We start from the raw sequence: 40,436 nt of genomic DNA, 5'->3' as shown, positions 1-40,436 counted from the left end.
CCATTTTTTCATCTGATTATTTAAGGTCAAAATTTCCATGGCCGGGCTGATGAGCGCCACACCGATGGCAATGTAGTCCACAAGACTCCTGTACTGTTCTTCGGATTCTCTCAACTTTTTTGAAACCAGTTCGCGTTCGCTGGTGTCGCGCACCAAGGCGATGATCTTTTGCCGCCCCCCTGAAATGAACCTGGCTGGGCGTAATTCACCCGGAAAAACGGAACTGTCTTTCTTTTTAAAATAGCGTAAGGCGCTATCGACGTCAGCCGGTCCGGCGGTCTTACCCTCCGGCATATAAGCCGCCGGCGCAGCTTCCGCTGCGCAGATCTCGGCAAACGTCAAAGACAACAATTCCTCCTGATAATACCCGTAAAGATCCAGCGCCGCCTTGTTTGCGGCTTCGATGCGCTGGGTTGCAGCATCGAAAACCAGGACCGCATCCGATCCTTTTTCAAAAAGATGGCGGTAGCGATTTTCACTTTCCCGCAGACTATCTTCCCTGATTTTCAGTTTGGCTGAAAGCGTTATTTTTTTGGCGGGCATGCGAATCACCGTTCGTAGTTGCGGCGTTTGTATCTGTTCCTGTGAGGCATTTAGATTATTGCTCATTGATTAAGGGTTGCGGTTGTCTCGGTTAAAAACCATACATCCTATCGGATCTGAGTCGGCTCTGTTGGAAAATCAGAGCGGCTTTATTGAGAAATCACAACCAGGGCTGCATGCGATATAAAATTATCTGATATTGACGGGTTGATGTCAATTAATTTGAATCGCAGCAGCGAGCGCATTTCCCGTCCCGCCATGGTGGGCTGCGGGGTTCTTCAATATTATGTATGAACACCCGCGCTGATTTTGTCTATAAATGAAAGGCTTCATTTTATCTGAGAAAATGGACTATATGGGTATTTTCACCCTGTTGACAGGGAATCTTCCCCCGCAAGGAAATGGATCTTTTTTTTTAATGGACACAAAAGTCCCATTTATCCATATTGATACCATGAAACTCTGTCAAAACTGTGGTCAACTACTGGCAGAAGAAATCAGCACCTGCCCCTCCTGCGGAAACGAGGTTGCCGAAGGCAGATGGTATATTGATGGGTACCGGATCGAAAAAGTTCTCCACGAGGGCTATTCAAGCATCCTTTGCAGGATCCGAAAATGAATCGGCCCGGCCCCACGCTCAAGAAACTTCTGACCTGTCATCCCGATATCATCAACCAGCGGCCCCTCGATTTCAGAAGCGATATCTGGTCGCTGGGAAAGACTTTCGTTGAAGTGCTGTCCGTCGACTTCGAAACCACCGACTTTCAGTCCGAGATCGACAACCTGCCGTTGCCCCAGGAGGTTGCCGTGTTGTTTAAAATCATGCTGGCCGAAGACCCGGACCTGCGACCGCGCTCAATGGCAGAGGTGGCAAAGACCCTGTCCCGTGTCAAGGATGATGATATTGAGGCGGCCAGACGCAGGAGACCACGGTCAATGTGAGTGTCACCCAAGGCCATGTGCGTCGCACCTTTGAAAATATGCTCCAGGTTAACACCTCTATCCATAGCGGCAACAGCGGCGGACCGGTCATTGACGTTCGCGGCAAGGTCATCGGTATTGACTCCGGTGTGGCCATCGGATGGACAGCCGCACCGGTTCCGATAGCCACCCCGTTGTCTGACATCGGAATGATCCTGCCCTGGTAACCGCTGCCGGAATGATGCACTTTTGCGACGGAGACCGTCAAGGGGCCCGCACACTCTTCGCGCAAACATTATCTATGGATAGTGAGAATGACAGGGCCAAATTGATGCTTTTCATTATTGATTGGCTCAGCGGCAAATCCCACGAAAATACTTACCGCCGGGAGTTACTGGCCTCGGATTGGCGATCAGTGAGCGAATTTTGGGGACACCTGGTAAATATTCTTGAAGGAGGGATCCAGGAGGCAGCCGCCCTCGCAGGCGGATACAGCCAAGTTGAAAAAAGCTGGCTGCATTACGTTGTCGGGCTTATGCGGGCAAAACAAGCGGATTTAGCCGGCTCGGAAAAGCTTCTGAATAGGCGTCACCCCCCACAAGCACAACAACCGCGATCAGTTCTGTTCCTGGACGAAACGCACCATCCGGTCGACAATACTGTCCAGCAGCAGCATTCCGTCGCGGGTCAGAACGCATCGATTTTTATCTGCCCTGAGAAGTCCCTCTTCTTCAAGTTCAGACAGAACAGCAGTGAACATCTCTAAAAAGTTCAGCTTGAATTTTTCATTGAACCGGTCCATGGGGATGCCTTCAACCGTTCGGAGCCCCAGGAAGACCGTTTCCATCATCTGCTGCCCGATGGTCAGCGTCTCTTTGTCTTCCATCGCAGGCTTGCCGGCATTCAGCCGTTCGATATATCTTCTTACGCTGCGCAAATTCCAGAAACGGACGGGTTCCAGAAATGAATGCGCCGACGGCCCCAATCCCAGATAGGGTGAAAAGTTCCAGTATTTTTGATTATGCCCGGAGGGGTATAATCCGGTTCCGTTCGCTCCGGCTCGGGTAAAGTTGGAAATTTCATACTGGACATATCCGTTTTGCGCCAGCCACTCGACAGTCTCTATAAACAGCTTCGCTACCCGTCGCTCCGGCATTGGTTTAATAAGGCCTTGTCCCAGGCTTAACGCCAGCGGCGTGCCTTTTTCATAGGTCAGCATGTAACAGGAAAGATGCTCCGGCTTGAATGAAACGGCCGCTCTAAGGTCTGCCCGCCAGGATGCATCCGTCTGGCCGGAAACGCCGTAAATCAAGTCCAGACCGATGTTGTTGAATCCAGCCCGGCGGGCCCAGCGGATGCTGTTTGACGCATCCTCGGCCGTATGGATCCGCTGCAGAAAACCAAGAATGCGGTTTTGGAATGATTGCACCCCGATGTTGATCCGGTTGACGCCGCAGCGGCGGTAATCGGACAGGCTGCGGGCAGTGACGGTGCCGGGGTTTACCTCTAAAGTCAGCTCGGCCTCGGGGAGTACGTTAAAGCAGCGGCGGGCTTCGGTTACAATGCGTTCGATCTCGCCCGTGTTCAGTACAGACGGGGTGCCGCCACCGATATAAAGGGTGTCGACGCGGACGGCATGTCCTGCGTAAAACCGCATCTCCTGCGCCAGCGCTTTTATGAAGCTTTTTTTTAGCGACAGGTCCGTCACCGAGTAAAAATCACAGTAGGGGCATTTGCGGATGCAAAACGGAATATGGATGTATAAACCGGCCGGTTCGGCCGGCCAGGCGGGTTTGTCTAAAAAGTCAATCGCCAAGTCAATTGCTGAACCCTGCCCCCAGCGCCATTCCCAACTGCAGGGCCTCCTGGTTTATCTTTAAGAATCCGGTGGGTATACGGCTTTGCAGAACTTTGACAACGGCCTCGGATTTGACGATCCCGGTGAGTCCGATCACCGCGCCCAGCATGCAAATGTTAAATACGATCGGTTTGCCGATCTTGTCCATCACTGACTGGTACATGGGCAGGGAAACCTGGCGGGCGTCGATCTTTCGTTCCGTAGTAACAAAACGGGTGTCCGTAATAAGAAATCCGCCCGGCCGGATAATCGGGCTGAATTTATTATAGGCCTGCTGCGTCAGGCACACCAGCACATTGGGCTGAATAACCTTGGGAAAGTGTATCTCCGTATCGGCAATAATGATATCGCTGCGGGTCGCCCCTCCCCTGGCTTCAGGACCATAGGACTGCGACTGCACCGCCACCAGGTTGTCGTAAAGTACGGCTGCTTCGGCCAAAATAATCGCTGCCGTAATGACCCCCTGGCCGCCCGATCCAGAAAACACCATTCTGCATCTTTCCATGATTAACGCCCTTTCATCGCCCGTTCGATGATGCGGTTGTATTCGTTACAGTATTCCGGCAGTTCTTTCTCCACAAAAACCCCTCGTTCGATCAGGCCGGGATTTTCCTTTTTGGCTTTCGATCCGATCGGCGTGGTATCGGTTTTATATTGTTCCATCATGTCCACGGCGCTGCCGGCCCTGTTTTTCCGGCCGAAATAGGTGGGGCACTGGGACATGATTTCAACCACTGAAAAGCCTTCATGCAAAATGGCCCGCTGGATCATATCCGCTATCTGGTTCACATGATAGGTGGTGGTGCGGGCCACAAAGGTCGCACCGGCGGCGATTGCCAGCTGGACAATATCAAAGTCGTGGTCGATATTGGTATAGGGTGCTGTCGTAGCGCTGGTGCCGTAGCCCGACAGGGGCGAATACTGCCCCCCGGTCATGCCGTAGGTGCGGTTATTCATCACGATGGCGGTAATATCGATATTGCGGCGGGCGGCATGAATAAAATGATTGCCACCGATGGCCAGGGCATCTCCGTCCCCCATGGGGACGATCAGGTTCAGTTCCGGGCGGCTTAATTTAACGCCGGTGGCAAATGCCAGCGCCCGGCCATGCAGGGTGTGCAGGGTGTGAAAATCAACATAACCGGAAATTCGGGAAGAGCAGCCGATGCCGGACACCATCACGATTTCGCTCTTGCTCATACCGAGTTTTTCCACCGCGCGCAGCAGGCCGTTGAGCACGGTCCCGTGACCGCAGCCCGGGCACCACAGGTGTGGAAAAAACCGTTCTCTGATGTAATTCTTTACCGCCATGCCTTACACTCCTTTTCCCCGGATGAGTCGCAGGATATTGCGGATGTCCGCATCGGTAATAAAGACCCCGTCGATGCGGTTGGCCAGAAATACTTTTTCAGGCTCATCGACCACCGCCTTAACCGAATGAAGCACCTGCCCCATGTTCATTTCAACCACCACCACGAATTTTGCGTCCGCACACTTCTCCTGCACGATGTTGTTAGGAAACGGCCACAGCGTCTGGAGTTCCAGCAGTCCGAAGCGTTCGCCCCGGGGCCTGCGGCTTTCCACCACATGCCGGGCCGCCCGGGCTGCTGAGCCATAGGAGATGAGAACACATTCGGCATCCTCAAGATAAAATTCCTTGTAGCGGGCGATCTGGTTGACGTTGTTCTCGATCTTGTCCACCAGATGGCGCAATAGCCCGTGAACCACCTGGGGGTTGTTGGACGGAAACCCCCACATGTCATGAAACAAACCGGTGACATTATAACGGTGGACCCCGCCGAAGTCCGACATCGGCAGCCGGCCGTCCTCCCGCGGCAGATAGGGATGATAGTCCACACCCCCCTTGACCGAGGTTCTCAGCCTTTCCACCAGCGGGATTTCACCCGGTTCCGGCATGATGAGCCGCTCACGCATGTGTCCCACCACTTCGTCGAAAAGGAGGATCACCGGAGTCCGGTAGGTTTCGGCAATATTGAAGGCGTCCACGGTGACGGCAAAGACGTCCTGATTGTTGGAAGCCGTCATCGTGACAATCGCATGGTCTCCGTGCGTTCCCCAGCGGGCCTGATTGACATCCCCCTGGCTGACATGGGTCGGATTGCCGGTGGAGGGCCCGCCCCGCTGGACATTGACGATGACGCAGGGGATCTCCGCCATGATGGCATACCCCAGCGCCTCCTGCATCAGGGAAAAACCCGGGCCGCTGGTGGCGGTCATGACCTTGTGCCCGGTCAGGGACGCCCCGATGATGGCGCCCATGGATGCGATTTCGTCTTCCATCTGGATAAATTTGCCGCCTTTCTGCGGCAAGCGGCTCGAGAGCTGCTCGGCCACCTCAGTGGAAGGCGTAATGGGATAACCGGCAAAAAAATCAAGACCGGCATACAGCGCGCCCTCGACGCAGGCCTCGTTTCCCTGAAGAAATTTGATGTTCGTGCTCATGATATCGCCGCCTATTCTGTTTCCTTGATGATCGCGATGGCAAGGTCCGGGCACCTGAGCTCGCACAGTTCGCAGCAGATGCAATCCTGCGGGCGCGGTGCAATCACCTTTTCTGCGTGATCCATTTCCAGTACGTTTTTGGGACAGAAATGGACGCAGATGCCGCACCCCTTGCACCACTCCCGGTTGATGACATGCGCTTTCAGTTTAGGCTTTGCCATGGTTGCTCCACTTAATATTCGGCCTGGGTGAATTATGCCCTTTGCGTGAATAATCCGTTGAAACGCCGATTGCCTTTTTTTGTGGTTTATAATTCCGTTTTTTTATAACAGCTTGTCAAGAAAAAAAACAGCCGTTATGATTCCCCATAATCAAGACCTTCGATAATCCCCAGCAACTCATCACTCTTTAGCTGCATGCGATGGGATTCCTTGTCCGATTTCTCATGATCATAACCGAACAAATGCAGCACCCCATGAACCATCAATTCTGAAAGGCGCAGGTTAAACCGAATCCCCGACGCGTTGGCTTCCTGCCGGGCGGTTTCCGCAGAAATAACCACATCACCCAACAAGTGCGGCATGATATCGGAATAATCGCCCGCCCGCATGGGGAAGGCAATCACGTTGGTGGGACCGCTTCGATTCAGGTATTGCTTATTCAACGCAGCGATATAAACATCGTCGACAATCACTATGGAAAGTTCGGCATCAGGAGAGTCCAAGGCGTTTAAGATGGCCTGGGCCTTTTGAACCATTTTCTTTTGCGTTATCCTGATTTTGCCTTGCCGGTTGCTGATCAGAACCCCCATTTTTTGCTTTCCCCCTGGTTGCTGCACTGCTTTCGCTGTACTCGATGCGGTGGTGATGGACCCCGTTTAATATTTTGTTGTAGCTCTTGGCGATATTATCCAGGTCTTTGAGCGTCAGCTCACAATGATCGAGCTGGCCGTCGGAAAAAATTTTATTGATCAGGTGCTGTACCAGACCCTGCAGCCGAGCAGGTGTCGGGTTTTCCAGGGTTCGCGAAGCAGCTTCGACCACATCGCCCAGCATCACCAGGGCGGCTTCACGGGTCTGGGGCTTGGGGCCCGGATACCGGAAGTTGTCTATTTTTACCGCATCTTCTCCCTTTAACTGCTTGGCTTTATCGTAAAAGTAGCTGATCAGGCTGGTGCCGTGGTGTTGCCGGATGTTGTCGATGATGATCTGGGGCAGCTTGTTCTCCCGGGCAATTTCAACCCCGTTCTTCACATGGGCGATCAATATCAGGCTCGACATGGAAGGCGCCAGTTTGTCGTGCTTATTTTTCCCGTTTGCCTGGTTTTCGATAAAATAGAGCGGCTTTCGAATTTTTCCGATATCGTGATAGTATCCGCAGACTTTTGCCAGAAGCGGATTGGCCCTTATCTCGGAAGCAGCCGCCTCTACCATGGACCCGACGATGACGGAATGATGATAGGTTCCGGGCGCTTCAATCATCAGCCTTCTGAGAATCGGTCGATCCAGATTGGCCAGTTCCAGCAGGGTGATGTCGCTGGGGTAGCCGAAGGCGATTTCCACGATGGGCGCAATGCCGGCGGTAATGATGCCCGCGCCCATACCGCCTAAAAACGCGAAGACCCAAACCGATACGATCTCAAACCCGGTGAGCTCCGCCACATAAATATCAATGGCTGTCGCCAGGACCACATTCAGGCCGCCGAGTTTGACGCCGGCCTTGATAAATACCTTGCGCTCCCGGCAACTCTGAATCCAGTAGGCCGCCATAAAGCCGTTAATCAGGAAATAAATAAATACCTCTAACCGGTTCTTAAATATAACGGCGCTGCAGACCGCCAGCACCAGGGCAACCGGAATGGCGACATCCAGGCCCATAAACAGACACACGATCATGGCGGCGGATGCAATGGGAATAGCGTACCACAATGAATTGGCTGTGATTGAAAAGGGCATGGTTACATTAATGGAATCCGACAAGGATGCCGAAACCCTGGCCAAAACAAAAAATGTCACCAGGACGCTGGCGATAAACAGAAGGTTTTTGTTGTGGGTTGTTTCCACCTGCTGATTGCGACGCAAATACAGCAGATAGGTGGACATGAACAGGCATAAAACCAATACCGCGACACTGCTGCTGACGGCCAGCAGGCGTTCATTTTTTATCTGGCCCTGGATTGCTTTCAGCTTCAGCAGCTGAAAGTCGGTAACCCTTTCGCCTTCGCGCAGCAACATTTCGCCGGCTTTGATCTGATATAAGACCGGTTTAACTTCAGACGCCGCCCGTTTTTTTCGCTCTTCGGTCTCGCTCTTGTTCAGGGTGATATTCGGCTGCACCAATTCCTGAACGAAATCCACAATGAGGTCCCGCACCGTATAGTGGTGATCCTTGAGCAGCGGTTGGCCGATGACCCGCACCATGGTTTTGGCCTGGTCATGACCGTAATACGATTTCAAGTTCTGTTCCACGTGCTCGTTTTTAGACTCGACTTCCCTCAGGGTGATGCCCCTGTCCATTTCTTTCAACAGCAGATCTTTGTTGGTCACTACGCCGTTTTCCAGAATCTGGGACAATATTTTAACCGTATAATCGGTGATCTCCTCGGAAAATTTTTCTTTGATCAATATCCGATAAGCGCCTTTACTGATGCTGAAACCGATTTCCTTTTCAAAGGCCGGCTTCATTTGCCAGACCTGTTCCTCGGTGGATTTCTTTTCTTCTTTCGGGGCGGCTGCGGCCGTTTCCGATCCGGTGGCGGACTCGGCAGTTTGAACAATCGAGGCTTCCGACTCCGCTTCAAAAACGGAATGGATTTTGGCAAAGGCTTTACGGATCCGCAGGGATGTTTTTTTCAGCAGTGAAACATCATGGTCGTAAACCGTCAGGGTGATTTCCGCCGCCTGACGGCGGTTTGCCAGGGTCGCCTGGGTGTCCTCGATAAAAAAATCGGCCGGCGCTTTGATGTCCCGATCGGCGACATCGCCGATCTGGTAAGAGTAATTGATGGCAACCATGCTCGGTGTAAAAATACCGGTAAATATGAGGGTAACGACAACCAACAATCCCCATGGGACCCACTGGCTGGAAACAAACCATTCACTCACTGTTTTTTTACTTTTGTCGATGTCCATATATTGCAATCGTGATATTGTTTAAATTTTGCTGCCGTCCTCTGCAGCGCTTTGTTCATTAACCGCGCGGATTACTTTGTTCGGTCCGCTTCCAGCTGCTCATAGGCATTGATGATTTCCTGCACCAGTTTATGCCGGACAACATCCTTTTTTGAAAAAAACACCATCTGTATCCCCTTGATATCCTGCAAAATATTCTTTGCTTCAATGAGGCCCGATGGCCGGCCCACCGGCAGATCGATCTGGGTGATGTCCCCGGTAATCACTGCTTTGGAACTGAACCCGATCCGGGTCAGGAACATTTTCATCTGTTCCGACGTGGTGTTCTGGGCTTCATCTAAAATGACAAAAGAGTCATTCAGCGTTCTGCCGCGCATAAAGGCAAGGGGCGCAACTTCAATAATGCCCTTCAGCAGCAGGTTCGAAACTTTTTCAAAGCGCATCATATCGTGAAGCGCATCATACAGCGGCCGCAAATAGGGATCAACCTTCTCCGCCAGATCGCCGGGTAAAAATCCCAGGGCTTCCCCGGCTTCCACCGCAGGGCGGGTGAGAATGATGCGATTCACCTTTTTTTCAGAAAGGGCTGCAACCGCCATGGCCATGGCCAGATAGGTCTTACCGGTACCGGCCGGGCCGATGCCGAAGACAATATCATAATTCCGGATGGCGTCAATATAGTCCTTCTGGGCGGTGCTTTTGGGCGTAATGGAGCGCTTTGTTGACGTGATATAGATTTTGTCGAGGAAAATATCTTTTAAGCGGACCCGATCATTTTCACTTAATGCCCGGACCGCATAATCCACATCATTGGGATAAACCGGATAGCCCGCCTGGAGCAGGCCGTAGAGCTGGTCGAGTATGTTTTTCGCAAGTTGGGCAGCCTCCCGATCCCCCTGGATAAAAACCGCATTGCCCCTGGCATGGATCTTGACATCCACGTCCGCAGCAATTTTCTGCAGATTGCGGCTGTGTTCCCCGAAAAGCTGCTGCAACAGATCCACATCTGGAAAAGCCAGCTTGACCGGCGGTTCATTGGTGTTTTCATCCATATTTGTTTGGGGTGTTGTCATCGTGCATAAACCTCTCGCTGGTCACTTACCACACCTTTTTCAATGATTGCAAACACCATTTTATGGTTGAGCGCCACAAGCAGAAAAACACCTTGACTCTCCGGAACGGCTTTGTTAGTTTAACTGTTTGATACCGCTAAAAATTTTAAAGCGTTGTTTTTGTTTATTTTGATCGACGGTTGCACCGGGGCACGATTTTTTCGTGCCGTTTCGTATTGAGGCATCATGAATCCACTGGATATGGTCATCATCGTCATACTGAGTTACTGCCTGATCAGGGGTATATTCAGAGGCCTGGTAAAGGAAATATCTTCCATTATCGGGGTCCTGGCCGGGTTTTATGCCGCCTATTCCTATTATCCGCTCCTTGCCAAACCCCTGGCACGCTGGATATCCAGCACACCGTACTTGAACATACTGAGCTTTATGATCATTTTCTGCGTTATTTTCTTTTTAATCAGTATCCTGGGTATAATCATCAAGTACCTCCTCAGTATCGCTTTTTTAGGCTGGGTGGACCGTATCTGCGGCGCTGGTTTCGGCATGATTAAGGGCATCCTGATTGTATCCGTTTTATTAATAGCGCTTACAACATTTCTTTCAAAACATTCCGCAATCATAAAGGATTCAATGCTGGCGCCGCATGTCAGCATGGTTTCAGAAAATATGGCCAAAGTCATTTCCAAAGACATGAAAGACAAATACAGCTCAAAAATAAAGGAATACAAAGACGTTTGGAAAAAACCCCGAAAACCCGCACCCCCTGTTCAATCGAAGCCCTAATCCAACTGATCGAAACGTTAAGGGGAAAAAACGGTTGCCCCTGGGACAAAAAACAGACCTCCCGCTCCATGGCGCTCTATCTGGTGGAAGAATTATATGAGTTGCTCGACGCCATTGAAAAAGACGATCCGGACAACGTCTGCGAAGAACTGGGAGATGTTTTATTTCACATTTTTTTTATTGCACGACTTTTTGAGGAAGCGGGAAAATTTAATATCGAGGATGTCGTCGCCCGGAATATCGAAAAGATGACCCGCCGGCATCCGCATGTTTTCGGATCCACCCCCCTGGAAAGTGCCGAGGAAGTCAAACAACAGTGGCATACCATTAAAACGAGTGAAAAGAAGTCGGCTCCTGACGGATCGCTGCTGGATTCGCTGCCTTCCAGGCTGCCGGCCCTCATGCGCGCTTACCGGATTTCAGAACGGGTGGCCAAGGCCGGGTTTGACTGGAACGACATGCACGGCGTTTTATCAAAGGTGGAAGAGGAATGGCGCGAGTTGAAATCCGCCATCCAGGCCGATGGCGGCACCGGTTTAAATCAAGGCAACGTGTTGCTCGAATTAGGCGACCTTCTTTTCACGCTGGTCAATGTGGCCCGCTTCGCCCATATTCACCCGGAAACGGCCCTGGCCGATGCAACCAAAAAATTTGAAGCCCGCTTCAGAGAAATGGAGATACACCTTGCTGCGGCAGGCAAAACCCTGGCGTCCCTTACCCCAAAGGAAATGGACCTGTTTTGGGAAACAGCCAAATCAGCCGCCGACCGGTGACCTGCGTCGGGAGGAAAAATGGGGAACCGGAGTGATGGAATAATGGAATGATGGATGATCAAGAACGTCCATTTTATCCTAAAACTGATCAATTCATTTTATTACCCAATATTCCAACACTCCAGACGATGCAGGCGTTGCGTTTTTTTAACCAATTGACAATTGCAGCAATTCTGATTTTGGGAACGTTTTATGATCGCGATTATCGACTATGATGCCGGCAATCTGACCAGTGTCGCCCGGGCGGTGACTTACCTGGGCTTTCCCTGCATGGTCACCAGCGACAAGGCTGAGATTGAACGTTCAGAGCGAATTATCTTCCCCGGGGTCGGCGCCGCCGGATCGGCGATGCAGAGCCTGAAACGGTTGGGGCTTGACAACATCATTGCATCTCAATTTCACAAGGGCAAACCGGTTCTAGGGATCTGTCTGGGTACACAAATCATTATGGGCCACAGTGATGAGAACCAGGTTGCCTGTCTCGGGTTGATGGACGGATCGGTGCGGGTGTTTTCGTCAAACATTCAGTCCAAAGGGGGCGGCCGTTTAAAAATACCGCACATGGGATGGAACCGCATCCATGTCCAGAACCGTCACCCCCTGTTGGATGGGGTCGACCCTGATGCTGAATTTTATTTCGTGCACAGTTATTATCCGGAGCCGGCCGACCCGGCCGACATTATCGCGACCACCCAATATGGCATTTCATTTGCATCGGTCATGGGAATTAAAAATCTGGTTGCGACCCAGTTTCATCCGGAAAAAAGCGGCCAGCCCGGACTGGCCATTTTAAAAAATTTTTGTCGATGGAATCCATCATGCTAAGCAAACGCATCATTCCCTGCCTGGATGTGCATGAAGGCAAAACCACCAAGGGGATCAAATTTAAAAACAACGTGGAAATCGGTGATCCCATTGAAATGGCGCGATTTTACTATGAAGCCGGCGCAGATGAAATCGTGTTTTACGACATCACCGCTTCCCATGAAAAAAGAGGGATCATGATCGATGTTGTCCGGCGTGTGGCCGAAACCATCTTTATCCCTTTTTCGGTGGGCGGCGGAATCCGAACGGTCGACGATATGCGCGCGGTCCTGCTGGCCGGGGCTGAAAAAATCAGCGTCAATTCTGCTGCGGTGAGAAATCCGGATATCATCTCCCAGTGCGCCAAAGCCTTCGGCAATCAGTGCGTGGTCCTGGGAATGGATGTAAAGCGGGTGGAAAAAAGCAAAAAGATCCCTTCCGGCTATGAGATTGTTATCAACGGCGGTAGGACCTTTATGGGCATCGATGCACTGCAGTGGGCCGTTAAAGCGCAGCGTCTCGGCGCCGGCGAAATCTGCCTCAATTCCATTGATGCCGACGGGACCAAAGACGGATATGAGCTGACCTTGACGGCCCTAATTTCAGAAAACGTCGACATACCGGTCATCGCTTCCGGCGGGGCCGGAAAACCGGAACATCTGAGGGACGTCCTGACAACCGGCAAAGCAGATGCGGCCCTGATCGCCTCGATGGTTCACTACGGCACCCACACCATTTCAGAGATTAAAAAATTTCTGGATTCCCGCGCCATCAAGGTTCGGAAAACCTGGTAACCGAAATCGTCCGTTTAACCTTGCGATGATCCTTATCAATCACATTGTAAACAAACGGTGTGAACTCTCCGTTCTTAACGATAGCGCTCCCATTTACGTCTGCCGATGGCTGGGTTCCGTTTTTCCCCTCCTGGCGGCCGCTTAACTTTACCCGGCTGACCTTCTCTTTGATTGTCTGAGTTATGGTTTCAAATATTTCCCGGCGCTTGCCGGAGGCAAAAAAACCGGCGTCATCCACCGGATTTGCCCGGCCATCGCCGTTCTCATCCCCTTCGCTGCCGACGCCGGTCAACTTATCGGTATATTGCTGAAGTACATTATAAATCTGATAGGTCGGTATCCGCAAAATTACAGCCTCCCTGTTTACCCGTTATTGAAACCTCAGGGTCTGAAAACAGATGCATAATAGATCTCTAAAAAATGGCGATGACTGCTGAAAGCGATTTCCGGCAGCTTTTCCGGCTGAAAGTACGCAACGGCAGCAGCATCATCACCGGGCGTCAGGCGGCCGCTAAAGCGTTTCACCAGATAACCGATCATCAGGACGTTTCCATACCGATCACTTTTGTCGGCGGTCACCCCCAGAAGTTTGTCGATCTCACCGTTCAGTCCGGTCTCTTCCCGCAGCTCCCTTAAAGCCGCTTGATCGGGGGTTTCACCCAACTCGACGAAGCCGCCGGGCAGGCACCAGTATCCCTTTTTAGGCTCCACATCCCGTTTTACCAGAACCACATTTTTTTCAGCATCGGCAACCACCAGGCTAGTGGCCGGCACGGGGTTTTCATAAATAGGGGCCTGACAGGTTTCACAAAAAAGCCGGTTGCCCCCCTCCACGTATTTTCGGGTCAGGCGGCTCCCGCAGTAATAACAATGGGTCTTTGGTCGCATATGAAAACCCTTAAAGCGCCGGATCGCGTGTATTCATTTAAGCGCGAAGCCGTCAATAACGCCTGAATTTAGCATGCATGATTTAGGCGTTAATCGTCAAAGTTACCCTTGGGCCCTTTGTCGCTGTCTATGGCAGCAGCCCGCTCGGCAATTTTTGCAGGCGTCCAGTCATCCGGATTTTCAATACGCCCGACTTTCGGTCCCACGTCATAAGATCCGGTCTTAAGAATTGCTTCCATGGCCAGCGGTGCGGTGTCTCCCGCATTGAGCACTTTTACAAGCATGTTATAGACGAAGTCCGCAACCCGCTGGGTCATCCGGTCCCTGACTTTTTGGGGTTGTCCCAGCAGCTTGTTCTCAAAAACAATATTCAGATTCTTGTAGTCGCCTTTCTTGAGTCCTTTTGACTGTGCATACGCCACTATTTCAGACCACATCGATTCGGTCACGCCCTGGTCCTTCACCTTGATAAAATTGCCGTCATCGTCCAGAATGGCATTGCCGTAGTCGTTTACCTCCAGCCCCCAGGAAATCATCTGCAGCGCCGTGGCCACGTTTGCCTTGGTGGTCCGGGTTTTGGCCGCGATTTCACGCAACCGGTCGGAGCTGTTCCCGGAAGTGCCGTGCTGGGCGCCGGAAACCTTATACTTTTCGATGGCTTTATGAATCTCGGCCGTCAGCTCGACCTGGATGCCCTGATCGCTGGCCTCGATGCCGTGTGTGGTCCCGTTGTTCAGCGCAATCCAATCCGGGAAAATACCATGGGCATTGAGCCCCTGAATCAAAAACCGTGCTTCGGGAACGGTTGAAAGGCCCTGTTTCCCTTTGATTTCCCCCACTTCGGTTTCCAGCCCGGCCCAGGCGGGCACCACCGGATTTAACGCAAGATTGGCCAGCAGGTTTTTGTCGTCCGGCATATGCGAGGCATCGATGGCAATGGATGTGATGCCGGCTTCAAACAGGGTGGGGATTTCAATCTTTGCGAATTCAACATCCGCCTCGCTCTTGATGCCATAGTGGTCCGCATGGATCGCCACCGGGATGGTAATCCCCAGTTCATTACACAATGCATCCACTGAACGGGCGATGTTCCAGTAATTGACGGCGCAATAGGCTTTGGCCCCGCCCTCCGACCTGGCGATTTCAATGATAATGGCGGCGTTGGCCTTTTGGGCAGCCAGCAGCGCCCCGCGTATCACAAAATAATTGCGCCCGTTGGCCGCCATTGTAATGGCTTTGCCTTTCGCCATCAGTGCCCGGTCGATCACCTTGCCGCTGACAATCAGGGCCCTTGAATTCGGGAACAGGCTCACCACGTTTGGGGGACGGCCCGTCTGCAGCGCTTTTTCAAATTCTTTGGGATTAACTGCTTTTGTTATGGTCATGGCAAACCTCCTTTTATAACGGATCATTATTTTGAAAACTGTCATAGATTATTGGAAATACAGGCAGGCTGTCAAGGAAAAAGGGGAAGGGTCATTCCGTCTTTCGGGCGCAGATATCCGCTGTCGTCAAAGCCGGTGTGGGTATAAAAAACAACAGCTCCCGGCCGTCCGGCTGCCGGGAGCTGTTGTATTCGCTTTCAGGTATAATGTCCGCGTGCCTATCTTACAGCACACCCAATTCTTTTAACATCGGCTCCATGCGTTGTTTGCTCAGCAGGCGCTCATCATTTTTTTTCAATTCGATGTTGAGGGTCCCTTGGAAGTTGATTCCGATCAACTGCTCAAAGACTTTTTTAAAGTCTATCTTTCCGGCGCCCACCGGCAGGTGGTGGTCAAGGACCTTGTCATTGTCGCTGATATGGGTGCTGATAATTTTATCCGGGAACGCCTTGATAAAGGATTCCGGCCCCCCCGGCAGCAGGCTGGCATGGGCGACATCCAGGGTCAAACCGAAATACTTGGACGGCAAGGCCTCGAACATTTGCTGAAATTCTTCAACATACACACCCAGATAAACAATTTCGCAGTCTTTGTGAAGCTTGTTCATGTTCTCAATTCCGATGGGCAGTTTGTATTTCTCCGCCAGTTCCACCACCGGTGTATAGGTCGTCTTCAGGCAGCGGAAGACTTCATCCGGGAACAGGCTGAAATGGTAGCCGAAATGAAGGACGATATATTCGGCCTCCAGTTGCCGGGCCAGCTCCATATAGTCGATGAGATGCTGCTGAACCGCTTTGCGGACGGTCGGCTCAATTTCTCCTGAATTCACAAATGAAGCCGAATGCAGGCCGTAGCGCAGCCCATACTTGTCTCTCAGTTTCTTGATGCCGTCGATCCGTTGGGGCGTAAACTTATCCAGAAAGTTTTTGGGGTTGTTACAGCTCAGTTCCATCCAGGGGAATCCATTCTCATGGGCAAACGGAAAGTATTCCTCCAAAGGATCCGGTCCGGCATTGAAGCATAATTTCATCTTTTCCTCCTCCTTATATGTATAATTTTTAACTCATTATAATTACAATTTTTTTTAAAAATTGGTCAGACAAGTAAGACCAGTAAAACAACTAACCCGCCGGGAGTACGCTGTCAAGAAAAAAAACGAATCACCCGGGCCGTTTCGCTCACTTGGGCGCTTCCAGTTCAATCCCGTACTCGCTATCCTTAAGGATGCAGACACCATCCAGGAAGACTGATGGGTTCAGGAAAACGAAATCGATGTGAAAGGTACTTTTGCTTTTGCCGCCCAGGCTGATATTGTCACCGATGGCAAAGTGGGCGGTTCCTAATTTTTTGGAAACCTCCCGGGTGTTGGCCATTACTTTACAGGCCGGATTGGTCCCCAGGGCAAACTGAGAGGCGGCATTGTAGCCGGATTCATCGTGCTGCTTCAAGAGACGAATCAACTCCTGGGCTTGTTTTCCCCCTGTTACGTTGGTAATCCGCCCTTTGACAATTTCCATTCGTAAAGGCTCGGTAATAAGCCCAAGGGTGTCGGCAATATACGGAGAAACCACCACCCCTTCGGTCGTACCCTCTAACGGCGCCAGTGTGGATTCACCGTCCGGGAGACCTGAAAGCTCCCCGGGTTTTGTGATAAATCCGGTTTGGGCAATGGCCTGGCGGCCCCGGGCCTGCATGCTGATGTCGGTTCCCTCAGGCGTTGTCATCCGGATGACATCGGCTTCGCTCAGCCGCCGCGCCAGGGTCTCTGAGATCCGTTTAACCTGCTGATAGTCTGCCCGAATGCCGCCGCTCACCATCATGTCCTCGGTGACATTGCGCAGGTTGGCGATACGGACCCCTTGTTTGATGGCCGCACGGGTCGCAGCCGTATGGGTAAGGCTGAAAGTGGATTGGTTGATGACCACCTTCGCGGCCGCCATGGCAGCGGCTACCGGCGCCGGCGGTTCCTCTCCGCCGATGTCTTGGGGTTCCATGGTCACGATGGTTACCACAGCCCCCGCAGAGATGGCACTGTAAGCCAGCGCCTGGGTAATGGTGCGCGGCCGGTCCGTATCGGTAACGATTAGTACCGTCTCCCCCTTGCGAACCTGAAGCACCTGATTGATCATCATGTTGGCCCCATAGGCCATTCGGGTCATATCCATTGCACGAATCTCCTTTCTGAATAAGGGTTTATATAAGTTTAATCTTTCAATTAATGATATTAGTTTAAAAAACCATATTAACATTTACGAAACCGAGCGCTTACGTTTGTCCGGGGTATTCCAGGCCGCTATCATCCAGAAATTCACGATATTCAAAGTCCCATTTTTTCAGGTAGCTTTGGATGTCTGATATAAATCTCGTTGATACATAATAATTTTTCCCCGCCCCCTCCGGCCGTTTCCTGGAAAAAAGGATGTAATTTAAGTTCAGCCGCTTACAGATCCTTTTGGCGCCTCCGAAACGGGAAGCCACCTGCCTTTCTGAAATTTCAAACTTTTCGATTTGATCAAGCGTAAGATAACAACCCATTTCATCTTTCTGCCCGGGGCCGGCGTTTAAAAGTATCAGATGGGCTAAATATATCGTCTCCCATGACATTTTTCGAAACGCCTTATTGTTTTTTTGGGGATCGTCGGTTTTATCCTGCCCGGTCGGTTTTAATGCAGCCGGCAAGTTGTTTGCCGTCAGTTGAAGATCAATGCCCCTCTTTTCACAAAACTCCGCCAGTTCCTCCGGTGTTCCATTAATCGATATTCTGATCCGCATAAGCCCTCCCGGCAGCAGAAATTTAAGAGTTTAACATATATTAGAATGTCACATATCATCATAGTCTTAATTGTCAATAAAAAATGTTAAGGGATTGAAGGTCGGGGAATTTTTCAAGCGTTGTCCTGTCAGCCCGGAGACAGCCCCCGTGGGATCCATAACCATCTTATCGAGGCATTACCGCACGGCAGCGGTCCCGCTCAAGTTCCATTGAACCAGCCCCAAAAGGCTGATTCCCACGGCGACGATGATCGTCTCTGCCTGTTGCCGCTCAGCGCAAAGGCTGGGGGGCGTGTTCGGAGCACAGTAACCTTTGGTTACGGCTCCCACGGGGTCTGTCTCCGGGCTGACCGTCGACAAATGCTGAAGTGACAAGGGCTCTCCCCACGGGCGTTTGTAACGAAACTCCCCGACCCCTGATCTATATAAATCACAATAAGTTCAAATCGGCCGCCAGAGGGCCGTGTCTCTACGGGAGTGATTACAGCCGGCGGCAACAATTGTTTGACAAACTGAAAATCTGGTATAGATTGAACCTGTTTTTTTTGCTACATATATGTGATTGCTGTTGGTCTTTACCGCTTTTCTTCAAAAAAAGGCCATGAGAATAACCCAAACGGTCCTGAATATCGTTATGACGCCTGTTCTGCTTTGGAAAACGCCGGCCCGCCGGTATTTTTGGCGCTGCTGCGGCGTGGGCCTGATCGTTCTGTTGTGGCTGATCGCCTGCGCCCCCAAACCGGTGAAGCCCCCGCCGGTACCGACCCCGGTTCCGACGCCGAGCCCCGCGCCGATCGCCCCGGCCCGGCCGCCCGCGGCGCCGCCGAAGGAAACCGGAAACGCGTTATTTAAACAGGCCGAAACTCTTTTTAACGAAAAATGGTATCCCAATGCCCTGGATGCCTATAATGAATACCTTTCCAAATTTCCGTCCGGGCCTTTCGCGGACAAAGCCCTGATGCGGTCGGCCGGCATCTATATGGCGATGGAATCATATGAGAAGGCCCGTTTGGCCTATCTGCGCCTGCTAAACGAGTACCCCCAAAGCCCGCTTGCGGCCGCCGCCGGCATTGAACTGATATTTGCCTATTACCATGAAGGCAAATACCAGGAAGCTATCGACCAGGCCGCCGGCGTTAAAGCGGAAACCCTGACGCCGAAACTGGCGGCCGAAATCAGTCAACTGGTGGGCAACTCCTACATGGCCATAAAGGTTCCGGTTGAAGCAATCAGTTTCTACACCCTGGCTTACCACTTTTCGGAACCTCCGGAAAGGGAGCGACTCTTACCGATTATCAAGACTGCCATCCAGCAGCTGGACACCCCCGCAATTCTGAGCCTGCTTGGCCGCCTTGACGGCAAACTGCCGGCCGACTATCTCATGTATCAGTTGGGGCTAAACAAGATCGCGGAGCAAAATTTCGACGCTGCCATCGCCGTATTTTCGGCATTTATCGACAATTTTCCGAACCATGAATACAACGCCCAGGCCAAAACACAGCTGGAAGAACTGATTAAGAACTATGAGTTTAACCGCCACACCATCGGCTGTTTGCTGCCCCTCAGCGGTCCCTACAAGCTTTATGGCCAGCGGGCGCTTTCCGCCATTCAGTTTGCCTTGATCCAACATACCCGGCAAACCCAAAATAAAGATATCCGCCTGGTCATCAAAGACACCATGTCTGATCCGGACGCGACCGTAGCGGCCGTACGCGAGCTTGCCGGGGAAAATGTTGCGGCGATTGTCGGCCCGCTTACGATCATCGAACCGGCAGCCCTGGAAGCTCAGGACAAGGGGATTCCCATCATCACCCTGACCCAGAAAGATTATATCCCCGATATCGGGGATTTTGTATTCAGGAACTTTTTCACCCCTAGGATGCAGGTCCAGGCCCTGGTCTCTTTTGCCGTCCAGGAGTTGAACATAAGCCGTTTTGCAATCCTTTATCCCGATGAACCTTACGGCAATACCTTTATGAATTTATTCTGGGACGAAGTCATCGCCCACAAGGGCACTGTGATGGGTGTTGAAACCTACCGACCGACCCAGACCGATTTTGCCGATCCCATAAAAAAACTCGTCGGCCGCTACTATAAAGTTCCCGATGATCTGGAAAAACAAATCGATCTTATAGCGGAAAAGTTCATTCGATCCGATGTCCCTGAAAACCCGGAAGAGTCTTTGCGCAGAAAGCGTACGACCGAGGAGGAGCGTCCGGCCATTGTCGATTTTGAAGCGGTCTTTATTCCGGATTCACCTAAAAAGGCCGGCCTCGTTATCCCGCAGCTGGCGTTTTATGATGTCACCAACGTGTATCTGATGGGCACCAACCTTTGGAATTCAAACGAATTGATTCAGATGGCCCGTGAGTATATGCAACGCGCCATTATACCGGCCGGCTTCTTCGCAGACAGTGAATCTGAAAAGGTTCGTTCGTTCGTAAAGGGTTTCCGGGAAATCTTTGGCGAAACACCGGGTTTTATTGAAGCGATTTCCTATGACACGGCCTCGATTCTTTTTGACTTGACGGGCCGGAAGAATATTCTTTCCAGAACCGCCCTGAGAAACGCACTCGTTGAACTGAAGGATTACCCCGGCGTCACCGGCCTGACATCGTTTGAACCCAATGGGGATGTGCGCAAAAAACTCGACCTTATACGCGTCCGGGGCAGCCAGTTTATTGAGTTGAAGCGGCGCCGGCCAAACCCGGACCAACCCTGATCAGGGTCAACACCCCACAGGTTTTCAAAAAGATGCAGCTTGCCTATTTTGCATATCATTTTTGCAGCAACATTCTTTTTCTGTTTTTCCTACCCCTCTATATCCTCTATGCCATCATCACCGGCCGGTTCGGTCAAAAAACGCGGCAGCGTTTAGGATTATACCCACCGTCGGTATCCGCCGGGATTAGGGGAACCCCGCGGATTTGGATGCATGCCGTATCTGTGGGCGAGGTCGGCGCCGCCGCCGCCATTATTGAAGCCCTCATTGCCACAATGCCCGATTGCGCCATCGTACTTTCCACAACCACAACTTCCGGACAGAATTTTGCACGCGAAAAACTGCCTGCAAATGTAACCCGTATCTATGCCCCATTCGATTTCGTCCCCTCGGTTCGCAGCGCCCTGTCGGCCATCCGGCCGGACATACTGGTGCTTTTGGAAACCGAAATCTGGCCGAACTGGCTTGCAGAATCCCGCCGCCGGGGGGTTCATACGGCCCTGGTCAACGGCCGGATTTCCGTCCGTTCCATCCGTCGCTACTTAAAAATCAGGCCGCTGATGCAAACGGTTTTGGCGCATATTGAAATGTTCAGCATGATCAGCCCGGCGGACGCGCAAAGGATTCAATCCATCGGCGCTGCCCGGGATAACGTTATTACGTCCGGCAATGCCAAATACGACTGCCTGCTGCTGCAGGTGGACGACGATCAAAGACTGAAATTAGCGGGACGATTTAACCTAACGGGAAATGAACCGGTCTTTGTGGCAGGCAGCACGCGCGGCAGCGAGCAGCAGATTGTTCTGGATGTTTACGAGAAAATCCGCCGGAATTTCCCGGACGCCCTTTTAATTATTGCCCCCCGCCACATTGAGCGCGCCCGCGAAGTTGCAGCGCTGGCCGGCGAAAAAGGATTCAACTGCCAGTACCGTACCGATCTGGACAAACCGGGCAGCACCCGGACCGCACCGGTGCTCGTTCTGGACACCATCGGAGAACTGCAGTCCCTCTACAGCATTGCCACCGTAGTTTTTTGCGGGGGAAGCCTGGTGCCCCTGGGGGGACAGAATATTCTGGAAGCGGCTGTCTGGGGAAAGCCGGTTCTGTACGGCCCGTCCATGGAAGATTTTCAGGACGCCAAAGACCTGCTGGACAAAACCGGCGGCGGCATCCTGGTGGCGGACGGGCCGGACCTTGCGGAAAAGATCGACCACCTTTTCAGACACCCCGGGGAAGCTCAACGGGTCGGTGGGTTGGCCCGACAGGCGGTCCTGTTTCATAAAGGAGCCGCACGCAAACATGCGGACTGCATCTGCCGTCTGCTTGCCCGGCGCTGAACGCTTCGAGACGTTAACTGCTCTTGCCGTAAGCTTCGTCTTTTCACCCTTAAAAAACTTATTAGTAAATGCAGGCGTCTAAAATGGAAAGCACGTCTGACAGCAACTCATCAGTGCCGTGTTCAATACGTTTAGCGCGGCGGGCACGGAAATCGACAGATTTTACTTGCTCAACCATGATGAAGCCCGTCAGCTTACTGTCTTCCGGGATAGGTACGTGAAAGGGAAAATTGCGCGCTGTGTTTGTGACCGGGCACACCATGGCCAAACCTGTGCTTTGGTTAAACAAGTCCTTGCTGACAACAAAAGCTGGGCGTCGCCCCTTTTGCTCATGACCGGATTGCGGATCAAATGTGATTGCAATGATGTCCCCTTGTTTGGGGATATAAGCGGCCATCTACCAAGCCTCCTTGCCCACCGGCTTTCCCCAGTCAATTTCTCCGGTTTGGTAGTTTTCAGGAATACGTGCCACTATATCCTTAAGATTGTGACGCCCGCGTATCCTTTTTGCAGGCGTGACGATCATAATGCCGTCTTTTACGCTGATATCCACCTCATCGCCGACGTCGAGTTGCACATTTTCGAGTAGCTTTTTAGCAAGCCGAAGCCCCTGGCTATTTCCCCATTTTTGAATTTTTGCAAGCATGTGGCCACCTCCTAATGTATAGCCGAAGTATAGCCAATGGGTGTATAGCGGTCAAGAACAATTTTCAAACCAGCATCAGGCATCATCGGAGGCTGACGGGCCGGACCTTGCGGAAAAGATCGACTACCTTTTCAGACACCCCGGCCCGGGGAAGCTCAACGGGTCGGTGGGTTGGCCCGACAGGCGGTCCTGTTTCACAAAGGGGCCGCCCGCAAACATGCGGACGCCATCCGCGGCCTGCTGGCTTAACGCTGAAACTCCCTCCTGATTTCCAAGGCAAGAAGGACACCTTTTGGAAAAACCATTAACCGTTTTTTTCCATTCATAAAACATAGGATTATTGTACTTTCCTTCTGATATTTCTGAGCAGATAACTATAACTGTCATTATTTCAAAGCACTAATAGCCGCTATTCAATACGGAAAGCTGGGTTGACGCCGTTATGAACCTGGAAAACCAATAAATCTAACGCACAACCACACTTTTCTTGCGCTCCACCAAAGCGAAAGGTTAACTCTGACCATTGGAAAAAGAAAAATTGGCGAGCGCGTTAGTCGGTGAGTGAACTGTCGTTCCGGTCTCCCCTATTTCAATGTCAAGGCATAAAACCAGAATAACTACGGCTGCAACAAATTTACCTTTGGGCGAATTGTATGGTGGCGTTAGGAGGCTGGGTGCGCGTATCTGCAATTGCATGGTCTGTAGAACATTATTGACACGATCCATGACAGAGTTGGCACCGAACGAAAAATCGATTTTGTGTGCTGCTCTATTCCGAATATGCCGGATATCATCTAATGACTTGCGAGCGTCTTCGGAAATCAGATTCAAGCGGCGTGCGATTTCAACTCGCGACGCAAAGGACTCCAGCGGTCTTGATGGACCAAGAAGTTTGTCCTCTTTCTCGCCGCGCGGAGGAAGCAAATATTTTTGTAACAGAGTCTTAACTCGATCATCTAAGACCGCTCCCGCAAGGATAACGCACGCACGGTCATTCCCGGAAAGATCCTCCATAAGATCGTTAAGCCATTTGCCACTGATTGTATATGTATTCATATAGGGTTAACTATTATTATTTGAACACTGCTTGCCATTATCCGCATTTTGTTGTCACTTGCAAAACCGAGGAATAAAAGCCGGAGTATTCAGTTTGACATGACAAACAGCCACATTGTTAATCTAAGATTCTAAAAGCTGACTGATAACTTTTGCTAAGGATGCCAAATCAAAAGGTTTGCCTATTATTGAATTAAACAAATCTCTCTCTATATTTTTATCTACAAAAAATCCTGTGATCGCTATGATGGGTATGTCAGGCTTGGTCGAATTTCTAATGGATCTGGCTAATTCAATGCCATCCATTATGGGCATTTTTATATCAGTAATTACCAATTTAAAATTGTGTGAGTTGTTAAAATATTCAAGCCCTTCTTGCCCATTGGATGCAATCGTAACTTTATACCCATAGTACTCCAAGGCATCTTTTAATACATCTCTAACGGATTTATCATCATCAACAACAAGAAGGTGATCCATATTTTTAAACAATCCTCAAAACACATTTTTGAAGCAAATAATCAAACATTATGTGGTACTATCAAGCGAAATTCATTTATGAAAAACATTACACCTATTGAAATATTAAAGTCAAACAATGGAAACGCTTATTTAAAAATATTTCGGAGCGCACTCCTTGCCAGAAAATATAAAAGTGCGTTTCAGCGGAAATATTTAAGCATAGTTCAGACAATCCTCAAAATAGCGGTGTCTGGAAATGGAGTAATGCTGTATGCTTCGATGTTGCGCAAGGGGGCTTAATGCCAGCTTCTGCAAGCCAATTCAGATGAATCATCCTCATCTCCTGCGCATGTCTCTATACTAAAGTTCTTTAATAGCCTCTAAAAGTTCATTCAGCATAATAGGTTTGGTGAATCCCTTTATGGCCCCCAGAGTTTGAGCTATATCTAATTCAGTTTCAATGCCCATCATCGTATTTTTACCGGTTATTGCAAAAATTTTTGTCCCAGGAAATTCCTGCATCATTTCAAGAATGAAAGCATGCCCATCTTTTTCAGGCATAAATATATCTGTGATAATCAAGCCAGCAGGGTTTTCACGGAATAGGGTCATACCTTCATTGCCATCAGATGCAATCATGACCTTATATCCAAATTTTTCCAAAGCTCTTTTTAATAATTTGCAAATAGGTTCCTCATCATCAACAACAAGTATATTTTTTATTAGTTTCTTTTTAAGGGGTTCTTCAAGAACCTCTTTCTCTACTACCTGTGTTCCTTTAAGATCATGATTTTTAGTCATTTGCTTTTCCTAATTTCTATGCTCTTTCACTGGAACCAGGTGAGAACCGATTATCTCGGTCCGGTGTTGAGGATAAATGTTATTATTTATGGTATGGATTATTCAGCATAAATGCTGAAAATATCAAGTGGGAACTGAGAAAAGACCCGGTTAAAGGTTAATTTGGATTATAGCTCCTTAATTATTCAATCGTTCTTCAACGGCCCCTGGCCGGTGGCGTCCAGGACGCTCAGCCACAACTTTTCCTTGGGATTGATCTGCTTGCGCTTGCCGGCGCACTCATTCATTGAAAGATGCACGAAATGGTTGTTCCAGCGCCCGATCAGGAGCTTGGTCTTGCCGGCCATCCCGGCGTGGACGGCATCGCGCCCCAGAAAATTGCAGAAAACACGGTCATTGGCATTTGCCGGCAGACTCCGGATCATGTAGCTTGGATCGATATACTTGATGGAAACATCGATCTTTCTGGATGTAAAATAGGACGCAATCGCATCCTTCAGATACAGCCCGATATCATTCAGGCGGATGTTGCCGGATTCGTCCCGCGCACGGTTTTTGTCCTCAAAAAACTTCTGACCGGCGCCCTCGGCCACCACAATCACGGCATGGCACCGCAAGCGCAGTCGTTCTTCTATTGAAGCGAACAGACCCTTGGGCCCTTCCAGGTCAAAATCAACTTCCGGGATCAGGACGAAGTTGACGTCCTGCTGAGCCAGCGCAGCGGTTGTCGCTATAAATCCGGAATGACGGCCCATCAGCTTGATGAGTCCGATGCCGTTGGGATACCCTTCGGCCTCGGCATGGGCGCCCCGGATCGCCCGGGTGGCGACATCCACGGCCGTATCAAAACCAAAGGAACGCGAGACCAGGTGGATATCATTGTCAATGGTTTTGGGGATGCCGACAACGCTGATTTTCAATTTTCTGCTAAAAATAGCATCGGCGATTTTATTGGCGGCCATCATGGTGCCGTCGCCGCCGATCACAAACAGGATGCCGATGTTCATGCGCTCCAGGCTGTCGATGATGCCTTCTATGTCCTGCGGCCCCCGGGATGAACCCAGGATGGTCCCGCCCATCTCATGGATGCTGGCAACCGCAGACGGATCAAGCTCCAATACTTCATGCCCGTAAGACGGAATAAACCCCTGCAGTCCGTACTTGATGCCGTAGACATGCCGCACCCCGTAGCCGAAATAAAGCTCCAGAACAACAGAGCGGACAATGTCGTTCAGGCCGGGGCAAAGCCCGCCGCAGGTAACCAGCGCGCAGCGCAGCTTGCTGGAATCGAAATAGACTTTCCGGCGGGGGCCGGCCAACTCAAAGGAAGGCAGCGTTGCTCCGTCTGTGAGCATTTGCTGCAGGTTGCCGACATTGACATCGATGCTGATCCTGTCGGTATCCTCCACAAAATACCGTTCAGCCGAACCGCGCTCTTCCCGCTGCAGCGGCGACGGAATCTTGGCTTCGCCCAGGACCGGAATGGCGGTTTCAATGGTACGATAATCCATGGCACACCTTTTACCTTCAGGTTAACGGCAGGTCTTAATAGCGCGAATGGCCAAACCGGACGACGGTCTTCAGCAGGCAGCGCTCAACCCGTTAAATTTAAACGCACCTTTTCCCAGAATGTCATGCAGATGCAGGATGCCCGCCACCTTTCCCTCCCCATCCGTTATGGGTAGTATGGTAATCTGGTATTTTTCCATTATGTTCAAGGCATCATAAGCGGGTGAATCCGGGCCAAGGGTTCTGGGATTCTTTGTCATCACCGCATCCAGCGGCAGGCTGAAAATATCTTTGCGGGTCACGATCGCACGCCGCAAGTCGCCATCTGTAATAATCCCGGTCAGGGTTTGGTTTTTATCAACAATCAGGACCGCACCCAATTCCAGCCGGTTCATTTCACCAATGGCGGCCGTCATGGCGGCCGATTCAAAAACCAGGGGGATCGCGTTTCCCGTGAGCATAATATCCGCCACACTGTTGGAAAGCCGCTGGCCGAGATTCCCGCCCGGATGGATTTTTCTAAAATCACTGGATTTGAAATGTCGCATATTAATAAGCACGACGGCCAGGGCATCCCCCATGGCAAGCTGGGCCGTGGTGCTGGCGGTGGGGGCCAGACCCATGGGGCAAGCTTCGCGAGCCACGTGCGTGTCAATGACGATATCGCTCAATTTTGCAAGGCTTGACGCTTTGTTGCCGGTAAACGTGATCACCTTGCATCCGATATTGCGGATACTGGGGACCAGGATATTGATCTCATCGGTTTCGCCGCTGTTGGACAAGGCCAGGAAGATGTCATCCCGGCTGACGATGCCCAGATCGCCGTGCATGGCTTCAACCGGATGCAAAAACAAAGACCGGGTCCCGGTGCTGTTCAGGGTCGCCACGATCTTGCGGCCGACAATGCCGGACTTGCCGATGCCGGCAACGATCACTCTGCCGGTGGAATGATAAATCAAGTCGACCATCTCGGCGAAATCACTCCCGATGCGGTCTGCTAATTTCAGGATCCCCTCGGCTTCAATTTTCAGGACTTCAATGGCTTCATCTATAATCATGAATCAGATTTTTTCCCGTTAAATAATCACTGAGACTGTTGTTTAGAGACATAAATGCCGCTTTTTGGTCTAAAAATCAAGAGCTCTTTTGGAAACAGCGCTGATTCCACTCTTAATCACCCCTGGGCTGCATGGTAAATCCGCACTTTACATCCGGACCAGGCCCAAATCTTTACATGATTTTTCTATAGGGATTTTTACATTCAAACGAAATAATTTAAACCTGAAAAGCCGGCTGCCTTTAGCGTTGCTTTGGTATCATAGAAAAGTCTTGCGGTTACAGCCACTTTAGATTATTCCTCAAGGCAAATATTCATGATGCAGACCGCAAACCGGAGGTTTGCCTATATTTAAAAGGGCACAAATATGACCAGTTCTCCCATCTTCACCTTATCGGTGCTTGCCGTTATCCTGGCGGCTAATTTTGTTTATATGTTTCGTGTGATGAAATGGTATCCGATCAGAAAGGCCTTTCCGCTGAATGAGGCAGATTCTAAATATGAAAATATTCTCCTGAATTACGGAAAAGCGAACATTTGCGGACATTATGCCAGAAATAAAGTTATTTCCGGGATAATGAAAGCCGGGGTGGTTATTAAAAAGCCTTTTCCGTTCTCTTACCTGATGCCGCCTATTTTTATCCCCTGGGGTGAGATCGAACATGTTTCCATCGTAACCAACCTTGAAGGAAAGTCGGACTCGAAAACGACAAAACTATTTTCATCATCAGAATACGCAAAAATCGAATTGAAAAGACATAAGGAATATTTAATCATTATCCCCTGGCAAGGAATGTATTTTGACAATTTGCCTAAAGGCATGCACCCCCGGGCCTAAAAACGACAGTATACCGCTTTCCATAATAAAGTTCCGATACAATGAATTGCGGTATAAGCGGTTGTAGAAAAAAAACGTTGGGGGTAACGGAACGTTTTTTTGACAACCGCTATAACGATCCTGGTTTAAGGAAAACCTGTGGAAAACAGTATTTTTAGAATGCACCCTTTTCGCGTAATACAATACATCGTGGTATGGTATTGCATATGCCACCTGATCATCGTCATCCTGCTGAAAACAACAACCTTGGTTTGGGGATGGATCAAGGCCGCCCGGAAAAAGAGAGCGGCTTCTGTAAAATCGTGATAAGCATTGCAAAAAAATTAGTTGACAAGTCTGAATATACTAATTATATTTCGTCAGTTTTTTCCCAGACTATTGAAGCCGGGATTTATTGCCTGGCTTTTTATTTTCCAGAAAATGAAAAAGGGGGGTGATTCCAATGAATTGTGCAACGGTAAAACAAGGTAAGGAATGTCCTTTTATGACGTCCAAAGGGTGTTCATTCAATGGCGGAATTTGCCATGAAGTAGTGGATCAATGCAATGGTTGCAACCGCAATATCCAGTTTAATTCCGCCTGGTATTGTATGGCGTGTCCGGATCCGACTATCAAATGGAAATCCGGCCGGTGCAACCTGGCTTCTCATGTTGTTTCAACTGCAGCGCCGACAACCCAGAAGAAAGTCAATCCGATCAAGGCTTCCAAACGCGGAAACAAATAGAAAAATATAACCGCAATCCGACGGTAAACCCCGCCCCTAAAAGGGACGGGGTTTTTTTGTCCACGCGACGACATTTATCTGTTTTTTCAGCATCTTTTCCCTTGACATTTTTTTCCTCACAGCGGTAAACACAGTTTTACATCAGGCGCAGTATTAGTGATAAGCTATTCGTAATATTTACCGTTAAGGTTTTATAAGACATTAAGATTACAGACACCTAATCATAGGAGGGTTGAGATTGATGGATCCCATTGCATTGGAACTTAACCATATCATTGAAACGGGCAATCCCCATATCATGGAAATGCTCTCCCCGATCGGCAAGACCCTTTTTTTTCCGAAAGGAATTTTAAGCCAGAGTGCCGAAGCCAAGGAGAAGGCCCATCGCATCAATGCCACCATCGGAATCGCCACCGAAGGCGGCGGCACCATGTTTCTTCCCTCGGTCATGGACACCATCTGCGGTCTGCCGCCGGAAACATCCGTAAACTATGCCCCTTCTTTCGGCATTCCCGCCCTGAGAAAAGCCTGGCTGGAGGCCATGGTTGCCAAAAATCCTTCGTTGAAGGGGAAAACGGTCAGCCTGCCCGTGGTTGCCAACGGCATCACCCATTCCCTTAGCGTGTTTGCGGATCTGTTTATCGACAAAGATGATGTCATCATCCTCCCGGACATGATCTGGGGAAATTATAATCTGATTTTTAAACTCAGAAGGGGCGCCCGCGTCAGCCAGCATACCCTCTTTTCCGAAAACGGCGGCTTTAACCTAAAGGCCTTTGAGGAAACGGTCCGGGCCGAAGCCCAACGAAACAGCAAAATTACCGTCCTGATGAACTTTCCCCAAAACCCCTCGGGCTATTCCATCACGGCAGCCGAAGGCGACCGCATTGTCGAAATCCTCACCGCAATCGCCCGGGAAGGCACCAACGTCCTTGCCGTAGCGGATGATGCCTATTTCGGCCTTTTTTATGAAGCCGATACGTTAAAGGAATCCCTTTTCGCACGCCTGTGCGACCGGCACCCGCGGCTGCTTGCGGTAAAACTCGACGGCGCCACCAAGGAAAGTTTTGTCTGGGGGTTGCGGGTCGGATTCATCACTTACGGCAGCAAAATCGAAAAGAATCCGGAATTGGTTTACGAGGCCCTTGCCAAAAAAACCGGCGGCTGCATCCGCAGCAATATATCCAATGCCGCCCTCCTGAGCCAGTCGATTGTCCTAAAGTCCATGCAGGATCCCCGTTATGCGCGTGAAAAGGAAGAAAAATTCAATGTCCTGCAGCGCCGGGCCAAACGGGTCAAGGAAGTGCTGGCCGATCCGAAATACCGGACCGCCTGGGATGTTTATCCCTTTAATTCCGGCTATTTCATGTGTATTCGCCTAAAAGATGTGGACGCTGAAACCCTGCGGCTGCATCTGCTGGACAAATACGGCGTCGGCCTCATCGCCCTGGGCAAAAACAATCTCAGGGTGGCGTTTTCATCTATGGAAGAAAAACAGATCCCGGAATTGTTTGACCTGGTCCTCAAGGGGTTAGAAGATTTGAAGACGCCGGGGAAATGATGTCCGTCATTGCCACGTCTCTTAAAAAAGCGTTCAGCAGCTTGGCCGAAAAACTCCTGTCATTTGACATCGCCCATGCCGGCAAGTGGACGATTTACTTTATCCTGATCGGCGTGATTGCCGGACTGGGTTCAATTGTTTTTCATTATCTCTGCGAACTGGGGGTTCACTACTTTCTGGATTTAATGGCCGGCTACCGGCCGCCGAACCCGGCCGGAGAACATCGGCTGCTGACCCCTACCCAAACGCCGTTCAACCGCTGGATCCTGCTTTTTCTCCCGGCCCTGGGGGGCTTGGTGAGCGGCTGGCTGGTATACACCTACGCACCCGAAGCCGAAGGCCACGGCACCGACGCCGCCATTGATGCTTATCACCGCAAAGGCGGATTCATCCGCGGCCGCGTCCCCATCATCAAAACCATTGCCTCGGCCATTACCCTGACAACCGGCGGTTCCGGCGGCCGCGAAGGACCCATCGCCCAGATCGGCGCCGGGTTCGGTTCCTTTCTGGCGACCAAACTCAAATTGTCAAACCGCGAACGCAGAATCATGGTGGCGGCCGGCATCAGCGCCGGAGTCGGCAGCATTTTCCGGGCGCCCCTGGCCGGCGCCCTGTTTGCCGCTGAAGTGCTGTACCGGGACCCCGACTTTGAATCCGAAGTCATTATCCCTGCGGGCATCTCCTCGGTGGTGGCCTACTGCATTTTCTGCCTGGTATTCGGCTGGGGATCTCTCTTTGAAACCCCCTACTTTCATTTTCGCAATCCTCTGGCGTTGGGACCTTACCTGGTTCTATCCCTGGTGCTGGTGGCCACCGGCGTATTTTACATCAAGTCTTTTTACGGCATCACCCGCCTGTTCAAGTCTTTAAAACTGCCGAATCACATCAAACCCGCCCTTGGCGGACTCTGCACCGGCATCATCGGATTCTTTCTGCCGCAAACACTGGCATTCGGCTACGGCTTTGCCCAGATGGCACTGAAAAACGAACTCACCATTTCTTTTCTGCTGCTGTTGGCCATCGGCAAAATTCTCACCACCTCCTTTTCCATCGGCTCCGGTGGAAGCGGCGGCGTATTCGGCCCGTCGGTGGTAATCGGCGGGGCCATGGGGGGTGTCATCGGAAAAATTTTCAATCTGATCATGCCCACGGTGGTCACTGAACCCGGGGCCTTTGTGGTGGTGGGAATGGCGGGTTTTTTTACGGCGGTCTCCAACACGCCGATCTCAACCATCATCTTTGTCAGCGAGATGACCAACTCGTATCACCTGCTGCTGCCCAGCCTGCTGGTCTGTTCTGTTTCCTATCTGGCCGCCCGCAGATGGACCATTTACGAAAAACAGGTCAAAAGCAAAGTGGACTCCCCTGCCCATGCAGGCGATTTTTTCGTGGATATTCTCCAGGCCATCCGGGTACATGACCTCATACCCCTGGTTAAAAAGGTGGACCTGATTCCGCGCAACATGCCCTTTCTGGAGTTTAAAAAGTATTTTTCCGAAACGACCCAGCATTATTTCCCGGTGATGGACAGCAGCGGAAAACTCATCGGCATCTTCTCCGTCAACGACGTGCGCGGTGTTCTTTTTTCACAGGAAATCGAACACCTCGTTGTCATGGAGGATATCGCCACCAAGAATATCATCGTCACCACCCCATCGGACGACTTGAACTCGGTCCTGCAAAAGTTTACAACCCGAAATATCGACAGCCTGCCGGTGGTAAAAGAAGACGACCCCGGGCATCTGATCGGCATGCTGAACCGCCGAGAAGTCATTTCCTTTTACAATCAGCGCATCGCTGAAATGAAACAGCAGGCAGCAAATGACCAATAGGCAGCTCTTGTCACAGCAGTCGCCTTTAAATGGACCTGCGCAATTGATATCTATGGGGTGACGGTATGACCCTTTCGGAAAAAATCAGTCGAAATCCGGAGCGGATTCTGGCCTTCTTTGAATCCTTCCGGAATTCCCTGGTTCGGATCGGCATCGTGGTTCTGGCTTTTTCGATCTGCGGCTACTATGTCAGCGAACCGATCCTGAAATATGTCCAGCGAATCACCGGCGTAAAGCTGGTGGCCTTCGGCATTCCGGAATCGTTTTTCGCGCTTCTGCTCCTGGCCCTGGGCGTCGGCATTTTTGTCAGCATACCGTACTTTCTCTATGCGGTGCTGGCCGGGTTGCCGCCGCTTTTCCCTTCTTTTACCCGCAAAATGATGATCGGCTTCTGGCTGTCATCCATCGTGCTTTTCTACATAGGAGCGCTCTTTTGCCTGACCATCTCGCTTCCCTACGGTGCGCAGTTTTTGCTCAGTTATGAAAACGCCCATATCGAAGCACTGATATCCGTCAAAAAGTTCGTTTCATTTTGCCTGCTGTTCATATTCGGCTTCGGCATCATTTTTGAATTGCCCCTAGCGATGGTGCTGCTGGGTAAAATCGGCATCGTTAACGTACAAACCCTGGCCGCCCACCGGCGCTATGCCATTCTGGCTGTTGCGATCATCGCCGCCCTGCTGACCCCGACCCCCGATGTCTTTAACATGTCTTTAATGGGTATCCCGCTCTACCTGCTTTTTGAAATCGGACTCATCGGAATGCGCTTGGGAAAAAAATGAGGGATGTAGGGGTTAAAGCGAACGACCATGGGTTTTTAATACTTGACTTCCATTAAGAACAACCCCTGGGGCGGAGCGGTGGCGCCGGCCTGGTTTCGATCGGTGGAAAACAGAATCCCCTTGAAATCCTCCGGCGTTAGTTTCCCCAAACCCACCTGCACCAGGGTGCCCACCAGATTGCGCACCATATACCGCAAAAACCCATCGGCCTCGATTTCAAAAACATGTTGGTCGGGTTTCGGCATCTGCCATTCGGCCCGTATAACCTGCCGAATGGTACTGGACCTGGGACTGCCGGCGCCCTCAAACGCTTTAAAATCGTGACTGCCGACGATATAACCCGCGGCGGCGCGCATGGTCTCTACGTCTATGTTTCTGCGAATAAACCAGCAATACTGACGGCCCACAGCCACCGGAATAACCCGGTTCAATATACGGTACTGATAGATCTTGCTTTTGACGCTATAGCGGGCATGAAAGGATTCGTCCACCTGGTGGCAGTACCGGACAACCACATCCTCCGACAGCAGGCTGTTGAGCCCCCGTTCAAATATCGGTGCCGTCAGCTCGGTTTCACACAGAAAGTTTGCCACCTGTCCCCGGGCATGGACGCCGGCATCGGTGCGGCCCGAACCGATCAGGGTAACCGTCTCGCCGGTCATGGTCGCAATCGCTGCCTCAATCACTCCCTGAACCGTCCGGTCGTTCTTTTGACGCTGCCAGCCGTAAAATCCGCTGCCATCGTACTCGATTGTCAGTTTAAAATTTTTCCGCATGGCTTCGATTGATCCCCATCTTCATATCAATAACGCGACTGTCAGCGAAACAAACGACAAGATCGTTGAAAGTACAATGGCGGCCGAAGCCAGTTCCGTATCACTGTGGAGCTGGGCGGAAAGCACATACAGGGCGGTAGAAGTCGGCAGAGCGAAATATACCATCCCCACCCGGAACGACAGGTCCGTAACGCCAAAAAGCTTCATAAAAAAATAACCGACCCCCGGCAGGACCAGCAGTTTGAAAAGCGCAGCCGTCAGGGACAACTTAAAGTTACCCTGCAGACTTTTCAAATTCAGAACGCCGCCGATGGAAAGCAGTGCCAGGGGCAGGGTCACCATGGAAGTCAGATTGAAGGTGTTATTCAGAAAAACCGGAAAGGACAACCCGGCCTGGGAAAACGCGATCCCGGCAAAACAGGCCAGAATCAGGGGATTTGATACCAGCGCTTTCAGAGTGAACCGGACCCGTTGGCGTTTTGTAAACTGCCCGGCCGAAAACCAGATCAGGGTGGACACCGCCATCAGGTTAATGATGGGAATGAGAAACCCGATTAAAACCCCGAAGCGACGGACCCCCTCTTCTCCCAGAGCGTTCATCACAATGGCCATGCCGATATAGGTGTTGAATCGATAGCAGCTCTGGGAAAATGAACCGGCCTGAAAAGGCGTCACTTTAAAGTTTATAAAAGCGGTGCTCAAAATATATACACCCAGGACGGCGCAGATGGCCGCCGCACAGAATTTCCAGTCGATCGCAGACGTTGCGGCGGCGCCCCCGATTTTCCAGAACAGCATCATCGGGAAAAAAATAAAATAAATAAGTTTGTCCGAAGTCTTCAGGAAGGCGTCATTGGTCAGGCTGAAGTGCTTCAGCAGCACACCCAGTGCGATGAGGGCGAAAACAGGAAAGAGACTTTGTAAAACCATCAGGCATTACCTGGCGTTTGCACGCTGTGGCGGTATTATATCCGGTCAACGGGTATATTGCCAAGTTTTTGTTCAAACCCGTCATCCATCTCATCCAGAAACATTTCCAGGGGATAAAAAGCGCTGCAGGACCGGCAGCGTAACAGCACCTGCCGTCACGTCCTTAGAATAACAAGATCCCCCTTACAGGACGGGCATGTCGCAATCGTTTCTTTCATCTTTTGAATAACGTGCAGCAGCCCGCTATTTTCAGAAATGGGCCGGCAGCAAAAAACTGTTTAGAGGAAATTAACCCGATCGTTTCCACAATACTTAATTTAAAACAAGCACGGCTGTCAAATGAAGTTTACGGTTTTGGATCTTTGGAAGCATCGAGGTCTCCGGGATGCCATGATGCCGTTGACTTTAACTGCTGATTCTGTCAAATGGTAGATTCACCACTGACAAAGGACAACAAACATTTGACGAATTGCATGCTGACGCGATCAAGTTATTATTTGAAAATCTACAAAACCATTTAAAGGATAAACGATGGCTATCCAACCTGTCTGCCGCGGATTTAAAGCTGCCGGCGTCGTCGCCGGCCTTAAAAAAAACGGAAAGCCCGACCTGGCCCTGATTTTTTCGGAAGTTCCGGCAACCGTTGCCGGCGTATTTACCCGAAACAAGGTCCAGGCCGCGCCGGTTCGCTACGACCGGCAGCGCATTCAATCCGGCCGCTGTCAGGCCGTTATCGTCAACAGCGGCAACGCCAACTGCTGCACCGGCCAAAAAGGCATGGCGCATGCCGCCAGAATGGCGCAGGTCACGGCCGCCCAGCTCGGCATCGCCGAAGACCTGGTGCTGGTGGCATCCACCGGCGTTATCGGCGAACCCCTGCCCATTGAAAAAATAGACGCAGCCGCGCCGGAACTGGTAAAATCCCTGCAACCGGACGGTGTTTTCAAGCTTGCCGAAGCTATCATGACCACAGACACCGTTCCCAAAATCGTCTTTAAAGAAGGCCGCATCCGCGACAAACCTTTCACCATTTTGGGGGTTGCCAAGGGGGCCGGCATGATCCACCCCGATATGGCCACCATGCTGTCCTTCATCTGCACCGACGTTGAAATTTCCGCCGAAATGCTACAAGAGGCCTTGAACAGCGCCGTCCGGCATACGTTTAACCGCATCACCATCGACGGCGACACCAGCACCAACGACACCGCCCTGGTCCTGGCCAACGGCCTGTCCGGGGTGCGGATATCTGATTCGGAAGCACTTCAACATTTTCAGCCCCTGCTGAATGACGCTTGTCTAGAGCTGGCCAAAATGCTGGTAAAAGACGGCGAAGGCGCCACTAAACTTGTGGAAATCCGGGTCAAAGGTGCGCGCAGCGCACTGGATGCCCATCGCATCGCCAATACCATCGCCGGCTCGAATCTGGTTAAAACCGCCTTTTTCGGGGAAGACGCCAACTGGGGGAGAATTCTGGGCGCAGCCGGCCGCGCCGATGTTCCCATAGATCCCGACAGGATCGATGTGTTTTTCAACGACGTCCAGATGGTCAAAGCCGGCATGGGCTGCGGCAAATCTGTTGAAGCTGAAGCCACCCGGGTTCTCAAGACCCCGGAATTTACCGTCACAATCGATCTGCATCTCGGGAGCGAATCCGATTCTGTCTATACCTGCGACTTTTCACTCGACTATGTGCGGATTAATGCGGATTATCGATCCTGAATCGTTCCGAGTAAATATTCGATCATAGGGGTACTTTACATGGTTTGATTTTCAGCCACTTGTGTAAATTACAAATGTCAAATTCCAAATAACAAACAAATTCCAATGACAAAAATTCGAAGATTTAAACAACGTTTCGTCCTTAAAGGTTTTGGTCATTGAACATTGATATTTGAGATTTTTTTGTAATTTGGAATTTGTATTTTTAAAAAAATCCAAGGCAAACCCGGTATACTCTGACCCGGCCCTAAGGAACATGTTTTCTAAGCTGGGATAATATTATGGAATTGATGCGCCTCCAAAAATTTCTTTCCACTGCCGGATTCAGCTCCCGCCGCAAGGCCGAGACTTTTATCCTGGAAGGCCGCGTCAGTGTAAACGGCGTCGTGATTACGGCACTGGGCAGTAAGATCGACCCCCAATCGGACCGCGTGGCGGTGGACGGCAAACCGGTTACGATTGAGCAGCCCCTGATCTACATTGCCATCAACAAACCCAAGGGGGTCGTCGCCAGTTGCGAGCAGAAAAACGACCGCATCGTTTTAGACCTGATCGATATCCCCGAGCGGGTTTATCCGGTGGGGCGGCTGGACAAGGATTCCTGCGGACTCCTGCTCCTGACCAATGACGGCCGCCTGCACCACCGGCTGTCTCACCCCTCCTTTGACCATGAAAAAGAATACGAGGTCGCCGTGGCCGACCCCATACCGGACGGCGCGCTGAAACATATGGAGAAGGGCCTGCCCATGATGGGAACCAAAACCCGGCCGGCCCGGATCAAGCGGCTTTCCCCACGGCGGTTTCGCATGGTGTTGCAGGAAGGCAAAAACCGCCAGATCCGCCGCATGCTCAGGAAGGTGGGACACCAGGTAACGGACCTCAAACGCATCCGCGTGGCCAACATCCGGCTGGGCAATCTGGCCGAAGGCGCCTGGCGCTATCTCAGTGAGCGGGAAAAAGAAGAGCTGCTTCAAAACCTATAGCTTACCTTACCATAACGTTGCAATGTTGGGGTTTAGAGCCATTCAACCATTACCTTTTCCCCAAATCGCTTAAACTCGGGATCGCCGGTGATCACCTTTGCCTTCTTTCTGATTCCCAGCGCTGCGGCAAAACAATCCGCATATGCCACGGAATGCGTACTCTTCAGACCGGCTGCTTCCATCGTGATTTCCATATCCGCATTTACGATAGTGACCGGCAATTGCTCCATCATAAAAACGGCCTCGTCCGCTTTTTCCCGCCCACGCTCCCGATAGGTATTGTAGTAAATTTCACCGAGGTTTATTACGGACATATAAAGCTTTGTCTTTCCGGCATGTGCTGCTTTCAACACCTTTCTGACTTGTTCTCCGCCGGCTTCATCCTCAAAATGAGCGATCAGTGCGTAGCTGTCGAGAACGTAAGCGCTATCCACGTTTCGCCTCCTCTCCCCGGTCCCTCAGAAGCGCTTTAACCAGAGAAGTTTTCCCTTTCAGCATGCCTCGTGATGCCTCGATGGGGTCGTCGGGAATCGGCTTTATCAGGATCACGTTCCCTTCCCCTTCTGATATGGCTACTCTGGTTCCCTTTTTGATGTTGTGCTTTTTTCTAAGGGCTGCAGGGATTATAACATGTCCCTTTTCAGTAGTCTTCGCTATGATCATGGTATACCTCCTGACATTTTGTAATAAAATATTAATAAACGGTATACCATTTGTCAATCATATCCTTCCCTGACGCCGAAAACCACTTGATAAATTCCGGGACGAGCAATATTGTAAGATCCTAAAGTGTTCGTTGTGGCCCTTCTGTCATATTATTTAATTATTTAATTATTTAAGAATGTCCCGGTTGTCCCGAATGGACCAGGGGCAGCGCCGGATGTTTTGGCGCCCACGCCTTGAACCTGATGGGTGACTGATGCGGGTCAATGACCACGCGAATCATTGTTTGATGTGGCGGGTGCGGATCGAAAAAGAAACAGGGTTGTTGTAAATGAGTCATAAATGTTGTCAAAGGGAAAACGGCCATATTTTTCCTTCAGGAGAGGTGTTTTTTGTTTGACACGCCCTTTAATGGGAGACCCCAACGCCTTTCTTGCGCCAGCTGAATTAGCCTTGTTATGTGGTTGCCTTCCAATTGGGATCGGAATAAATATTATATTTCTTTGGGTAGAGATTGAGTTGCACCCACGCTAAAAATGCCTGAACAAAATTTTTATCTCTTCCCGCGAGGATTACATAGTTGGCCAATGCTTTCAGAATTGCCGCTAAAGCGCACTCCTCTGCATCAATGTCGATGTAACCATCCTCACCCTCATCCATATGCTTGAGGTCGTTAATGAATAGCGTGTCATTTATTGCTCTGCCATACAATTCCAGAGTTCCTACCGGTTCACCTTTGGCATTTTCCTCTTTCATCAGAAATTTAGTGAAATTCTTTTTATCGTGATTTGATACTAAACGGCAAAGAATCACATCCGCTGCACCGGCCAAAGAGATGGGGCCGGAGCGTAAGCGGAGCCGCCTGCGGCGGCGAGGACCGCAGGATCGATCATCCCGCGGCCGTTCGCGCCGACTGCATGGCTTTATAGCTACCGCCCCTCGCGTTTCATATTATGTTGCCAAAACCCCATGCCGGTGAGCGCCGCCGCAGGCGGCGCGAACGCTCTGCATCACAGGCGCGAGTTTACGAGCGTCCTTGTGAATGTAGATTTTATAAGAAAAAGTAAATTTTTCAAGGCATTAAAGCTATTCAATTTGTAAAATTGTTATTTGACATCATCAGCGAGAATGTGTAAATTACATACAGTCCAGGAGGTTAATGATGATCAATTATACCGCAAAGTATACGAAAATTAAATCCGGATATATGGGCCAGCTTGTCGAATGGCCGGAAGTTGTCACTGAAGGTAAGGACCTCGAAGAGTGCCGCGAAATGTTAAGAGATGCTCTCAATGAAATGATCCTCACATACAGCCAGCTCAAAAAGGAAGTTCCTTTAGGAAATGCGCTGATAGAGCAGCTTCCGGTTGAGGTCGAAAATGTCTGTCAAGCGACGTGACTTAATCCGCTACTTGGAAAAGAACGGCTTTTACCTTTTGAGGGAAGGCGGTAATCATGCCATATACACGAATGATACCAAGGTAATCCCTGTCAAAAGACATAAACAATTCGATCGAATAACAGCTAATGAAATCTGCAAGCAGGCTGGTTTAGAACCAAAATTTTAACCTCCCAATACCGCCATCCTATAAAATCTAAATTTTCTATCCTTATAACGTGTTTCTCAGCGGCGAGGGAATCGAGTTTGCTGAAGAAAATGGTTGGCTGCACTGTTAGTCTTCATCAACGATTTTCTCAAACGCCTTCCAACTGCCGAATACTAGCGCATAAAATCTGCTATCAAGCAAAAAGTTTCTATCTATTTCGATTTTCGGTAGTGTATAATCTTTTGTGTAAATTTTAAAATGGTATAAAAAAGGGCGCTTTTCCTTTAAAAGGGTTTTTGGCAA

At 50.7% G+C, this 40,436-nt stretch carries 49 protein-coding genes; 20 read left to right on the top strand and 29 right to left on the bottom strand.

Annotation, left to right across the window (positions count from 1 at the left end):
• Positions 1-543: PAS domain S-box protein (locus P1P89_09880; GenBank protein MDF1591810.1), on the bottom strand; the 543-nt coding region annotated here is incomplete at its 3' end.
• Positions 544-961: 418 nt separating this feature from the next.
• On the opposite strand from P1P89_09880, the gene P1P89_09875 reads away from it, so the two are divergent.
• The 3 genes from P1P89_09875 to P1P89_09865 are packed head-to-tail and all read left to right on the top strand — an operon-like array spanning position 962 to position 1,691.
• Positions 962-1,162, top strand: a complete 201-nt coding sequence (locus P1P89_09875) for a hypothetical protein (GenBank protein ID MDF1591809.1) — start codon at positions 962-964, stop codon at positions 1,160-1,162.
• The gene (locus tag P1P89_09870) at positions 1,159-1,485 is read left to right on the top strand and encodes a hypothetical protein (GenBank protein ID MDF1591808.1); all 327 of its coding nucleotides are present in this window, start codon (positions 1,159-1,161) and stop codon (positions 1,483-1,485) included. The genes P1P89_09875 and P1P89_09870 overlap by 4 nt, the downstream gene beginning before the upstream one ends.
• A complete protein-coding gene (locus P1P89_09865; GenBank protein ID MDF1591807.1) occupies positions 1,482-1,691 on the top strand; it encodes a trypsin-like peptidase domain-containing protein in 210 nt (69 codons plus the stop codon). The genes P1P89_09870 and P1P89_09865 overlap by 4 nt, the downstream gene beginning before the upstream one ends.
• A 389-nt stretch (positions 1,692-2,080) precedes the next feature.
• Here the strand turns inward: P1P89_09865 and hemW are convergent, their stop codons facing one another.
• The 8 genes from hemW to P1P89_09825 form a co-directional block, all read right to left on the bottom strand.
• Positions 2,081-3,280, bottom strand: coding sequence for a radical SAM family heme chaperone HemW (hemW, locus tag P1P89_09860; GenBank protein ID MDF1591806.1), 1,200 nt, complete (start codon positions 3,278-3,280; stop codon positions 2,081-2,083).
• 1 nt (position 3,281) lies between these two features.
• Positions 3,282-3,827 (bottom strand): 2-oxoacid:acceptor oxidoreductase family protein, encoded by a 546-nt coding sequence (locus tag P1P89_09855; protein ID MDF1591805.1) that lies wholly within the window; start codon positions 3,825-3,827, stop codon positions 3,282-3,284.
• A gap of 2 nt (positions 3,828-3,829) precedes the next feature.
• The gene (locus P1P89_09850; GenBank protein ID MDF1591804.1) at positions 3,830-4,633 is read right to left on the bottom strand and encodes a 2-oxoacid:ferredoxin oxidoreductase subunit beta; all 804 of its coding nucleotides are present in this window, start codon (positions 4,631-4,633) and stop codon (positions 3,830-3,832) included.
• A 3-nt stretch (positions 4,634-4,636) separates the two neighbouring features.
• A complete protein-coding gene (locus tag P1P89_09845; protein ID MDF1591803.1) occupies positions 4,637-5,785 on the bottom strand; it encodes a 2-oxoacid:acceptor oxidoreductase subunit alpha in 1,149 nt (382 codons plus the stop codon).
• An 11-nt stretch (positions 5,786-5,796) separates the two neighbouring features.
• Positions 5,797-6,006, bottom strand: coding sequence for a 4Fe-4S binding protein (locus tag P1P89_09840; protein MDF1591802.1), 210 nt, complete (start codon positions 6,004-6,006; stop codon positions 5,797-5,799).
• A gap of 134 nt (positions 6,007-6,140) precedes the next feature.
• Complete coding sequence (gene ybeY / locus P1P89_09835) at positions 6,141-6,542, bottom strand: rRNA maturation RNase YbeY (protein MDF1591801.1); 402 nt, start codon at positions 6,540-6,542, stop codon at positions 6,141-6,143.
• Positions 6,496-8,916, bottom strand: coding sequence for an HDIG domain-containing protein (locus P1P89_09830; GenBank protein MDF1591800.1), 2,421 nt, complete (start codon positions 8,914-8,916; stop codon positions 6,496-6,498). Before P1P89_09830 ends, ybeY begins: the two co-directional genes overlap by 47 nt.
• Positions 8,917-8,987: 71 nt before the next feature.
• Positions 8,988-9,989 (bottom strand): PhoH family protein, encoded by a 1,002-nt coding sequence (locus tag P1P89_09825; protein MDF1591799.1) that lies wholly within the window; start codon positions 9,987-9,989, stop codon positions 8,988-8,990.
• Positions 9,990-10,214: 225 nt separating this feature from the next.
• Between P1P89_09825 and P1P89_09820 the strand changes: the two genes are divergently transcribed.
• Genes P1P89_09820 through hisF form a run of 5 tightly spaced genes read left to right on the top strand, consistent with a single transcriptional unit; the run spans position 10,215 to position 13,143 of the window.
• Complete coding sequence (locus P1P89_09820; protein MDF1591798.1) at positions 10,215-10,772, top strand: CvpA family protein; 558 nt, start codon at positions 10,215-10,217, stop codon at positions 10,770-10,772.
• On the top strand, positions 10,724-11,545 hold the full coding sequence (gene mazG / locus P1P89_09815) for a nucleoside triphosphate pyrophosphohydrolase (GenBank protein ID MDF1591797.1): 822 nt from the start codon (positions 10,724-10,726) through the stop codon (positions 11,543-11,545). Before P1P89_09820 ends, mazG begins: the two co-directional genes overlap by 49 nt.
• Positions 11,546-11,592: 47 nt before the next feature.
• Positions 11,593-11,760, top strand: a complete 168-nt coding sequence (locus tag P1P89_09810) for a hypothetical protein (protein ID MDF1591796.1) — start codon at positions 11,593-11,595, stop codon at positions 11,758-11,760.
• Complete coding sequence (gene hisH / locus P1P89_09805; protein MDF1591795.1) at positions 11,738-12,370, top strand: imidazole glycerol phosphate synthase subunit HisH; 633 nt, start codon at positions 11,738-11,740, stop codon at positions 12,368-12,370. Before P1P89_09810 ends, hisH begins: the two co-directional genes overlap by 23 nt.
• Positions 12,364-13,143 (top strand): imidazole glycerol phosphate synthase subunit HisF, encoded by a 780-nt coding sequence (gene hisF / locus P1P89_09800; GenBank protein ID MDF1591794.1) that lies wholly within the window; start codon positions 12,364-12,366, stop codon positions 13,141-13,143. The genes hisH and hisF overlap by 7 nt, the downstream gene beginning before the upstream one ends.
• On the opposite strand, the gene P1P89_09795 is transcribed toward hisF, so the two are convergent.
• From P1P89_09795 to P1P89_09765, 7 genes are all read right to left on the bottom strand, one after another.
• On the bottom strand, positions 13,121-13,489 hold the full coding sequence (locus P1P89_09795; GenBank protein MDF1591793.1) for a hypothetical protein: 369 nt from the start codon (positions 13,487-13,489) through the stop codon (positions 13,121-13,123). The genes hisF and P1P89_09795 overlap by 23 nt on opposite strands.
• A gap of 35 nt (positions 13,490-13,524) precedes the next feature.
• Complete coding sequence (locus P1P89_09790) at positions 13,525-14,031, bottom strand: NUDIX domain-containing protein (protein MDF1591792.1); 507 nt, start codon at positions 14,029-14,031, stop codon at positions 13,525-13,527.
• A gap of 89 nt (positions 14,032-14,120) precedes the next feature.
• The gene (locus P1P89_09785) at positions 14,121-15,416 is read right to left on the bottom strand and encodes a class II fructose-bisphosphate aldolase (GenBank protein ID MDF1591791.1); all 1,296 of its coding nucleotides are present in this window, start codon (positions 15,414-15,416) and stop codon (positions 14,121-14,123) included.
• A gap of 223 nt (positions 15,417-15,639) precedes the next feature.
• A complete protein-coding gene (locus P1P89_09780; GenBank protein ID MDF1591790.1) occupies positions 15,640-16,446 on the bottom strand; it encodes a sugar phosphate isomerase/epimerase in 807 nt (268 codons plus the stop codon).
• A 148-nt stretch (positions 16,447-16,594) separates the two neighbouring features.
• Positions 16,595-17,581, bottom strand: coding sequence for an aminopeptidase (locus P1P89_09775; protein MDF1591789.1), 987 nt, complete (start codon positions 17,579-17,581; stop codon positions 16,595-16,597).
• 100 nt (positions 17,582-17,681) lie between these two features.
• A complete protein-coding gene (locus P1P89_09770; protein ID MDF1591788.1) occupies positions 17,682-18,188 on the bottom strand; it encodes a hypothetical protein in 507 nt (168 codons plus the stop codon).
• A gap of 177 nt (positions 18,189-18,365) precedes the next feature.
• The gene (locus P1P89_09765) at positions 18,366-18,563 is read right to left on the bottom strand and encodes a hypothetical protein (GenBank protein ID MDF1591787.1); all 198 of its coding nucleotides are present in this window, start codon (positions 18,561-18,563) and stop codon (positions 18,366-18,368) included.
• Between the two features lie 226 nt (positions 18,564-18,789).
• On the opposite strand from P1P89_09765, the gene P1P89_09760 reads away from it, so the two are divergent.
• On the top strand, positions 18,790-20,910 hold the full coding sequence (locus P1P89_09760; GenBank protein MDF1591786.1) for an ABC transporter substrate-binding protein: 2,121 nt from the start codon (positions 18,790-18,792) through the stop codon (positions 20,908-20,910).
• Positions 20,911-20,942: 32 nt separating this feature from the next.
• Complete coding sequence (locus P1P89_09755; protein ID MDF1591785.1) at positions 20,943-22,247, top strand: 3-deoxy-D-manno-octulosonic acid transferase; 1,305 nt, start codon at positions 20,943-20,945, stop codon at positions 22,245-22,247.
• Positions 22,248-22,308: 61 nt separating this feature from the next.
• Here P1P89_09755 and P1P89_09750 read toward each other — a convergent pair whose 3' ends face one another.
• The 7 genes from P1P89_09750 to P1P89_09720 form a co-directional block, all read right to left on the bottom strand.
• Positions 22,309-22,644, bottom strand: a complete 336-nt coding sequence (locus P1P89_09750) for a type II toxin-antitoxin system PemK/MazF family toxin (protein ID MDF1591784.1) — start codon at positions 22,642-22,644, stop codon at positions 22,309-22,311.
• On the bottom strand, positions 22,645-22,893 hold the full coding sequence (locus P1P89_09745) for an AbrB/MazE/SpoVT family DNA-binding domain-containing protein (GenBank protein MDF1591783.1): 249 nt from the start codon (positions 22,891-22,893) through the stop codon (positions 22,645-22,647).
• Positions 22,894-23,403: 510 nt separating this feature from the next.
• A complete protein-coding gene (locus P1P89_09740) occupies positions 23,404-23,949 on the bottom strand; it encodes a DUF4145 domain-containing protein (protein ID MDF1591782.1) in 546 nt (181 codons plus the stop codon).
• Positions 23,950-24,072: 123 nt separating this feature from the next.
• Positions 24,073-24,429, bottom strand: a complete 357-nt coding sequence (locus P1P89_09735) for a response regulator (protein MDF1591781.1) — start codon at positions 24,427-24,429, stop codon at positions 24,073-24,075.
• Between the two features lie 342 nt (positions 24,430-24,771).
• Positions 24,772-25,212: a response regulator gene (locus P1P89_09730; GenBank protein MDF1591780.1), complete on the bottom strand. Its 441-nt coding sequence runs from the start codon at positions 25,210-25,212 to the stop codon at positions 24,772-24,774.
• A 185-nt stretch (positions 25,213-25,397) separates the two neighbouring features.
• Positions 25,398-26,723 carry an ATP-dependent 6-phosphofructokinase gene (locus P1P89_09725; GenBank protein ID MDF1591779.1) on the bottom strand — a complete coding sequence of 442 codons (1,326 nt, stop codon included), beginning with the start codon at positions 26,721-26,723 and terminating at the stop codon, positions 25,398-25,400.
• Positions 26,724-26,792: 69 nt separating this feature from the next.
• Positions 26,793-27,779, bottom strand: a complete 987-nt coding sequence (locus tag P1P89_09720) for a KpsF/GutQ family sugar-phosphate isomerase (GenBank protein MDF1591778.1) — start codon at positions 27,777-27,779, stop codon at positions 26,793-26,795.
• A gap of 366 nt (positions 27,780-28,145) precedes the next feature.
• Here P1P89_09720 and P1P89_09715 point away from each other — a divergent pair, with 366 nt between their 5' ends.
• From P1P89_09715 to P1P89_09690, 6 genes are all read left to right on the top strand, one after another.
• A complete protein-coding gene (locus P1P89_09715; GenBank protein ID MDF1591777.1) occupies positions 28,146-28,616 on the top strand; it encodes a hypothetical protein in 471 nt (156 codons plus the stop codon).
• 206 nt (positions 28,617-28,822) lie between these two features.
• Positions 28,823-29,053 (top strand): hypothetical protein, encoded by a 231-nt coding sequence (locus P1P89_09710; GenBank protein MDF1591776.1) that lies wholly within the window; start codon positions 28,823-28,825, stop codon positions 29,051-29,053.
• Between the two features lie 5 nt (positions 29,054-29,058).
• Positions 29,059-29,340, top strand: a complete 282-nt coding sequence (locus tag P1P89_09705; protein ID MDF1591775.1) for a PxxKW family cysteine-rich protein — start codon at positions 29,059-29,061, stop codon at positions 29,338-29,340.
• Between the two features lie 241 nt (positions 29,341-29,581).
• A complete protein-coding gene (locus tag P1P89_09700; GenBank protein ID MDF1591774.1) occupies positions 29,582-30,901 on the top strand; it encodes an aminotransferase class I/II-fold pyridoxal phosphate-dependent enzyme in 1,320 nt (439 codons plus the stop codon).
• Positions 30,898-32,733 (top strand): chloride channel protein, encoded by a 1,836-nt coding sequence (locus P1P89_09695; protein ID MDF1591773.1) that lies wholly within the window; start codon positions 30,898-30,900, stop codon positions 32,731-32,733. Before P1P89_09700 ends, P1P89_09695 begins: the two co-directional genes overlap by 4 nt.
• 65 nt (positions 32,734-32,798) lie before the next feature.
• Positions 32,799-33,515 (top strand): twin-arginine translocase subunit TatC, encoded by a 717-nt coding sequence (locus P1P89_09690; protein MDF1591772.1) that lies wholly within the window; start codon positions 32,799-32,801, stop codon positions 33,513-33,515.
• 35 nt (positions 33,516-33,550) lie between these two features.
• On the opposite strand, the gene truA is transcribed toward P1P89_09690, so the two are convergent.
• Genes truA through P1P89_09675 form a run of 3 tightly spaced genes read right to left on the bottom strand, consistent with a single transcriptional unit; the run spans position 33,551 to position 35,370 of the window.
• Entirely contained in the window at positions 33,551-34,291 is a 741-nt protein-coding gene (truA, locus tag P1P89_09685) for a tRNA pseudouridine(38-40) synthase TruA (GenBank protein ID MDF1591771.1), read from the bottom strand.
• 21 nt (positions 34,292-34,312) lie between these two features.
• Complete coding sequence (locus tag P1P89_09680; GenBank protein MDF1591770.1) at positions 34,313-35,221, bottom strand: AEC family transporter; 909 nt, start codon at positions 35,219-35,221, stop codon at positions 34,313-34,315.
• A gap of 35 nt (positions 35,222-35,256) precedes the next feature.
• On the bottom strand, positions 35,257-35,370 hold the full coding sequence (locus P1P89_09675; protein MDF1591769.1) for a dual CXXC motif small (seleno)protein: 114 nt from the start codon (positions 35,368-35,370) through the stop codon (positions 35,257-35,259).
• A gap of 382 nt (positions 35,371-35,752) precedes the next feature.
• Between P1P89_09675 and argJ the strand changes: the two genes are divergently transcribed.
• Both argJ and P1P89_09665 read left to right on the top strand, forming a co-directional pair.
• Entirely contained in the window at positions 35,753-36,940 is a 1,188-nt protein-coding gene (gene argJ, locus P1P89_09670) for a bifunctional glutamate N-acetyltransferase/amino-acid acetyltransferase ArgJ (GenBank protein ID MDF1591768.1), read from the top strand.
• Positions 36,941-37,221: 281 nt separating this feature from the next.
• On the top strand, positions 37,222-37,923 hold the full coding sequence (locus tag P1P89_09665) for a pseudouridine synthase (GenBank protein ID MDF1591767.1): 702 nt from the start codon (positions 37,222-37,224) through the stop codon (positions 37,921-37,923).
• A gap of 32 nt (positions 37,924-37,955) precedes the next feature.
• Here the strand turns inward: P1P89_09665 and P1P89_09660 are convergent, their stop codons facing one another.
• The 3 genes from P1P89_09660 to P1P89_09650 form a co-directional block, all read right to left on the bottom strand.
• The gene (locus P1P89_09660) at positions 37,956-38,357 is read right to left on the bottom strand and encodes a type II toxin-antitoxin system VapC family toxin (GenBank protein ID MDF1591766.1); all 402 of its coding nucleotides are present in this window, start codon (positions 38,355-38,357) and stop codon (positions 37,956-37,958) included.
• A complete protein-coding gene (locus P1P89_09655) occupies positions 38,350-38,586 on the bottom strand; it encodes an AbrB/MazE/SpoVT family DNA-binding domain-containing protein (protein MDF1591765.1) in 237 nt (78 codons plus the stop codon). Before P1P89_09655 ends, P1P89_09660 begins: the two co-directional genes overlap by 8 nt.
• A 456-nt stretch (positions 38,587-39,042) precedes the next feature.
• A complete protein-coding gene (locus P1P89_09650) occupies positions 39,043-39,417 on the bottom strand; it encodes a hypothetical protein (protein ID MDF1591764.1) in 375 nt (124 codons plus the stop codon).
• Positions 39,418-39,745: 328 nt separating this feature from the next.
• Here P1P89_09650 and P1P89_09645 point away from each other — a divergent pair, with 328 nt between their 5' ends.
• Positions 39,746-39,985 carry a type II toxin-antitoxin system HicB family antitoxin gene (locus P1P89_09645; protein MDF1591763.1) on the top strand — a complete coding sequence of 80 codons (240 nt, stop codon included), beginning with the start codon at positions 39,746-39,748 and terminating at the stop codon, positions 39,983-39,985.
• A complete protein-coding gene (locus tag P1P89_09640; protein ID MDF1591762.1) occupies positions 39,966-40,154 on the top strand; it encodes a type II toxin-antitoxin system HicA family toxin in 189 nt (62 codons plus the stop codon). The genes P1P89_09645 and P1P89_09640 overlap by 20 nt, the downstream gene beginning before the upstream one ends.
• Positions 40,155-40,436 lie beyond the last annotated feature (282 nt).

The organism is Desulfobacterales bacterium, from assembly GCA_029211065.1.
Lineage (GTDB): Bacteria > Desulfobacterota > Desulfobacteria > Desulfobacterales > JARGFK01 > JARGFK01.
This window is presented reverse-complemented; position numbering and strand designations above follow the sequence as displayed.

Coding starts and splice junctions, on each gene's coding strand:
- P1P89_09875 (MDF1591809.1), top strand. CDS start 962: ATGGACACAAAAGTCCCATTTATCCATATTGATACCATGAAACTCTGT.
- P1P89_09870 (MDF1591808.1), top strand. CDS start 1,159: ATGAATCGGCCCGGCCCCACGCTCAAGAAACTTCTGACCTGTCATCCC.
- P1P89_09855 (MDF1591805.1), bottom strand. CDS start 3,827: ATGGAAAGATGCAGAATGGTGTTTTCTGGATCGGGCGGCCAGGGGGTC.
- P1P89_09850 (MDF1591804.1), bottom strand. CDS start 4,633: ATGGCGGTAAAGAATTACATCAGAGAACGGTTTTTTCCACACCTGTGG.
- P1P89_09845 (MDF1591803.1), bottom strand. CDS start 5,785: ATGAGCACGAACATCAAATTTCTTCAGGGAAACGAGGCCTGCGTCGAG.
- P1P89_09840 (MDF1591802.1), bottom strand. CDS start 6,006: ATGGCAAAGCCTAAACTGAAAGCGCATGTCATCAACCGGGAGTGGTGC.
- ybeY (MDF1591801.1), bottom strand. CDS start 6,542: ATGGTTCAAAAGGCCCAGGCCATCTTAAACGCCTTGGACTCTCCTGAT.
- P1P89_09830 (MDF1591800.1), bottom strand. CDS start 8,916: ATGGACATCGACAAAAGTAAAAAAACAGTGAGTGAATGGTTTGTTTCC.
- P1P89_09825 (MDF1591799.1), bottom strand. CDS start 9,989: ATGACAACACCCCAAACAAATATGGATGAAAACACCAATGAACCGCCG.
- P1P89_09820 (MDF1591798.1), top strand. CDS start 10,215: ATGAATCCACTGGATATGGTCATCATCGTCATACTGAGTTACTGCCTG.
- P1P89_09810 (MDF1591796.1), top strand. CDS start 11,593: ATGATGGATGATCAAGAACGTCCATTTTATCCTAAAACTGATCAATTC.
- hisH (MDF1591795.1), top strand. CDS start 11,738: ATGATCGCGATTATCGACTATGATGCCGGCAATCTGACCAGTGTCGCC.
- hisF (MDF1591794.1), top strand. CDS start 12,364: ATGCTAAGCAAACGCATCATTCCCTGCCTGGATGTGCATGAAGGCAAA.
- P1P89_09790 (MDF1591792.1), bottom strand. CDS start 14,031: ATGCGACCAAAGACCCATTGTTATTACTGCGGGAGCCGCCTGACCCGA.
- P1P89_09785 (MDF1591791.1), bottom strand. CDS start 15,416: ATGACCATAACAAAAGCAGTTAATCCCAAAGAATTTGAAAAAGCGCTG.
- P1P89_09780 (MDF1591790.1), bottom strand. CDS start 16,446: ATGAAATTATGCTTCAATGCCGGACCGGATCCTTTGGAGGAATACTTT.
- P1P89_09775 (MDF1591789.1), bottom strand. CDS start 17,581: ATGGATATGACCCGAATGGCCTATGGGGCCAACATGATGATCAATCAG.
- P1P89_09770 (MDF1591788.1), bottom strand. CDS start 18,188: ATGCGGATCAGAATATCGATTAATGGAACACCGGAGGAACTGGCGGAG.
- P1P89_09760 (MDF1591786.1), top strand. CDS start 18,790: ATGAGAATAACCCAAACGGTCCTGAATATCGTTATGACGCCTGTTCTG.
- P1P89_09755 (MDF1591785.1), top strand. CDS start 20,943: ATGCAGCTTGCCTATTTTGCATATCATTTTTGCAGCAACATTCTTTTT.
- P1P89_09750 (MDF1591784.1), bottom strand. CDS start 22,644: ATGGCCGCTTATATCCCCAAACAAGGGGACATCATTGCAATCACATTT.
- P1P89_09745 (MDF1591783.1), bottom strand. CDS start 22,893: ATGCTTGCAAAAATTCAAAAATGGGGAAATAGCCAGGGGCTTCGGCTT.
- P1P89_09740 (MDF1591782.1), bottom strand. CDS start 23,949: ATGAATACATATACAATCAGTGGCAAATGGCTTAACGATCTTATGGAG.
- P1P89_09735 (MDF1591781.1), bottom strand. CDS start 24,429: ATGGATCACCTTCTTGTTGTTGATGATGATAAATCCGTTAGAGATGTA.
- P1P89_09730 (MDF1591780.1), bottom strand. CDS start 25,212: ATGACTAAAAATCATGATCTTAAAGGAACACAGGTAGTAGAGAAAGAG.
- P1P89_09725 (MDF1591779.1), bottom strand. CDS start 26,723: ATGGATTATCGTACCATTGAAACCGCCATTCCGGTCCTGGGCGAAGCC.
- P1P89_09720 (MDF1591778.1), bottom strand. CDS start 27,779: ATGATTATAGATGAAGCCATTGAAGTCCTGAAAATTGAAGCCGAGGGG.
- P1P89_09715 (MDF1591777.1), top strand. CDS start 28,146: ATGACCAGTTCTCCCATCTTCACCTTATCGGTGCTTGCCGTTATCCTG.
- P1P89_09710 (MDF1591776.1), top strand. CDS start 28,823: ATGCCACCTGATCATCGTCATCCTGCTGAAAACAACAACCTTGGTTTG.
- P1P89_09705 (MDF1591775.1), top strand. CDS start 29,059: ATGAATTGTGCAACGGTAAAACAAGGTAAGGAATGTCCTTTTATGACG.
- P1P89_09700 (MDF1591774.1), top strand. CDS start 29,582: ATGGATCCCATTGCATTGGAACTTAACCATATCATTGAAACGGGCAAT.
- P1P89_09695 (MDF1591773.1), top strand. CDS start 30,898: ATGATGTCCGTCATTGCCACGTCTCTTAAAAAAGCGTTCAGCAGCTTG.
- P1P89_09690 (MDF1591772.1), top strand. CDS start 32,799: ATGACCCTTTCGGAAAAAATCAGTCGAAATCCGGAGCGGATTCTGGCC.
- truA (MDF1591771.1), bottom strand. CDS start 34,291: ATGCGGAAAAATTTTAAACTGACAATCGAGTACGATGGCAGCGGATTT.
- P1P89_09680 (MDF1591770.1), bottom strand. CDS start 35,221: ATGGTTTTACAAAGTCTCTTTCCTGTTTTCGCCCTCATCGCACTGGGT.
- argJ (MDF1591768.1), top strand. CDS start 35,753: ATGGCTATCCAACCTGTCTGCCGCGGATTTAAAGCTGCCGGCGTCGTC.
- P1P89_09665 (MDF1591767.1), top strand. CDS start 37,222: ATGGAATTGATGCGCCTCCAAAAATTTCTTTCCACTGCCGGATTCAGC.
- P1P89_09655 (MDF1591765.1), bottom strand. CDS start 38,586: ATGATCATAGCGAAGACTACTGAAAAGGGACATGTTATAATCCCTGCA.
- P1P89_09645 (MDF1591763.1), top strand. CDS start 39,746: ATGATGATCAATTATACCGCAAAGTATACGAAAATTAAATCCGGATAT.
- P1P89_09640 (MDF1591762.1), top strand. CDS start 39,966: ATGTCTGTCAAGCGACGTGACTTAATCCGCTACTTGGAAAAGAACGGC.